Raw genomic sequence first — 47,643 nt, forward strand, 5'->3', positions numbered from 1 at the left:
GGTTGGCGCTCGGGTTCCTTGCCATGCGAGCGTGTCTGCGCCCAGGATGTTCGCACTCCGCACTCTCGATGTCCTGCTGGAGGTCCTGTTGACCACATCCACGCGCAAGGGCCCGGGCTTCCCGCGCCGGCGGCCGCGCCCCGTCGCACGGGACCAGTCCGGCCACCTGAGCGTGCGTCGCACCGGCGCGTCCCGCGTCGGCCGCGCAGCCGCACCGCACCCACCCGAGGACACTGCCGCCGGCCGGCACGCCCGCTCCTGTCCGGCCCGGGGCAGGGCTGCCCTGCACGGGTGACGACTGGCGGAGCGTGGCATGCGGTATCAGGTCCTCGGTCCGCTCGGGCTGTGGCGCGGCAGCGAGGAGATCCCCCTTGCCCCGGCGAAGTGGCGGATGCTGCTGGCGGTGCTGCTGTGCGAGGCCAACCAGGTCGTCTCCACCGACCGGCTCGTCGCGGAACTGTGGGGCGACGATCCCCCGCAGAGCGTGGGCAAGCTTCTGCAGGGCTATGTGTCAAAGGTGCGGCGGGCGTTGGGCGACGAGTCGGGCCGACTGCTGGTGACCCACGCGCAGGGCTACCGCGCGCACGGCTACCGGCTCGTCGTAGGCGCGAGCGAGGTCGACGCGCACCGTTTCGTGGAGCTGATCGAGCAGGGCGGACGCGAGCTCGACAGCGGGGCGGCCGAAACAGCCGCCGAGTACCTGGAGGAGGCCCTGGGGCTGTGGCGCGACGCCCCCTTCGCCGACGTACCGCCCACGCCCGCCCTGGAGGCGGAGGCGATGCGCCTTTCGGCGTACCGCACCCAGGCACGGGAGTCCCGCATCGAGGCCCGGTTGCGACTGGGCCGCCACGAGGCGGTTCTGGACGAACTCGAGGCGCTGGTCACCGAGCACCCGCTGCGCGAGGGCCTGCGCGGCCAGTTCATGCTGGCGCTGTACCGGGCGGGCCGGCAGGCCGACGCGCTGGCCGCCTACCGCGACCTGCGTCACCAGCTGGCCGAGGAACTCGGCGTCGAGCCGGGTCCGCCCCTGCAACGGCTTCACCAGCAGATCCTGCGGGCCGACGCGTCGTTGCTGCTCGCGCCCCGTCCCCCCGCCGCACCGGTGCGGAGCACGGACCGCACTCCCGTGGTGGCCCCCCGACAACTTCCCCATCTCAGCGCCACCTTCGTCGGCCGCGCCGGCGAGAGCTCGGTGCTGCACCAGTTGCTGCGGGACGGCGGTGACGGACGGATGCCGATGGCCGTCATCGACGGAGCCGGCGGGGTGGGCAAGTCGGCCCTGGCCATTCACGCCGCCCATCAGCTCGTCGACCGCTTCCCCGACGGCCAGTTCTACGTGGACCTGCACGGAGCCACCGCCGGACTGACGCCGCTGGAACCGGGGGAAGTGCTCGGCCGGTTCCTCACCACGCTCGGGGTGCCGGAGACGGCCATACCGTCCAACACCGAGGAGGCCGCCGCCGCGTTCCGCTCCCTGGTGGCGGACCGGCGGATCCTGGTCGTGCTCGACAACGCCGCCGGCGCCGAACAGGTCCGGCCCCTGCTGCCCGCCGGGCCCGGCTGCGCCGTGCTGATCACCAGCCGGGAACTGCTGACCTCCCTGGAGGGCGCCACCCATCTGCATCTCGGCGTGATGTTCCACGACCAGGCCACGGCCCTGCTGGAGCGGCTCGTCGGACCGGAACGGGTCGCCGCGGAACCCGAGGCGACCGACGCGATCGTGCAGCTGTGCGGGCGTCTGCCGCTCGCCCTGCGCATCGTCGGCGCCCGCATGGCCGCCCGCCCCGGCTGGCCGTTGAGCACCTTCGTGGAACGGTTGACCGACGCGCAGAACCGGCTCGACGAGATCCGGGTGGGGGATCTGTCGGTGCGCGCCAGCTTCCACGCCAGCTACGACGGCATCCGCCACAGCGACAACCCCACCGACCGGGCCGCCGCACGGGCCTTCCGCTTCTTCGGAGTCTTTCCCGGTTCGGACATGGGTCTGCAGGCCGCGGCCGCGCTGCTCGACGTGGACACCTGGCAGGCCGAGGACGCGCTCGAACGGCTGGTCGACGCACATCTGCTGGGCAGCCTCGCCCCGGGCCGCTACCAGATGCACGACCTGATCCGCCTCTTCGCACGGGAACAGGTGTGCGCGGAGGAGCCCGGCACCGAACGCGAACGGGCCCTCGAACGCGTGCTGCGCTTCTATCTCGCCACGGCCGAGCGGGCGGTGGACTCGCTCGACGTGCCCCCACGGCCACCGCGCCCGGCGGCACAGGACCCGGGCCCCCACGGCTCCGTGCCGACGGCACCGATCCACGACCGCCGCGAGGCCGAGGCATGGCTGGACCAAGAACGCGCCAACTTGATGGCCGCCGTGACCCACGCCGCCACGCGGTCCGAGTCCACGGCGCGGCTGGCGGTGCGGCTGGCGCGGCCCCTGCACTGGTACCTCTATCCCCACGCCCGCGCCCGCGAGTTGCGCACCCTGGCCGACGTGGTCATCGCCACCGGACGGCGCCTGGGCGACCTCGCCTACGAGGCGTGGGGCCTGGACCACCTGTCCGCGGTGTACTGGCTGCACCGGCAGTACGACGACATGCACCAGTGCCTCGAGTCGGCGCTCACGCTCTGGCGGGCCGTCGGGGACCGTGACGGCGAGCTTCGCACCCTGGCCAACATCGCGCAGGCGCTGGCCGAACGGGAGCTGTACGAGGAGTCCCTGGCCGTGCAGGACCGGCATCTGGCGCTGGCACGGGAGACCGGTGACCGCATGGCCCAGCTGACCGGCCTGGGCAATCTCGCACGAGCCTACCTGGGGCTGAACCGGACCGAGGACGCGCTGTCCTGCCTGCGTCAGAGCCTGACGCAGGCCCGCGAGATCGGCGAGCGGTCCCTGGAGAGCCTCGCGCTGAACGAGATCAGCTTCATCCTCTTCGACCAGGGCAGGATCCAGGAGGCGCAGGAGTGCATGAGACAGGCCACCGGCCTCGGGGACGGGAACCTCGGCGCGTACGTGCGCTGGCGCGGCCACACCTGGAGCGCATTCTTCCCCGCCTGCCTGACACTGCGCGTCGGGCCGCCGGAAGCAGAGGAGCCGGCGAGGTGACGGCCGGCCGGCTCACCCGCGGCCGAGGCGGTTCGCCCAGGCCTGGTCAGGCGGAGCACCGCAGAACCGGCAAAGCGTCCAAGTCCGGGCCATGGCTTCTCATTTGCGTGTACCGTCCGTCCCACGGTCCACCACTGTCGTGGACAGCGTACGTCCCCGCGTACGTCGCGGCCTCGAAGGAGCGCTTGAGAGGCAACTCCCCCCACGGATACCAGCCAGTGGTCCCTTGCTAGGAGATCTGATGGAAGTCATCGCACAGCGCGACGAGCGCATGCTCCGGATCACGACGACCGTCGACCCGCCGGGCCTGCGCCTGGAGGGGGAACTCGACGCGACGCGGCACCAGGCGGTGATGGAGGCGCTGTCCCCGCTGACGGCCGAAGGCGGCGAGGTGCGGCTCGACCTCGCCGAACTGCGCTTCATCGACCTCGGCGCCCTGCGGCTGCTGACCAGCCTGGTGGAGCGCAGCGGCAATGAGGTCCGGTTCGTCCTGGACAATCTGTCGCCGCAGATGGAAAACCTGATCGAGACGGTCGGTTGGGAGCGTTTGCCCGGACTCGTCCAGGGGCGGAAGGAGACGTCATGACCGCCGAGGCACCCGCGGACCGGCCGGTGGAAGCCGGTCGGACGAGCGCGCCGCACGGAGTTCAGCACTGCGCTCTGCTGTACGAGGACGAGCAGGAGTTCCTCGCGGGCGCCCTCCCCCATCTGCGCGAGGGCATCGACGCCGGCGACCCGACGTTCGCGGTCACCCCCAAGCAGGAGGCGGAGGCGCTGCGCGACTCGCTCGGACGGGACGCCATGGCGGTGCAGTTCATCGACCCGTCCGACTTCTACAGCACCCCGGTGCGGGCCATGGCCGGCATGATGGCCGTCGCCCGGACGCTCGGCTCACGTCCGGCGTGGGTGGTGGCATCGGCCGACTGGTCGAAGTACCCGGATGCCATGGAGTGGGTCCGCTACGACTCGATCTTCAACATGGGCTTCGCCGACGCCGACTTCCGAGGCTACTGCTGCTACAACACCGCGGTCCTCGACCCCGAGGTCATCTCACTGGTACGCCAGACCCACCCCAAGCTCCACGAGGGCGCCCAGCTGCGCAGGAACCCGGACTACCGCGACCCCCGCGACTTCGTCGCCGACGTCGACAGCCGGCCGCTGCCGCCCTCCCCGCACTCCGCCGCATCGATGGAGGTCCGTCCCGACGACCTGCACGCCGTACGGGCCTTCGTCGCCGAACAGGCCAAGCACTGCCACGTGGCGGGCGACGCGCTGTACAACCTCCTCGTCGCCGTCACCGAGGTGGCGACCAATGCCATCCGGCACGGCCGGGCGCCGGTGACCCTGCGCGCCTGGCCCGACAACGGCCTCCTCTGCGAGATCACCGACTCCGGCCACTGGCAGCCCGCGGAGTTTCTCAGCTGGGTGCCACCGGAGTCCGCCCTGAAGTCCGGCTTCGGAATCTGGGGCGTCGGCATGCTCTGCGACACCGTTCAGGTACGGACCGGGCCGCAGGGCACGGCCGTACGGCTGCGGGTCTGCAAGAAGTGACGCGGTGCTGTCGCGTGCAGGCGGGGCGCTGAACGCGGCAGCACGGACCGCGCCATGGCATCCTCGTCCGCTCCGAGACATCTCAGGGGGCCAAGAAGTCAAGTCCGACGATCCTGTCCGCGTCGGAGGCCAGTCGGTATGAGCGGCCGAGACCGACTTCCTGCCGTGCTGTCCGGAGGGAACCAACGAGGATGGCAGCACAGGGCCCCGGGGAGAGCCGGATTCGCCCGATTTGATCACGGGGTGCCGTGGAGGGTCCACGGTGATCACGGCGTCGGTGAGGTTTCCAGCGTCGATCTGGTCGGGCAGCGGGGCGAATTCGGGGATCTCGTTGGTCTTGGCGCCGATCTCGCGCAGCGCGGCGGTGAGGGTGTCGTCGTGGCGTACGACGGTCAAGACGGTTCGAGTACCGCCCACTCATCGTCTGTGAGATCCCCCCTGCTGAGCATGGCCAGGACAACGAGTCGCCGACCGAAGAGGCGCCCTGTACACGGACAAGACGTTGGCTCGCACTTCGCTGAGGACTTGCCGGGCAAGAGCACTGAAGTCATTGCCCAAGTCGCTCCACCGCTCGTAGGTGATCTTCAAGGCGAGTGCCCCCAGTTCTGCTGTCACTCGTGCGGCGAGGTCGGGTAGACCGCGGTGAGCCATGGCCCGGGCCATCGAATCGGTGAGGCTCATGCCCTTCAGGGCTTCGCGCTCCTGGAGTTCAGGATTGGCATCGATTACCGCTCGTCTGCGGGCGGTGAACGCACGGCGGTCGGGCGTGAAGACGTCCTGCCCGAGCGCGTCGAGGCCGCACGCCACCGCTTCGAGCGGGGCCGTCTCCACGGGCGCCGCCGCGATCGCGGTGACGAGTCGGCAACCGGCCCACCTGCTTCGCGACCAACACCAAGTGCGGCCGGCTCGCCAACCTGGCACTGCGTCACCGCAGACGGGCCCGCTGCGAGGACCGCATCCGCGCCGCCCGCACTACCGGCCTGCGCAACCTGCCCCTGCACGACACCACCCAGAACCGGAGCTGGCTGGAGATCGACTCCCTCGCGCTCGGCCGCCTCGCCTGGATGCCGATGCTCGCGCCGACCGGCGAGGCCCGCCGCCGGGAACCGAAGAAGCTCCGCCTGCGCCTGTTCTCCGCCGCCGCCCAGCTTGTGAACACCGGCCGCCGCCACTGGCTCCGTTAAGGGTTCTCCCGTAACCCTTGGTCAAAGTCACGGGGGCACTTCTTCGTCGTGGATCCGCGTTGGCGGGTGGCCGAGGAACAGCGCACCGGGGAGGCTTCGTTCACTCGACGCCGGTCTCGTGACTGCCTGGTCCCAGACCTCTACGATCACTCCAGCCGCGGAGAGCGGGCGAGATGGGGCGTGGTTGTGGGTGCACTCGCACGGGCGTTTTGGGCGGTCGACCGCTCCTTGGGGGCGATCGGCCACCCTTGCGGCCACGCGGGCGGTTCCTGCGCCATCCGGTGCTCTGCGGGCTCGCCGGCGCCTTCTTTTCCGGCGGCCTCTGCGCTTTGACGATTGGGCGGGTGGACCTACAGGTTGCCCTCTTGGCCCTGGTGATGGGGGTGTATTGGTGCCTTCTCGTCATAGGTGAACGAAAGCGTCTGGACCACTACGGATACCCACGGAGGAAGGCGCGAGACGACTGACGGTTTACGTCACGCAACCGGGCCGGCCCTCGCCTGCCGATCCGACGGCCACCTGGCGCTGCGGCCCGGGCCGGCAGCCGTGACAGCTCTTCGGTCGCGTCTCCCGGTCTCGCCGGAAGGCACGCGCCCGGGCATCGCTGCGGACCCTTGAGGTAAGGTCACGAGTCGAGCACAACGCCTTCACGTGACCTTCACGTGGGCGCATCATGCGGCGAAACGGAAGCCGCCACCTCCGGGGATGCCAGCCATGTCCAGCCACAGCGCAGTCCATCGAGCCGTCCGCGTCGAGCAGATCCGCATCTGGGGCGCCTGGTCGGCAGGCAACCTCGTCATGCTCTCCATCACGAGTGCGTGTTCGGGTTTCGCGATCGTCAGTGTGCTCACGGAGCTGCTGTTCGCAGTCGTGTTCCTGGCGTCGACCGTCACGGCGTGCCGCACGCACGGGGCACGGAACCGACGCACGGACCGGGCACCCCGGGCCGCGCACGGCGAGCGGCGACTCCCCGGCAGCGTGAACCCGGACGTGCAGAGCCCGCTCCCCGGCTGCGTCACCCGATCCGGTCACCTCCCCGCTCCACCACCGTCACACCCTGCGCGGCCACCGCACACGCAACCCTCGCCACTCCACGCGCAACCGGGGGCGGACCACGAAGCCTGGAGCGCTCGTATGCGCCGCAACCGCCATCGCGGCCCTCGGCGGTACCACCGCCGGCACGTCCACCACGACGACCGGCAGCAGCGGCACCACTGCCACCTCGGCGCCCAGCACCGCCACCGGCGGTAGCAGGACCGGCACCGTCACCGAAAGCCTCTGCCGAAGCTCGTCGGCGTGGGTCTCCCGTCGGCCCGGGACACGGGGCGGACAGCCGGGATCCACCGCCTCACAACGATCACCGTCCGACGTAGGGGCCCAGAACGGCGGACATGGCCGCGCAGGCGAGGTAGTTCTTGGCGTGGTGAAATCCGAACCCGGCGTGGACCGTGTCCGTCAGGTCCAGGGTGACTCCTTGGAAAAAGGTCGCCAGGCGGGGTGGAATCGCCACCGGGTCGCCGGGATCCGCGATGTTGACCCAGCGCTCCACGTTGGGCGGACGCGTTCCGAGCCGGCGCTGGGCGCCGCTTTCCGGCCGTGGCGAGAGGCGGTCGAACACGGCTCGCGGCAGGGCCAACGGGGAACCGACGGTCACCAGAAGCTCCACCGTGCACTCCGGGTGGGCGTGCAGGGCTTCGTAGGCGACGACGGAGCCGAGTGAGTGTGCGATGACGATACGAGGGCGGTGGCGTGCGACGCGGTGAGCGACCTCCTCTCGTGCGGCCAGCCGCTCCGAACTGTCGTCGGCTCGGACGTAGGTGGCCATCTCCCGGAAGAAGACGCGGATGAACAGTTCGGTCAGCCGCCCGTCAAGACTCAGTCGCTCTGCCACCCACGACGCGGCGTAGCGCAGCGGGAGGGTGAGAGCCCCCTGGCTCACGGCTCGGGGCGCCTCGAGTTCGGCCAGCCAGGCGGCCATGAGTTCCCGCTCGAGGGGATCGTCCAGCTCTTCCGGATCGCCACCTCCTTGTGAGACGGGCCCGGGGTTCAGCAGCGGGGCGTAATAGGCGAAGTCGAGGTCGATGAGTGCGGGGTCGGCGTTGAGGCCGGCCGTCAGATGCCGGGTCCAGTCCTGGGCTTGGGCAGCGCGCACCTCCTCGGGTGTTCGGCGGCGGTTGTAGTGGCCCACTCCGTGGACACCGACGACCCGCACGGGCGGAGTCGAGGTCATGACGTCTCCTGTCAGATGGCGGTGGCTTGCAGCGCCACGACTTCGTGACCCATGCCGACCACGACGGTCCGGTCGGGGGCGAGGACGGCGCTGTGCGGAACGTCGGGCAGCGACAGGCGGGCCATCAGCCGGCCGCTGAGGGGATCCCAGACGCGTACGGTCAAATCCTGCGCGGTGCTGACCAGCCGGTTGACACCCTGCCGGCACAGGACGGCGAGGTCGGTGACCCCGGCCTCATGGCCGTCCAGGGCAACGAGCTGTTCGCCGCCGTCCGCAGCCAGGATCTTGATGGTGCCGTCCCGCGCGCCGACGCATGTCACCGGGCGTCCGTCGAGTTGGGTCGCGGCCACCGCGGTGACGGGTGGGCCGTCGTACGGAAGCGGCACTCGGGAGTGCCGCCAGTCCAGGTCCCACACCCAGTGCAGATCCGTCTCCTGTGCGAACACGGCGGCCGGACGGCCGTCCACGACGGCCACGTCCATGGCACGGACCATGCAGTCGAAGATGTCCACGCGGAGCCGGCGAGCCGTGTCCCACACCCGGACTCTGCCGTCCGCGCCGGCCGTGACGGCGAATGTCACCCCTTCGCCGACAGCCAGGCCCACCTTCCGGACCCGGTCGGAGTGACCGTCAAGGATCGCCGGGCGCCGGCCGCTCCCCATCTGCCACACATGAGCGGTTCCGTCGTCGCTGCCCGTGAGCACCACGGGCAGCTCACCTGGCGCGGCGGTCACGGCCAGATCGTTGACCGGACCCTTGTGGTCCTCGAGCACCATGAGGGTGCGCCCCGCGGAGACATCCCATACGCGGGCCGTGCCGTCCCGGCTGGCGGTGAGGGCGACCAGGCGTCCGTCCATGGAGGTCGCCCGCACACGGGTCACCTCATTGGCGTGTCCTGCCAGGCTGGTGGCCGTGTTGCGGGCGGACAGGTCCCACACGTGCACGGCGCCTGCCTGTCCCGCGGTGACGGCCATGGGCCAGCCCGTGGGGTCGCCGACGGCGATGGCCGTCAGCTGGTCTGCGGGCCGTGCCCTGGTCGTGGTGGCCGCGATCCGGGAGGTGTTGAGGTCCCATACCCGGGCGGTGCCGTCACGGCTGGACGTGGCGACCACGGGCAGGCCCTCCACATGAGCCGCCGCGACGCCCGTCACCCAGTCGGTGTGGCCCTGCAGCACTGCCGTATTCCGGCCGGTGACCAGGTCCCACACCCGGGCGGTGCCGTCACGGCCGGCCGTGATGCCGGTGGGCCTGCCGTCCACCACGGTCAGTGCCGCGCCCAGCACCCAGCCCTGGTGCCCCTCCAGGACCACCCCACCGGCCGGGACCTTGTGGCCGAGGTCCCAGACGGTGGCTGATCCGTCGTAGCCCGTGGTGACGGCCAGCGGCCACCCGTCGAGTACAGCGGCGGCCACCGAGATCATGGGCTCGGCGCGGGCCGAGAGGATCCGCCGTGCGCAGTGCACCTGGCGGTCGGGGCCGACGGTCAGTTCCCACACCCAGGCCATGCCGCTGGTTCCTGTGGTCACCGCCATGCACCGTGCGCCGACCGACAGGACCGCCAGGGCGGTCAGTGGAGCCGATACCCCCGGGGGTGCGCCGGCAACGCCCATGGCGTCTCCCGCCGCGAGATCCCATACCCGAAGGCTGCCGTCCCAGCTGACGGTGACGATCACCGCCAGACCGCCCACCTCGGTCACCGCCAGCCCTGAGACCGGGCCGGTGTGCCCTTCCAAGGTGTGCGTGGTCAGCCCGGTGACGAGATCCCACACCCGCACGCTGCCGTCGTACCCGGCTGTCACCGCGACGGGCAGCCCGTGGAGCACGGTCACAGCCACGTCGGTCACCGCCTGGGTGTGGCCCTTGAGCGTGGCGGCCAGCGCGGTCGACGCCTGTTGGCCCGTGGCCCACAGATACCGCCAGTCCGTGTCGTGGGCGAGGTGATCCCGCAGCGGCCCGGCCACACCGAAGCGGGCGGCGTCCAGCGCCAGGATCTGCCGCCGCTCGTACGGTCCCATGCGGCGGTGGGCCACGTAGGAGGCACGGTAGATCGCCGCGGCTGTCCGGGCCTCCCGCGTGGTGGCGGTGGGCAACAGCGTCAGGACGGCGTCGGGCTCCGCTTCGGCAAGGAAGTCCGCGTCGAGCAGCAGTTCGTCACCGCGCCGGGCCTGGACGGCGTGCTGGGCGGCGTGCCGCAGGAGGTAGGGATCCGCCACCTGCCACAGCCGGCGGCCGTCCATGCGGGGGACGCAGGACAACAGGCGCTCGAACACCTGCGCAGCGTACGGCCATTCCGCAGGGGCACTCACCAGGTGTTCCTTCCCTCCTCGTGCGGCGGGCCCTTGTGAGTCCGCAGCGGTTGAGGCTCGGCCGCCAGCCCATACGGATCGGCCCGCAGCCGCTCGGCGAGACCCTCGTGGAAGAGGCGGTACAGCGTGGTGCCGTCCACGTCGACGTCGTGCCTCAGATAGAACCGTGCGTGGTCGAGAGCCTGCCTCAGCTGATCCGGGTCCATCGGCTCACCGGGCGGCAGCTGCGACGGGGCAAAGGCCCCAGCCGTGTAGGCGAGCACACGTTCAGGCATCCCTAGCCCCTCGGCATGAGCCAGGGCCGCAAGCACCGGGCGCATCCAGGCCCGCTCCCCCGGCCGGGCCAGATCGAGTCTCAACAGCGCCGTGAGGTCACGCGGGGCGGCACGCCCCAACTCCCGGGCCCGGAGGGGATCGCTTTCCACCGGAAGGGTCAGCAGATGCCGCAGATACAGTCCGGCGACGAGGAACTCGCCCCAGTCCAGCGGCGCTTGTTCCTGGGAGCGGCGGCCGTTCGTCTCGCCCGCGAGCCGGTCGGCGATCCCCAGGGCCAACGCCTGTGCGGCGGCAGCGTTTTCCCTGAGCCGGTAGGGGCCCTCGCTGGCCAGGATGTCTCGCGCATACGCCTGAAGATCAGCGTGCAGGTCAGCCCGGTCGGCCGTGTTGAGGTCGACCAGTACCCCGGCCGTCCGTGCGAGTTCGAGCAACGGCCCGGCAAAAGGTTCGGGTCGCGTGCCGACCAGCAGGCGCAGCGTGCCCACGCGCGCCGCCTCCTGCGCCAAGGGCAGCAGCAGTGCCCGGACCACGTCCTCCGGGCGCTGCGCCTCATCGAGCGCGTCCAGCACCAGCGTGGCGGGCCGTTTGGCGTCCGTACCCGCGAGTTCGGCCAGGCGCTTGGCGTCCCAGCCGGCGGCGGGCCGTGCGGACGCGCCCAGTTGGCGGGCCAGCGAATCGGCCATGTCTTCGAGGGTGCGCCGCCGGGCGTGGACCACCGCGAGTTTGTCGTGCACGGCCGGCCGGTACGGCAAAGGGAGCCACAACTGGCGAGTGAGGTCGTGCAGTTCGGGGTGGGCCGCGCAGACCAGAACGCCGAGCAGGGCCGACTTGCCCACGCCGGGCTTTCCCGTGACGGCCGCGAACGGCGGCCCGTCGCCGTTGAACCACTGCGAGAGCAACTCGGTCTCCGTACGGCGTCCACGGAAGTAGCCGTGACCCGTGCCGCCGTCCAGCGCCTCGCTGCCGGCGCCGCGTCGCATGAAGTGCAGGGGGTCGAACGCTTCATCGACCAATGGCGCCAGATCCTGTTCGACCTCGGCCAGCAGACCGGCGCGCGCCCGGGGCGGGTACTGCGGATTCGGAAAGAACGGCAGGTCGTCGAGTGTGTCGAAGAAGGGGATCCGACTGCCCTCGGGCTGTTGGAAGAATTTCTCTTCCTGGCTGTATTCCGCCACCAGCCGGGTGATCTCGCGTCCGACGGTGGCGAGTGGGATGTAGGGCAGCGAGGCGTCGGCGCGCAGCACACCGTCGCAGTAGGCGTGCAGCACAGCGGCGGTGGCGCGGCTGAGCCGATAGTTCCACGCCTGGTCCTGCGCCGCGGAAGCGGCGATCACCCAGGCCCTCCGCCTGCCGGTGGGCATCTGCTGGTGCCACGGCAGCTCGGCAGCGGTGCCGGAGTGGCACAGGTCCAGGATGAAAAGGGTCAGCGGTCGCGGCTTGTCCGGGTGCGACTCGATCAAGCTGATCCACGCGGCCACGGGGTCATCCACGTTGCGCCCGTCCCGGCCGACCACGTGCAGGGTGCGCTCACCGGTCCGGGCGAGCCGTCCGTGGGCCACCAGGTGAACGATCAGCACGGTGCCGCTACCGGCAGTCGTGATGGCGGCCCGGATCTCCCCGGAAGGATCGACGCTCAACTCGTCGCTGTGCCCCTCGGCCGGCGGCTCGGCGTCCCCCTCGCCGTCGACGGCGTGGCGATCACCGGTGGCGCGAGTTCGGCCCGACTCCCCACAGGGGGCGTACCCGAAGCGGGCCAGTGCCTGAGCCACGTTTGCAGCGTGCTGTGGTGCCGCCATGAGCGGATCGAGGTCCTGACCGTCCAGCGCCGGCGGCCCATCGGCCTCTTCCTGCTCGACGGGAAGGCCGATGGCCAAGACCTTCCTCGGCCGAGACTTCCCGCTCACGTCCGAGCCTTCCAGCAAACGCGCGGGCCTCCCCTCGACACCAGCGTCAACTCGCCTGCCCGACAAGCGCGTTGTCCGCCACGGTCCCGCTCTCGGGTAGCGGATCACCTGCCGATTGTGGCACGCGGCCCCCGGGCCCACCACCGACTCCGCAACGCGCACCCAACCCCGGCGGGCACCCCGAGCACCCGAGCGGCCGGCCCGCCGCCGCTTTCTCCGATGGGGTGAGGTTCGGTCGAGAATGTGACTCTTTATGGCAGATTGGTCCCATACCAACCGGTGGCCCCGGAGACGAAGGAGACACGGTGCGCATGCCGTCCCCTTCCGGCTCGCCCGGACTTCCCTCGCTGACCGGGCTGCGCTTCCTCCTGGCGGCCAATGTCCTGACGGCCCATGCCTTCTCGGGTTCGGCACTCTTCAGCGAGAAACTGCAGGCTGCGCTCTCGATCGCCGCGGTGCCGCTGGCCACCTCCGCGGTATCCGGGTTCTTCGTCCTGTCCGGATTCGTGCTGGCCTGGTCGCACCGGCCGGGAGATCGTCCCCGATCCTTCTGGCGACGCCGCTTCTGGAAGATCTACCCCAATCACGCGCTGGGCTGGTTGATGGGTGCGCTCTTCTTCGGGGTCACGACCGCCCCCAGCCCCATGGCGGCCGGCGGCGGCGCGACCGTGACGGGCGGGGTCGCCGAACTGTTCCTGGTGAAGGTCTGGGTACCGGCCCAAGAAGTGTTCAATGGCTTCAACGACCCCTCGTGGTCCGTCTGCTGCGAGGCCTTCTTCTACCTGCTCTTCCCGGTGCTGATGTCCGCTGCCCGCAGGTTGACCGGTGTCGGGCTGCGCAGCGCGTGGCTCGCTCTCGCCGGCGTGATCCTGGTGCTCCCCGCGGTGGCCCTGGAACTCGGTGGCCGAGCCGTCCCGGGCTGGCCCCTCGGTCTGAACACGCTGTGGTTCGGCTACGTCTTCCCGCCCGTGCGGCTGGCGGAGTTCCTGCTCGGAATCGTCACCGCGCGTCTGGTCCAGGTGCAGTCCTGGCCGCGCCTGAACGCGCCGACCCGTATCGGAGCCTTGGCGACCGTATTCGCCGCAACACCTTTCGTTCCCCGGCCGTATTGCCTCGGCGCCGGCTACGGCGTGCCTCTCTCCTTGACCATCGCCGCGCTGGCCCTCCGAGACATCGACGGCCGGAGCCGTTTGCTCGCCCGGCCGGCCGTAGTCGCGCTGGGGGAGGCCTCGTACGCCCTCTACATCCTTCACTTTCCCCTGGTGATGTCCGCCCGGCAGGCCGTCGGGGTCAACCACCGGTTCGCCGCGCTGAACGGCGTCCTGTTTGCCGTGGGGCTGATGGCGGCGGCACAGGCGCTGGCTCTGCTGGTGCATCGACGGTACGAACGGCCCCTTCAGGCACGCTTCGCCCGGGACACCCGCGCCGTGCCGTGCGCCCGCGCCGAGCCCGGCACCACGCCTTTTGCCGGGCCCGGCGCGGGGCCCGGTCACCCCGCTCGGACTCAGTAGGCGTAGATCGACGTCGCCTTGATCCGCCGGTAGGCGCCCCATGTCGTGCACAGGGTGGTGCTGGACTTGTTGTACTGGGTGCCGTGCGCGACGATCCGCCGGCCCGGGTATGCGATGAAGCCGCCGCCCTTCTTGTACAGGCCGCCGTTGCCACCCATCGTGTAGCCCACCAGCAGGTAGTGGTATCCGGCCGCGGACCTCAGGTACACGCACCCGTCGGCGTGCTGATACGTGCCGTAGAACGTCCCCGTCCGGGATGCCGGCGCCATCGGCGTGGCGGCTGCCGGCACCGCCGTGCCCAACGCGAGTGCCAGCGCGCCCGCGGCGAGGGCCGCTGTCTTCCACTTCCTCATGAATCCTGCCTTCTCCGGTACTCAGGGTCGATCGGCACCCCCGTCTTCCTGCCCGAGGGGCACGCACTCGACTCTGCCCGATCTCTGCGGGAATGTCCTTACCACGTGGCGCCCTGATGTTGACTCACAACGCCCGGACGCCCTCCCATGGGCGGATGGGCGCGTGGCCGGACACCCAGGGCGCCATCGGCAGCACCACCAGCCGGAACCGCGGGCGAGCCGGGGCGGGCACGGGTGGCCGACTCCCGGCGCTCGGCACGACGTGCCCCTCCACTAGGGTGCCCGCTGCGTCGAGCCAGGGGAGAACATGACGAGCGCCGCCGAGTCACCGAAGACCACGGGTACGCCCTTGAGGATCGCGGCTTTCCGGCGGTTCGTGTCGGCCAACCTCATCTCGGCGACCGGGTCTGCCATGGCTCCTCTCGCACTGGCCTACGCCGTCATCGACCAGGGCGGAGGAGCCGGGTCTCTTGGCGTCGTGCTCGCCACGAACACCGTGCCCACGATCGTGTTCCTGCTCATGGGCGGTGTCTTCGCGGACCGCCTGTCCCGGAGCCGGATCCTCTTCCTCGGGAATCTGCTGGCCGCTGGCGCGCAAGGTGCGCTGGCCGTCGTCGTGTCCACCGGACATGCGACGACGGCGTCGATCGCCGCGTGCGGGTTCGTCTCCGGAACGGCGGCCTCGTTCATCGTCCCGGCCACGCAAGGGGCCGTGGCGCAGATCGTTCCCGAGGAACATCTGCAGCAGGCCAACGCGCTGCTCAGACTCCCGGGCAACGCGGTCAAAGTGCTCGGTCCGGTCGTCGGCGGATTCGTCGTGGCCGTGAGCGGCGCGGCATGGGCACTGGCGTGGGACGCGTGCACGTTCGCCGTCGCCGCTGTCCTGCTGCTGGGCCTGCGTCTGGAAGCCGTGCCGGTCACGAGCGACGGCGTCCTGGCCGACCTGCGGGCAGGCTGGGCAGGTTTCTGGTCCCGTACCTGGTTGTGGACCTATACGGCTGCCGGCGCGCTCCTCGTAGCGGCATGGCTGGCGGGCTTTCAGCTTCTCGGCCCCCTTGTTGCTGCCCGGCAGTACGCCGGGGCACGCGGCTGGGGTCTGATCCAGGCGGCCTTCTCCTCCGGTCTGCTGGCGGGAACGCTTGTATGCCTGCGTTGGAAGCCGTACCGACTGCTCACGGTCGCGATCACCGCGAGCGGTGCCCTCGCGCTCCCCCTGGCAGCCATGGCCCGCGCAGTGCCACTGCCCCTTGTTCTGGGGACCGCCTTGCTGGCGGGAATCGGACTCGATGTCGCGATCGTCGCGTGGACCACCGCATTCCAACAGCACGTCCCCCCAGTGGAACAGGGCCGCATGAGCGCGTTCAACGGTGTCGGGGAACGCCTCGCCGTCCCCCTCGGCTATCTCGTCACCGCGCTCGCGGCCCACGTGTGGAACAGCCGAAGAGTGCTGTTGGCGTGCGCCGGAATGATCGACGCCGCGGCCGTCCTCAACCTCTGCGTCGCGGACGTGTACCGCATCAACCGCCTCGTACCGGACGGCCGGCCGAGGGTGGCGAACCGCGATCGCGAGGTGGAGCAGGCGTAGCGGCCCGTCGCCCGATCCGCTGGGGATCGACCCGATCGACACCGTGGAGCTTCACGGCGTGCTCGACCGGTTCCATGCGTCCTTGACACTCGCGTGGAGTGGTGAGGGACCCGGCTCACACTCTGTCACGGCGATCCCGCACAGCTCGTGCAATGAGATCGTGGATCAGGAACTCTCCGGGTTTCCGGTTCTCTTTCAGGCGATCCAGGGCGTCGGGGCCGAACCAGCCGTAGGCCGAGTGCTTGGACCATTCCAGGGTCGGACGGTCCAGATCCCCTTCGACCTCGACGAGAAAGTCCGCCTCGTGACGGAGTCCGGCTCCGTCGTCCCCAATCCAGGTGGCGACTCCCAGAAGGCGCCGGACATGGCGCAGGCGCCAGCCGGTCTCCTCCTCGACCTCGCGCGCGAGAGCCTCGAGGAGGGTCTCTGCGGCCTCGACATGGCCGCCGACGATGTCCCAGGTGTCGGGGAAGAGGCGACGGTGCGGACTTCGCTTCTGGGCGAAGGCCTCACCGCTGTCGTTGAGGACGACAGCACCCACGGTCCACAGCTCCCACGGTGCTGGGACCGGCAGTTCGACGCCGGGGTCCACGGTGAACGGCTGGTGTGCGGGCATGACCGAGAGCCTAGGCCGGGCGTTGCCTTGGTGTGCCCGCTTCCTCGATGTCGGTATGCGGCGGCGCGGTGCGAGGCACGCCGAGTGCGACGACGATGGCCGTCCCCGCCGGTCGGCCACGGGAGTGTGGCCGGTGGCGCGGCCCCGGTCCGTGAACCCCGGCCGGTCAGATCCCGCGTCCCGTGCTCTCCCGCACGGCCAGTCGATGGCCGGCGACGCGGTCGATGGCGTCGTGCGGGCCCCGGCCGTCGATCCGGTCGACGAGCAGGGACACCGCGATGTCCGCAATGGCCTCCTTGTCGGGGGCGACGGTGGTCAGGCTCGGCACGCTGAAGCGCGACGCCTCGATGTCGTCGAAGCCCACCACGTCCATGTCGTCCGGCGCGCGCAGGCCCGCTTCGTGGAGTGCCCGCAGCGCGCCGAGCGCGAGGTGGTCGTTGAGGCACAGGAGGGCGTCCGGGCGGGGACGCCGGTCGAGCGCGGCGGCGGCCGCCCGGGCGCCGTCCTGCCAGTGGTAGTGCTCGACGGGCAGCACGAGATCCGGCGTGAAAGGGATGCGGGCGGCGCGCAGGGCGGCCTGGTAGCCCTTGGTGCGCAGCCTGTCGGTGCCCTGTTGGCCGCGCACCGCACCGCCGACGATCGCAATGGTGCGCCGCCCCCGGGCGATCAGGTGCTCGGTGGCCTCACGTGCGGCCGCGACGTTGTCGATGCCCACGTGGTCCACGGCGCCCGGCGCCTGGCGCTCTCCCAGGAGTACGACGGGCAGCCGCGCGTCACGCGTGGCGAGGTCGCGCGGCGTCAGCGACAGCGGGCTGAGGATGATCCCGTCGGTGAAGTGGGCGTCGAACCCGTGCAGGGCGGACAGTTCGCGCTCGCGCGCCCCGCCGGTCTGGTGCAGGAGCACCGTGCGTCCGTGCCGGTCGGCGGCGGACATGACGTGCTTGGCCAGTTCGGAGAAGTAGGCGACGTCCAGTTCCGGAACCGCCAGCGCGATCATGCCGGTGCGGCCCTGGCGCAGCTGCCTGCCGGCGAGGTTGACCCGGTAGCCGAGCGCTTCGATGGCTTCCTGGACGGCGGTCCTGGTCCGCTCCGACACGTGCTCAAAGTTGTTGATCACGTTGGAGACGGTCTTCGGGGAGACGCCGGCGTACTCCGCAACGTCCTTGATCCTCGGCTTGGCCGCCACGCTCCACTTCCTTTCCGTCGCGGGATCCTATCGGCCGGCACGCCTCCGTTCCGAGCGACCCCGGCGACCATGCGATGCAGATTACATCGATGTATCGATGTGAGGCGGATGCCGCGTCCCGGGCCTGCGACGAGCGGCGGGGCCTGCGGAGCGCGGCGGCGGGTGGCCGAGGTGCCGCCGGGAGCGGTCAGGCCTGAGACGACTGTGGTGTGTCCTCGGGCTGGGGCCGCCGTCCGAGGACGATGCGGCGGATCGTCTCCACCGGCAGCTTGGGCGAACCGTCGGCGTACACCAGGCCGTTGGTCTCCTGGGCGGTGTCCATGAACTGCGTGTAACAGAAGCCCGCGACGATCGGGCTCGCGTGCAGCACGGCGAAGATGTCGCCCAGCAGGGCCGCGTACTGATCGGCGGAGTCCGTCCGGGTGTAGGAGAAGTCGGCGTCGTCGGCGCGCACCGAGAGGCCGCCGAACTCGGTGATCATCAAGGGGGCGGCGCCGGCGGCGTATCGCTCGGCCTGCGCCGCACCAACCGTCAGCACGCGTCCCTGCGGGCCGGGGCCGGCCAGCAGCCGGTCGAACGCGGCGGCGTCACCGTAGCGCCGGGTCAGCTCCTCGGGGTCGGAGCAGTAGTCGTGCACGCCGAGGATGTCGCTGTCCGTGTGCTCCCAGCCCTCGTTGGACATCACGGGCCGGGTCGGGTCGAGGGCCCGGGTGAGATTGGCCAGGGCGACGGAGTAGTGCCGTTGCGCGGGGTCGCGCGGGATGTCCGAGGCGCCCCAGCTCTCGTTGACCGGTACCCAGGTGACGATCGACGGGTGGCTGCGGTCGCGCCTGACCATGTCCAGCCATTCGCGGGTGAGCAGCTCCACCGCCTCGGTGCCGAACTCGTAGGCGGCACCGGTCTCGCCCCACACGAGCAGCCCGAGCCGGTCCGCCCAGTACAGGAAACGCGGGTCCTCGGCCTTCTGGTGGATGCGGACCGCGTTGAAGCCCATCGCCTTGATCAGCTCCACCTCGCGGCGCAGTTCGGCGGTCCCCGTGTTCGCGATGAGGGTGTCCGGGCGGTAGCCCTGGTTGAGCACCGAACGGACGTAGTAGGGGCGGCCGTTGAGCAGAAAGGCGCCGCGACCCGCGCCCGCGCTGCGCAGGCCGACGTAGCTGTGCACCGTGTCGAGCGCCGCGGAGGTGCCGGCGTCGCGCACAGTCACCCGCGCGTCGAGCAGAGTGGGCCGCTCGGGGCTCCACAGCAGTTCTTCGCGGTCGATGCCGTTGCGCAGGGCGGGGATGACGAGGTCGATGCGGCTGCGCGGCGTGCGCACCGTGCTGGTGCTCTCGGCCAGTACCTCGCCGTCATGGCTCAGTACGATCTCCACGGTCACCGGGGCGACCCGCGCCAGCGTGATCTCGGCCAGGACGCCGCGCGCGGGGTCCGGGATCCAGGCCAGGTCGGTGATGTGCTGGGCGGCCACCGTCTCGGTCCACACGCTCTGCCAGATGCCGGTGGTGCGCTCGTACCAGACCTCGTGCGGCCGGTCCTGCCAGTCCTGCTTGCCGCGCGGCTGTGCGAGGTCGGCGGGCTGGTCCTCGGCGCGGACGACGAGCAGGTGCTCGTCGGCGCCGGGGCGCAGCGCATGGGTCACGTCGGCGGTGAAAGGCGTCTGGCCACCCACGTGCTCGGCCACCAGCCGGCCGTCCAGCCAGACCTTCGCCCGGTGATCGACGGCTCCGAAGTGCACGAGCGCCCGTCGACCGCCGCCGGGCGCCAGGACCTCGTGGGCTATGCGGCGGCGGTACCAGACCACCGCGTGCGGCGCGGTCTCGCCGATGCCGGAGGCGGGGGCCTCGGGTGGGAACGGGACGGTGATCTCCCGGTCGAAGCCGCCGGCCGCCCCCTCGGCGAACCACTCGGCGCGCTCGCCCTCGTCCGCGTCGTCGTAACCGAACTCCCAGACGCCGTCGAGGCTGTGCCACCGCTCCCGCCGCAGGATCGGCCTCGGATACGTCCCGTCCTGCTCGGTAGCCCTCACGGATCCTCCTTCTGCCGGATGGCCCGGCGACGGCTTTTGCCATGGTCGAAGCCCTGTCATCATGAGTGATCATTTACATCGATGCAAGTGTCGTAAGAGGCCCGCACGGCCCCACCGGCGACGCGGTGGCGGCCCCGGCGCAGTACCGACGCCGGGCCTCTGCGTGACCGCGTCCGGCGCCGCCGGCACCGGAGGCCCGGCGTGCTCGCCGCATCCTGAACCCACGACTGGCGGGGTTTTTTACGGCAGTTCAGCGCACTCGCGTCCCGCGCGGCGCCGTTGCCGCCGGCCTGACGACCCACCCGGGAGCGCCGTCGCCCGGACCGCGGGGACCCGCGCCGGGAACCGGGCGGGCGGAGTCCTGGAGGCGGCTTCTTCGCATCGCTCTATTGCATCGATGTAAATCGTATGCCAGGGTCTGCGCCATCGAGGACACACCCGAATCAACGAGGTGCACACCCTATGAGCGGAGCACTGGCGCGCCGGCGGTTCCTGGCCCTCGGCGGTGGACTCGCCCTGACCGGAGGGCTGGCGGCATGTTCCTCCCCGCTCGCGTCCGGTCTGGCGGGCACACAGCCGAACACCGCGGACGTCATTTTCTGGAACCTCTTCACCGGTGGCGACGGAGCCAACATGGTGTCGATGGAGGACAGGTTCAAGAAGAGCCACCCCGGCGTCTCGCTCGAGGCGACCGTCCTCTCCTGGGGCAATCCGTATTACACGAAGCTGGCCCTGGCCACGGCGAGCGGCACTCCCCCGGACGTCGGCATCGTCCACCTCTCGCGACTTCCCCTCCTGGCGGCCTCCGGCCTGCTGGAGCCGATCGAGCGGACCGGCGTCGGCCGGCTGGACGTCGCCGCGGACCGGTTCACCCCCGCTGCCTGGCACAAGGCCTCGCTGCGGGGAACGGCGTACGCGGTGCCCCTCGACACCCACCCCTTCGTCCTCTACTACAACGTGGACCTCGCCCGCAGGGCCGGCCTCCTCGATCCAGCCGGCGGCCGTCTCACCGCCCTGAAGGGCACAGAGGACTTCCTGGCCGCCGTGAAGGCCATGAAGACGGCGGGCGGTGCCCAGTACGGCGCGGTGATGTCGATCATCGCCGATCCGTCGACGGCCTGGCGCTACTTCAGCACGATCTATTCCGGTCTGGCCGGCCCCATCGTCACGGACTCCGGCACCAGAATCGCCCTCGACGACGAGGCGGTGCAGGAGACGGTCGCCTTCATGCAGAGCCTCACCGCCGGCGAGCTGATGCCGCGAACCCTCAACGGATCGGGAGCCAACGCCCTGTTCAGCACCGGCAAGGCCGGATTCCTCTTCGACGGCGAGTGGCAGATCCCCTCCTACCGGCAGGTCAAGGGCCTCCGCTTCGACGTCGTACCCTTCCCGGCGCTGCTGGGTCCCAAGCCGGTGGCGTACGCCGACTCGCACGCCCTGGTCGTCCCGCGCAACGACAGGCGCTCGCAGACCCGCACCCACCACGCCGCCCTCTTCATCAAGAGCCTGCTCGACAACAGCGCCGTATGGGCCGAGGGCGGCCACATCCCCGCCTGGCTGCCCACCCAGCGCAGCAAGGCGTTCCTCGACCAGTCGCCGCAGCGCAACTACGTGCAGGCCGCCTTCAACGCCCACTACGACCCCGCGGCCTGGTACACCGGCGCGGGCTCGGACTTCCAGAGCGTCATCGGCGGAACGATCATCGAGGCCATCGCCGGACGGCTCACCCCCAAGGGCACCGTGTCCAGCCTGCGTTCCGACCTGAAGCGGTTCACCACGGCCCGACCGCCGGTCACGATGAAGTAGGAGACAGCCACCATGACGACCGCCGTCCCGACCCGACCGGCACCCACGGCATCCACGGCTGCCCCGCCCCCCGACCGGCCGCCCCGCTCCGAGCGCCGGGCCGGCGCGCTGCTCACCGCGCCGTTCCTCGTGATCTACGTGGTGTTCCTGGTCGGTCCGCTGCTCGTGGGTGTGGTGATGAGCTTCTTCAACACCACCACCGTCAAGAGCGGTCCGGGCGACTGGGTCGGCCTGTCGAACTACTCCGAGGTGGTCACGGACCCGCAGTTCTGGGACGCCCTGTGGCACTCGGTGCTGTTCACCCTGCTGACCACACCGCCACTGGTCGTCCTGGCGCTCGCCGGCGCCGTCCTCGCCTCCCGCGTCCGGCGCGGCCGCGTCCTGTACCGCCTGGCGTTCTTCGCGCCGTACGTCGTGCCCTCGTCCGTGGTCGCCCTGATCTTCCTGTGGATGTACACCCCGCAGATCGGGCTCCTCCCGAAGGTCTTCGGCGCCGTGGGACTTCCGGTGCCGGACTTCATCGGCAGCACCTCGGGCGGCTGGACCGCCGTGACGCTGATGACCCTGTGGTGGACCTTCGGCTTCAACTTCGTCCTGTACACCGCCGCCATCCAGGACATCCCACCGGACGTCCACGAGGCGGCGGCCATCGACGGGGTTGGCCCCTGGCAGCAGATCCGCCACATCACGGTCCCCCTGCTCGGCCGGACCACCAGCCTGGTGCTGATCCTGCAGATCCTCGCCTCGCTCAAGGTCTTCGACCAGATCTACCTGCTCCTCGCCGGCGGGCCGAACCAATCCACCCGCCCGGTCATCGAGTACATCTACGACACCGGCTTCACCTCCTACCGGGGCGGCTACGGCGCTGCCGCCACCCTGGTCTATTTCGTCATCATCGTCGCGGTCTCGGCGGCCTGGTACGGGCTGCGACGCCGACGCGCGACCGGCACCGCGGCCTGAGCGGAGGATCCATGACCACCATCACCCAGCCGCGGCCCGCAAGGACGAAGGGCGTGCCCGCCGTCGACGGCGCGAAGCTCTTCAACCGGCTGTGCGCCGTGTGCCTCACCCTGTTCGCCCTGATCTGGCTGGTGCCCTTCGCCTGGGCGATCGCCACCTCGCTGCGCTCCGACGGATCCATCACCCAGAACCCGACGTCACCGTTCGCGGGCGGCTGGTCCCTGCACGCCTACGCCTCCGCGTGGGACAACCACCCGGTCGGCACCTGGTACCTCAACAGCCTGGTCATCTCGGCCCTGGCCGTGCTCTTCACCGTGGTCTTCTGCTCCATGGCCGGCTTCGCCCTGGCGTTCCTGCGCTACCGCGGCCGGGCCACGGTGCTGGCCCTGGTGGCCGCGGGGCTGATGCTGCCGAGCGAGGCGCTCGTGCTGCCGCAGTTCGTCGAGTACCGGTCCTTCCACCTGCTCGGCACCTTCTGGGCTCTGGTCCTTCCCTCGGTCGCGGCGCCGATCTCGGTCTTCGTCTTCCAGTCGTTCTTCCGCGGCATCCCCGTCGCGCTGATCGAGGCCGCCCGCATCGACGGGGCGAGCTGGTGGCGCGTCTACGCGCGCGTCTGCATGCCCATCTGCCGGCCCGCCCTGTCCACGGTGGCCATCCTGACCTTCATCACCACCTGGAACTCCTTCCTCTGGCCTCTCCTGGTCCTCAACCAGACCAAGTCCCAGACCATCCCGGTGGGCCTCGCCTCCCTGGTCAGCAACAGCAACATCCAGTACGCCGAGGTGATGGCCTCCTCGGTCCTGGGGTTCCTCCCGCTGATCGCCGTGTTCCTCGTCTTCCAGCGCCAGATCGTGCAGGGAGTGGCCACGACGGGCATCAAGTGACGGTGCGGCCCGCCCCGACGCGCGGGGCGTGGGCGCTCGGGCCCTCAGCCCGGCGGTGGCTTCACCGTGTTGATGTGCGAGCCACCGCCGGGACGTCGCCGCGGAGCAGCGAGGACGAGCAGTCCGGTCCGCCGGTTCGCGTGATCGGACAGGGGGCTTCGGAGCAGCACGCGTGGCTGCCCCTGTGCCGCCCGGGTGCGCGAAGCGAGGGAGGGGGGAGAGGACGTCAGCGCCGGCGGCCGGGGAGCATGGCCAGCGCCTGGGAGCGCTGTGCGACGAGGTCGTCGTAGGTACCGTCGCGCTCGGCCCAGCGGTGCATGAGGACGCCCTTCACGAGGATCTCGCGAGGGGTGGGGTTCTCCGAGAGCAAGTGCATGACCTCGGTGGCGAAGTCGTCGAGGGGCAGCGCGTGCGGGTTCACCTTCTCCTGCCCCGCCGTGGCGACGGCCGGGGGGACGAGCTCGACGACGCCGACGCCGGTGCCGTCGAGCTGCGCGCGCAGTGCCTCCGAGTAGGCGTGCACCGCGGCCTTCGAGGCGGCGTAGCTGGGCATGGGCGGGAACGGCAGGAAGGCGATGCCGGAGGTGACGGTGATGAAGGTGCCGGCGCCCCGCTGGACCAGGTGGGGGGTGAAGGCGTCGATGACCCGGATGGTGCCGAGCAGGTTGGTGTCGATCGTCGTCGCCGCCGCCTCGAAGTGCGCGGGGTCTCGCAGGTCCTCCATGAGCATGACCCCGGACATGGTCACCACGGTGTCCAGGCCGTGGTACCGGGCGAGCACGGCATCACGGAAGGAAGCGACGGAGGCACTGTCCGTGACGTCGACACCGAACGTGCCGAAGCCTTGCCCAGCGAGTTCCGACAGTGCCTGAGGGCTGCGGCCGCCGACGGCCACGGTGCTGCCCGCCGCGGCGAACCGGCGGGCCAGCTCCCGCCCGATGCCCGAGGTTCCGCCGACGACGAGAACGGTGCGGTTGGAGAGATCCACGAGATCTTCCCTTCAGTCAAGGCGCCGACGGCGTGCAGTCCCGTCCCGGCGCGGACAGTGATGTTCCCTGTCTCTTTCACGAGGGCGTCACCCAGTCTTGACGGCCTTCGCCGGGTGTGGCAGGGCCCCCGTCGTCCCTGGTCCTGCCAGGGCCCCCGTTGAGACACGCGCGCCGCATTACGGTGTCGGTATGAAGGACGAGGAATCCGGCAACCGGCTCGGCAGCTACCTTCGTGCCCGGCGGGAGCTGGTCACCCCGGCACAGGCAGGTATTCCGTCCGGCGGCAACCGCCGCGTGCCCGGCCTGCGCCGCGAGGAGGTCGCCCTGCTCGCCGGCATCAGTCCCGACTACTACCTGCGCCTGGAACGGGGCCGTGACAAGAACCCCTCACCGCAGGTGCTCGAATCGCTCGCGCGGGTCCTGCAGCTCGACGACGTCGAACGGGCGTATCTGCTCGGCCTCGCAGCCGCACGCCCCAGGGCGCCACGCCGCAAGCGGCCCGAGCACGTGCCGGCGCGGGTGCACCAGCTGCTCGCCCACCTCCAGATCCCCGCGTTCGTCGAAGGGCGCGCGTTCGACGTCCTGGCCTCCAACGCCATGGCCGTCGCGCTCTCCCCCCGGCTGAGGCCCGGCCACAACCGGCTGCGTTCCCTCCTCCTGGACCCCGAGGAACGAGCCTTCCACCAGGACTGGACGAAAGCCACCGCTGATTTCGTCGCCGCCCTGCGCACCACCATCGGAGACGACACCGACAACCCCCGCTACGTCGAGCTCGTCGGAGAACTCGCGCTGTCCAGCCAGCGGTTCCGTACCCTGTGGGCCCGCCACGACGTCCGCGCTCTCGACGGGGGCACGACCACGGTCCACCACCCGGTCGTCGGTGAACTACGCCTCCACCGGGACAAACTCCCCATCGACGATGTCATCCTCGTCGTCTACTACCCCGACAAGGACAGCGACAGCGACGAGAAACTGCGGCTCCTCGCCGCACTCGCACACAGCGAGTCCGCCGGCACAGGTCAGGACAGGCCGGCGGACGTCCCGGACCCGAAGACACCCTGACGAACACGCGCCGTCCCGGCATCGCAGCCGGAACGCGCGCGCCACGTGTTCGGTCCCCTGGTGTTGAACCGGACGAGGGCGTTCAGAACGTACCCCCGTGCCCCGATCCGCTCCTCCCTACGGCCCTGGCAGCGCCGGCGAGCCGACCGTGCCCGCGGTAGAAGGTCTTCCGGGCGGCGGCTGACCGGCGGAGGCCGGTCACGGGGCATACCGCCTCCGTCGACACGGCAACTCCGATCAGCGGATTACCGCATTGAACGGCTTCCCGATCATCTTGGGGCGGTCTCGAACAGGGCACCTCTCGGGCGGGGTCGCGACACATACGGTGCGGTGACCGGGCGGGTCCGGAAGCGGAGCCGGCCGAAGTCGAGAACCAAGGGGAGGGCGCCGATGGCGACTGTGGAAGTGGCACTGAAGGAAATGATGGCCGGGATCGAGGGGGCGCTGGGGGCCGCCGTCGTCGACTACACCAGCGGCATGGCCCTCGGCACCCTGGGCGGGGGCAAGGACCTGGACCTGACCGTCGCATCGGCCGGGAACACGGACGTGATCCGCGCCAAGGTGCGCACCATGGAGCTTCTCGGGCTCAAGAGCCAGATCGAGGACATCCTGATCACGCTGGGGACGCAGTACCACCTCATCCGGCTGGTGACCGGCCGGGACGGAAACGGGCTGTTCCTCTACCTCGTGATGGACAGGGCCCGCTCCAACCTGGCCATGGCCCGCCATCAGCTCAAGAAGATCGAAGGACAACTCGAGGTCTAGGCACGCCTGAGGTCCGGGCTGACGCAAGCTCACCAATTGAAGACTTCTTCAAGCCGTCACATGGAGAGGACGACAATTCATGAACGAGAGCCGCCAGGACCGAGAAGGATGAACAGGCAGGATCATGGCGCGGCCGTTCCCTCAGGCACGGCCGCGCCATGGGAGGCCACCGCGACAGGCAGGAAGAGCGCTATGCAGGTCCCTCTTTATCAAGCCAAGGCAGAGTTCTTCCGCATGCTCGGGCACCCCACGCGCATCCGGGTCCTGGAACTGCTGCAGCACGGCCCGGTACCCGTGCGGGATTTGCTCGCCGATATCGAGATCGAGCCCTCCAGCCTCTCGCAACAGCTGGCCGTCCTGCGCCGCGCGGGCATCGTCGTGTCCACGCGAGAGGGCTCCACCGTGACATACGCACTCGCCGGCGGCGATGTGGCCGAGCTCCTGCGTGCGGCGCGCCGCATCCTGACCGAGCTGCTGGCCGGGCGCAACCAGCTCCTCGCCGAACTGCGGCAGGCCGACGACTCTTCGCCCAAAGCAGCAGCGGCGGCCGCATCCTCCGTCGAGACCGGCGCACACTGACGCGAACCCTGAGCCGGCAGAGCGTCAACGCGCCGCCTCGGGGTGATCCACGCGGCGAGCGGCACCGGCGCCTGTGCCGCGCAGCAGGCGTGGAAGGCCCGCGCACGCCGTCCCGCCCTGTCTGCTGGCCTGCCTGTCGCGGAGCCGGCCTTCAGCCGCCGATCGACCCTGGACCACACGCTCGCGGAGGAGTTCCCGGACCGCTGCTGCGCGGTGGCACGGGCACGGTGCGCCAAGCGCTGACCTGGAGGAACGACCCATCGCGGCCTGTTCCGTATCCTTGCGGCATGCGTACGCGCCCCACTCTGAGCTGGACCCCCGCCGAGGATCTGCCGCCGGGCACCACGGATCTGCAGCCGGTCGCCGATGCGCTGAGCGCAGGCGGCGTGCTGGTGCTCAGCGGGGCGGGCATCTCCACGGAGTCGGGGATCCCCGACTACCGGGGTGAGGGCGGGAGCCTGAGCCGGCACACCCCGATGACCTACCAGGACTTCACCGCCGACGACCAGGCCCGGCGGCGGTACTGGGCGCGCAGCCACCTCGGCTGGCGCACGTTCGGCCGCGCCCGCCCCAACGCCGGCCACCGGGCCGTGTCCGCGTTCGAGCAGCACGGCCTGCTCTCGGGCGTGATCACTCAGAACGTCGACGGGCTGCACCAGGCCGCCGGCAGTGAGGCTGTCGTGGAACTCCACGGAAGCCTGGACCGTGTCGTCTGCCTTTCCTGCGGCGCCTTCAGCCCACGCCGCGACCTCGCCAGGCGACTGGAGGCGGCCAATCCGGGCTTCGAGCCGGTGGCTGCCGGCATCAACCCGGACGGCGACGCCGACCTCACCGACGAACAGGTCGGGGACTTCCGCGTCCTGCCCTGCACGATCTGCGGCGGCATCCTCAAACCGGACGTGGTGTTCTTCGGCGAGAACGTACCGCCGGGACGGGTCGAGCACTGCCGCACCCTGGTCCGTGAGGCTGCCTCGCTCCTGGTCCTCGGCTCCTCACTGACGGTGATGTCCGGGCTCCGGTTCGTCCGCCAGGCAGCCGAGGCAGGAAAACCTGTGCTGATCGTCAACCTGGCCCCCACCCGGGGCGACCGGCACGCCCGCACGCGGGTCGGCCTCCCCCTGGGACCCGCCCTCAGCAGCGTGGCCGGCCACCTGGGCATTCCCCTCGACGGCCAGGCGGCAGCCTGAAACGCGCACGTGAAGGCGCTCGTCGAAGGTATCCCCTGCCTACGCGTGATCACGGCGCAGGCAGAACGGGTGGCCGGCCGGGTCGAACAGCCCGCGCACGTCCGCGCGCGGCTGATGCGGCGCCAGTGACGCTCCCCTGGCCACGGCCTCAGCGACCGCCTCGTCCAGGTCGCCCACCTGGAAGCCGAAGTGCATCATGGTGCGCTGCTCGCCGTCCGCCGGAGCGGCACCCCACCACATGCGGCTCGCTGACCCTGTCCCGGTGCCGCGCGCGAGGGTCGCCGTCAGAACGGGCCGGTGAGGTTGCCCAGCCGGTCGGTCAGGCGCAGGTTCTCGGTGTAGTCGACGGGGCAGGCGATCACGGAGACCGTGTCGTCGTCGAGGGCGCTGCGGAGCACGGGCAGCAGTTGGCCGGCGTTCTCGATCCTGTGGCCGCGCGCGCCGAAGCTCTCGGCGTAGGCGACCAGGTCCGGGTTGGTGAACCGGGTGTGGCTGTGGCGGTCGAGTTCGAGTTCCATCTTCCAGGTGATCAGCCCGTACTCCTGGTCCACGAGGACGAGGACGACCAGGGGTACGCGCTCGCGGACGGCGGTCTCCAACTCCTGCGAGTTCATCAGGAACGAGCCGTCACCCGTCATCGCCAGCACCCGCCGGTCCGGCCGGGCCAGCTTGGCGGCGATGGCGCCAGGCAGCGCGAACCCCATGCTCGACAGCCCGTTGGAGACCAGGCACGTGTCCGGCTCGTAGGTCGGATAGAGGCGGGACATCCACATCTTCCCGGCGCCGGTGTCGGCCAGCACGATGTCCCGCCGGTCGAGCGCGGTGCGCACATCGACCACCACACGCTGCGGCACCAGGGGGAACGCCTCGTTGTCGCGGCCGTAGGCGAGTTCCTCGTCGAGCAGCGTGCGGATCTTCGCGCTGCTCGACGGGTCGTAGGTGAGGCCCTTCGGCAGTGCCGCGCCGAGTGCGTCCAGCGCCTGGGAGGGATCGCCTTCGATGCCCACGGCGACGGGGTAGTGTGCGTCCACCTCGGCGGGGAACCGGTGCAGGTGCACGATCCGCTTGTCGCCGTCCGGGTTGATCTTGACGGGGTCGAACTCCTGGATCTCGTAGCCCACGCAGATCAGGGCATCGGCACGGTCGAAGCCGAAGTTGCCGTAGTCGCGGCGCATGAACCCGACCGCGCCGAGGGCGTTCGGATGGTCGTCGGGGAACACGCCCTTGCCGTGGAACGTGGTCGCGACCGGGACGTTCAGCCGCTCGGCGAAGCGGATCAGGGCGTCCGAGGCGCCGCACCGGGCCGCGCCGTGCCCCGCCAGCACGACGGGGTGACGCGCGGCAGTGAGCACGTCGACTGCCCGTGCGATCTGAGAGGTTGACGGTGCGTCGGCGCGCACCGTGTCGATCTGCAGGGGCATCAGCGACTGCGTCGGGCTCTCTGCTTCGATGTCCTCCGGCACCGCGAGGAACACCGCGCCGGGGCGCTCGCTCTGCGCGGTCTTGAACGCCTTGCGGGTCATCTCCGGCACCGCGTCCGGGCAGGTGACATGGGCTGCCCACTGGGTGACCGGGGCGAATATCGACACGAGGTCGATCACCTGGTGCGACTCCTTGTGGATGCGGCGCAGTGAGCCCTGGGCGGACAGGGCGATCATCGGTGCGCTGTTGGTCGTCGCGTCCGCGGTGCCCAGCAGAAGGTTGATCGCGCCGGGCCCCAGAGTCGCCGAGCACACCCCGGCCCGGCCGGTCAGCCGGCCGTATATCTCCGCCATGAAGGAGGCGGCCTGCTCATGGCGGACCAGGATGTAGCGAATGCCGGAGCCGTCCAGGGCGTCGACGAAACGGATGTTCTCCTCGCCCGGGATCCCGAAGACGTACTCGACGCCCTCGGCGCGCAGACAGCGCACCAGCAGGTGCGCGACGTCCTCCACCGCCGTCGCGCTCCGCGGCCCGGTCGCCTGTTCGGTGCCCACCCCACGACCGTAGGCACGCCCTGCCGCGTCCCGCCATTCCTCAGCGGGCGGGCGGAGCGGCTGATCGGCCGCCCGGGCGTCGGCCGCGTGTCCGATGGTGCCATTCGGAGGCTCTGCGCTGGCGCCCGCCGCGGTGTCCTCGCAGGCTGGACCCCGATTGTGAACGCTTCGCCGCGCACCGTGCGGCGGCAGGGCTCCAGGAGGCTTGTGTGACCCTTTCGCCGTCTGCCACCGATGCGCCGCCGGCCCGGTACGACGACCTGCGGGCCATGGTGATCAACTGCACCCTCAAGCGGTCGCCGGAGAAGAGCAACACCCAGGGGCTGATCGACCGCACCACCGCCATCATGGACGCGCAGGGCGTGCACGTCGACGTGGTGCGGGCAGTTGATCACGACATCGCCACCGGTGTGTGGCCCGACATGACGGAGCACGGCTGGGAGCGGGACGCCTGGCCGGACCTGTACCGGCAGGTCCTGGCGGCGGACATCCTCGTGCTGGCCGGTCCCATCTGGCTGGGCGACAACAGTTCCGTGATGAAGCAGGTGATCGAGCGCCTCTACGCGTGCTCCAGCCTGCTCAACGAAGCCGGTCAGTACGCCTATTACGGCCGCGTCGGCGGCTGTCTGATCACGGGCAACGAGGACGGCGTCAAGCACTGCGCCATGAACGTGCTCTACAGTCTGCAGCACCTGGGATACACGATCCCTCCCCAGGCGGACGCCGGATGGATCGGCGAGGCGGGCCCCGGCCCTTCCTACCTCGATCCCGGCTCGGGCGGCCCCGAGAACGCCTTCACCAACCGCAACACCACGTTCATGACCTGGAACCTGCTGCACCTGGCCCGCGCGCTCAAGGACCTCGGCGGCATCCCCGCCTACGGCAACCAGCGCAGTGCCTGGGACGCCGGCTGCCGCAGCGACCACGAGAACCCCGAGCACCGCTAGCGCGATGCCGAGGGCGGACGGCGGCGACCGTCGCATTGCGCCCCACCCACCCGTGAGCCTGCGGCGGCGTGACGGACGCCGCGGCGCCCTCCGTCCGGTCATCCCAACTGGTAGTCGAACCAGATGCGATGCGTTCCATCGGCGTCGACGGCCAGCCCCCCGGCACCGGAGATCCCGGCCAGGCCTCCCGTGCCGCTCGTGGGCACGATCGTGAAGAACTCCGCCGCGCGATCGGTGCCGGAGGTCGTCGCCGAGTGCACGAAGTTGAAGGCGCCGGCCCGGCCGCAGAGCGAGCCTTCGAACGACTCCATGGCCACATAGGTGCCCACGCCGGTCGTCTGGTCGTAGGCAGCGGTGAACAGGGTCGCCGAGCGGCCGGCGACCTCGCCGTCGAACTGCTTCTCCATCGTTGCCATACCGACCGGGAGCCCGGTCGCCACGGCCGGTTCCGGTGTCAGCCCGGTCGGGACGAACGCTGTGACGGTGAACGTTCCGGAAGCTCTCATGCGACGACCGTATCGGCAGGGTCTGACACCAGGCCCCGCAGACGGCTCACGGCGCCGGGAGGAGGACTCCGGGGTTGAGGACGCCGGCCGGGTCCAGGGCGGTTTTGACGGCGGTCAGCGCGGCGGCGAAGGGGTCGGGGCGCTGGCGGTCGTACCAGGGGCGGTGGTCGCGGCCGACGGCGTGGTGGTGGGTGATCGTGGCGCCGTGCGTCTCGATGGCCTCGGACACCGCGGCCTTGATGTGGTCCCACTGGGCCACGGTGCTGCCCCAGCGGCCGGGTGCGTACACGCCGAAGTAGGGTGCCGGTCCGTCCGGGTAGACGTGGGTGAACCGGCAGGTGACCACCCCGGTTCCGGCCACCTCGAAGATGGCCTGCCGGGCCGCCTGCGTGACCGCCTGGTGGAGCGCGTCGAATCGGTCCCAGGTGCAGGCCGTCTCGAACGTCTCGGCGATCACGGAACGGCGGGCCAGCGCGTCGCGCTGGTAGGGCATCCGCAGGAACGCCGAGCGCCAGGACTCCGCGGCGTCCGGGCCGGAGGAGTCCTCGGCGGACGCTTCCCGCGCGGGGCCGCCGGTGTCGGCGGACGGCTTGCCGCCGTGGTCGCGGCACAGTTCCAAGGCCCGCTCCAGACGGTGGTGCACCGGGTGATCCGCCGACTCGAAGGCGAGGACGAGCAGGCCGCCGCCGACGCTCACGCCCGCGTTGATCAACGACTCTGCCGTGTCGAGGAGGCGGCAGTTGGCGGGGTGCAGTCCACTCTGCGCGATCGCCCGGGTGGCCGCCACCGCCGATGTCCAGTCGCCGAACCGCACCGACGCCCGGGCGCGCCAGCGCGGGCGCTCCTGCAGACGCATCCACGCCTCGGTGATGATGCCGAGCGTTCCCTCGCTGCCCAGGAAGAGCCGGTCCGGTGACGGCCCGGCCCCGGAGCCCGGCAGCCGCCTGGACTCGCTGACGCCGCTCGGTGTGACGACCCGCATCGACTCGACCTGGTCGTCGATGTGCGTGTACAGGGTCGCGTAGTGACCGCCGGCGCGCGTGGCGAGCCAGCCGCCCAGCGTGGAGAACTCGAAGGACTGCGGAAAGTGACGCAGGGTCAGTCCGCGGCCTCTGAGCTGGCTCTCCAGTTGAGGGCCGAGCACGCCGGCCTGGATCCGTGCGGCCCGGCTGGTCGGGTCGATCTCCAGAACCCGGTCCAGCCGGCCCAGATCGACGGTGACCACGCCGGGGTGGTCGGCGCACCGGGGCTCGACGCCACCGACCACGGAGCTGCCTCCGCCGTAGGGGATCACTGCGATGCCCTCGCGGGTGCACCAGTCGAGGAGGTCGGTCACGTCACGCTCGTCGCGGGGCCTGGCGACGAGGTCCGGCACATGACGCAGATCCCCGTGCAGGTTGCGCGCCACATCCCGGTATGCCTTGCCGTGCGCGTGCGCGGCGCGGTCGGCCGGGTCGGCGGAGCACAGCCCGGCGAGCGCGGCCGGTGCGGTCACGCGGGGCCGGGGCAGGCCGAGCGAGGCGATGTCCGGCGGCTCGTGATCGGTCAGGTCACCCGGCATCAGCACCCGGACGCGGTCCAGCAGCGCCTGGAGCTCGCCGCCGCGTACGGCGTCCTCGACGTTTCCCCATCCCCACCACGATCGCGTCATGCCCGCGCACTCCCTTGAAGTGACCCATCGGTAAATTACCGACGGGTCACATCATGGGCTAGGGTGCACGCCATGGGCAAGGCCGGAACCAAGGGCGTCTCCCGCGCCGACCGGGAGAGACAGATCATCGACGCAGCCGTGGAGGAGTTCGGCAGGCACGGCTACGCGGGCGTGTCCGTCGCCGCCGTCGCACACCGCGCGGGAATCTCCAAACCGCTGGTCTACAGCTACTTCGGCTCCAAGGACGGCCTGTACCTGGCCTGCGTCCACCGGGTCGGCGGCCTGCTGGTGGAGGCCGTGGCCGCCTCCGGCTCCCGCAGTGGCTCGGCCCACCACGCGCTGGACACCCTCTCCGCGATCTTCACCACGGTCGAGAGGTGCCGGCACGCCTGGTCCGTCCTCTACGACCCGGCGCTGCCACCGGCCGGTGAGATGCGCGAGGCCGTCAACCACTACCGCGTACGGCTCGCCACCATGGGCGCCGCGGGCGCCACACAGCTCCTGGCCCGCGCCGGACACGACGACCCGCTCGACCACCAACTCCTCAATCACGTCTGGCAGTACGCCGTGACCGCGGTCATGCGCTGGTGGTCGGATCACCCGCAGCAGAGCGCGGCGGAGATGACGGCCCGGTGCGCGCGGCTGCTCGCGGCGCTGGGCAGCGGCTGATCCGCGCACCCCCGGCTGCCGCGGGTGGCGCGGTCCCGGTCAGCAGAGCCGGGAAGCCGCCGACGGCACCCTGTCCACGGCCGTGTCAGTCCCCGGTGGGACGCGGGGCGCGCAGGTGCGCCCGCTCCTTCAGCTCTTCCTCGTCGACGAGCGTGAGCATCGGCTGCCCCGGCTCGCACTTCACCACACCTCCGAGGGCCTTGCCCGGTACCGACGGGCCATCGCCCTTCGGCCACGGCTCGCACTCCGGCGCACCGGACCCGTCCGCATCCGTGACGAGCCGTGCGCCTTCTGCCTCGCAAGAGATTCCAGGACCGCCCTGCCTCCCGTGGGCCAACGCCAGAATCCGGGGGCTCTCGCGGGCGTGGAGGTACGGCACCGGCCCCTCCCCCGGTCATGCCGCGCCGACCAGCTCCTCCTCCGCCCAGACCACCTTGCCTCCCACGACGCGGCGGGTGCCCCACCTGCGCGAGAGCTGGGCGATCAGGAAGAGGCCGCGGCCGCTCTCGTCGACGGTCCGTGCACGGCGTGGACGTGGGGAGCCGGCGTTGGTGTCGAACACCTCGCAGGTCAGCACGTCATGCTGGATCAAGCGCAGCACGATCGGGCCGGTTCCGTGGCGGACGGCGTTGGTGACCAGTTCACTGACGATCAGCTTGGTGGAGTCCTCGAGGCCCTCCTGGCCCCAGTCGGCCAGCTGCCGGGCCACCAGGCGCCGGGCGTCGCGGACGGCCGTCTGGTCACCCGGCAGGGCCCAGGCGGCGACCCGCGCGGGTGCGAGGCCGTGGGTGCGGACCAGCAGCAGGGTGACGTCGTCGGACGGTGCCTGCCCCGGAAGGATCTGCGTCGCGCGGACGCAGAGGTCATCGAGGGAGTCGGCGGGCTGCGCCAGGGCGGCAGCCAGGCGACGCATTCCCACGTCGATGTCGTGGTCGCGGGACTCGATCAGGCCGTCGGTGTACAGGGCGAGGAGACTTCCCTCGGGCAGCTCCAGCTCCACGGCCTCGAACGGGATCCCGAGACCGAGGCCGAGCGGGGTACCGGTGGGAAGGTCGGGGAAGCTGACCTGGCCCTGCGGATCGATGATCGCCGGCGGCGGATGCCCGGCCCGTGCCATGGTGCACTTGCGGGAGACCGGGTCGTAGACGGCGTAGAGACATGTGGCGCCCACCACCGCGGGAGACTGATCGGGGGCGCCCGCGTCCTCCTCGGCCAGTCGCTGGACCGTGTCGTCGAGATGGGCCAGCAGTTCGGCGGGTGACAGCTCCATGTCGGCGAGGGTGTGGATGGCCGTGCGCAGCCTGCCCATCGCGGCGGCGGCGTGCAGCCCGTGCCCGACCACGTCGCCGACGACGAGGGCGACGCGCGCACCCGACAGCGGGATCACGTCGAACAAGTCACCCCCTACACCGCTGTCCACGTCGGCGGGCAGGTAGCGCGATGCCGCGTCGACCGCCTTGCCGCCCCTCAAGCGGTGCGGCAGCAGGTTGCGTTGGAGCGCGAGCGCGGTGTTGTGCTCCCGGACGTACAGGCGAGCGTTGTCCAGCGACACCGCGGCGCGACGGACGAGTTCTTCGGCGAGCAGCAGGTCGAACTCCTGGAACGGCACCGGGTTTTCGGTACGCATGAACACGGCGAATCCCAGCAGGGCGCGCCGCGCCTGGATGGGCACGACCATCAAAGAATGCATGCCGTTCTCATGGATCTTCACCGCCCGCGTCGGGTCCTCGTCCACCCATGTGCCCGAACCAATGTTCAGGATCGGCTCCAGGTGGGAACTCCCCGTGCGCAGCACCTCGGTCAGAGGTGAGTCGGGCGGAAGATGGACCGGTTCGCCGCGCGCCCACGCCGCCTCCGGAACGCCCTCACGGATGGAGGACAGGGCGGAACGCCGGAGCCTCGGCAGGCCTTCGCGCGTCGAGCCGAAGTGGACCGGGGGCCCTTTCCCGAACGGCACCGAGTGCTCCAGGTCGACCGCGGCGAAGTCGGCGAACAGCGCCACGGCGAGATCGGCCAGTTCCTGGCTGGTCTGCTCCACGTCCAGGGAGCCGCCGAGTCGCGACGTCGCCTCGCCGAGGAGGCTGAAACGCTCACGCGCCCGCCGGCTCTCGGTGACATCGACGCTGATGGCGCAGAGTCCCAGAGGCCGGCCGTCGGCACCTTGGAGACAGGAGAACGAGCCCGCGAAGGTGTGCTCACGGCGCGGGCCGGTGGGCAGCCACCTGCGGAACTCGTGGATCGTGGTGCTGCCGCACCCGAGCACCTGCCGCATCACCGCCTCCAGCGACTCGATCTTGGCGTTGGGCCACGCCTCGAAGAGGGGACGCCCGAGCCGTCGTTCCCGGCAGATGCCGTCGTACCGCTCCATCGTGTCGTTGACCCAGGTGCACAGCAGTTCGGTGTCGCGGAGGACGATCCCGATCGGCGCTCGGGCAAGCAGCGCCTCCTGCACCGATCCGTCAACCGCTCCCGAGGAGTGCGTGCCGGAGTCACCCACGGACACCAGCCACCCGACTCTGTCGTCCTTGCCCCACATTTTCGACACCCGCAGGCTGACGTCGAACATGTGGCCGTCTCGGTGGCGCACCGCCGTCCTGCCCGACCACCCGCTGCGCGCTCTGCACTGCGCGATGAACGCCGGCGCGGTCGGCGCCTGTTCGCAGGACAGGACGACTGCGGCGGACTTGCCCACCACGTGCTCGGCCGCGTACCCCACGAGTCGCTCGGCGTCCGGTGTCCACGCAATGACCGTCCCCTGGTCATCGAGCAGTGCAGCCGCCAGCTCCCGCGACTCCTCCGTGGCCAACTGATTACGCACTGTGACGTCGGTGGTCGTCATGGATATCTCCTCGGCAGGTGCGGGAAAGGGCAAGGCGGCGCCGAGTGCCGGAACGACTGGCGCCTCGGCGCGAGCCGAGACGTCGACAGCACTGCGATGCGGACCCGATATGCACCTTTCAGGCATTTGACCGAGCGGCGCTCCGACCTGTGACACGGTGCCCGCCCGGGCGGCGGCGGGCTCTTCGCTCACAGCCGCCCGGCGGCCATCGGCGCAGCCGGCGCGGTCCCGCGGCGCTCCGCACTCAGCGGCGCGCACCGTGCTGCGGCGGCTTGTAGCATGGTGATCAAGCGCCGGAGGACATGATGCACGCCAGTGATGATGCAGGCTCCCTCGAGCAGGCCTCGAAAGACTTCATCGCAGCGCGTCCCCGGCTGTTCGGCATCGCCTACCGGATACTCGGCAGCGCGGAGGAGGCCGAGGACATCGTCCAGGAGGCATGGCTGCGGTGGCAGAAGACCGACCGCTCGGTGATAGAGGAGCCGCCGGCGTTCCTGGCGACCATCACCACCCGCCTCGCGATCAACCTCGCCCAATCGGCCAGGATGCGGCGTGAGTCCTACACCGGACCGTGGCTTCCCGAGCCGGTCGACACCAGCGCGGACCCGCACTTGGGCGCGGAGCGGGCCGAGGCGCTCGACATGGCTGTTCTCTTCCTTCTGGAGAAGCTGAACCCCGTGGAGCGGGCCGCCTACGTTCTCAGGGAGGCCTTCGACTACCCGTACAAGCGGATCGCGGACATCCTGGAGACCGGCGAAGCCAACACGCGCCAGCTGGTCAGCCGCGCCCGCAAGCATCTGTCGGCCCAGCGCAGGGAGCCGGTCAGCACGGCCGCCCACCGGCGCCTGCTGGAGGCGTTCCTCGCCGCGGCGCAGACGGGCAACCTGTCGGTGCTCGAGGACGTCCTCACGGCGGACGTGGTCAGCTACGCGGACGGCGGAGGCATGCGGGGGGCGAGCAGGATCCCGGTGGTCGGGCGGCTGCACGTCTCCAAGTACATCGTCGCCTTCCGCCCGCGTTTCTGGCCTCACACCGAGGTTCACTGGGTCGAGGCCAACGGGCGGCCGGCGGTCCTCGTGTCCGCTCAGGGCAAGCCGGTGGCCCTGCTGTGCGCGGACGTTTCGGCACGCGGCATCGAACGTCTCATGTGGGTACTCAGCCCGGCCAAACTCGCGCCCTATCTGGCCACACACCGGGCATGAGGCGTCACCGCACCGGTAGTGCGCAGGGACACCCTCACCTTGTCGTGGCGACCGTGTCCCTGTCCTGACGGGCCCCACGCCGCCTGATCGCGCAGCGTTCGCTGTCCGTCATCCCGCCCCAGATACCGACCTCGCCCCCTTCCGTGGCCCACTTCAGGCACTGCTCGACGACCGGGCAACGGCCGCACACGGCCTTGGCCTCATCGATCTGTGCGAGCGTCGCCGGGCCGCTGTTTCCTATGGGAAAGAACAATTCCGTGTCCACGCCCCGACAGGCTGCCCGTTCACGCCAGTACATGGCGCCGTCTCCTCCTTCAGCGCGATCCCGCCTCGTCTTCGCGAGCAGGGGCCGAGGCCCCTCAGTTGAGACCGCGAAACCGGCGCATATGTGACATGCGGCCGGGACCGCGTGCGGTGGCCGTGCCCCGAAGCGGTGGCTCGGAGCCGGGCACCGAGGACGGCGCACAGTGGTGGTCGGGGCAGCTCATGTCACAGAACCGGCGCCTGCCCGGTCTCCATGACAGACGGAGCCCTGAGCGAGAGGGCCGGACCCCGGCGACGCCGCGGCGGATGGGTCGTGGTGCCGTCCGAGAGGGGCGTTGCCGTATGGACGATGTGGACGCGGTGCCGATCGCGGAGCTGCTCGAGGAGCGCCGGTATCTGCTGGACATCGCCTCCTGGATGCTGGGCCGTCCCGATGCGGCGGAGGACGTGGTCGACGAGACCTATCACCGGTTCTTCGGGCTTTCACAGGCGGCGCGCCGGAGGGTGACGGCTCCGCGGCCCTGGCTGGCGCAGACGGCCGGCGGGATCTGTCTGGGCCTGCTGGGTCCGCCGGAGCGGGCCGACGGCGCCTCCGCCCTGGGCCGGGCCGCGGCCCGGCCCAGGGCGGAGGCCGTCCGGGTCCCGCTGGTCGCGCTCGACTCCGTGTCCTCGGCCGAGCGGGCCGCGTTCCTGCTCGACGACGTCTTCGGTACGAGGTCCGACGCTGTCGCCGACACCGGCGGGCGCCGCCGGCCGGAGTGCGTCGAACTCGCCGACCGGGCTCGCCGCCGCCTTCGCATCCGGCGTGCACGCCCCACGACACCGCAGGAGCAGGATGCCCTGGCGTGCTCGGTCCGTCAGGCCTGCCTGAACGGGGACGCCCGCCTGCTCGGGTCGCTGCTGTGCCGGGACGCCACGGCGCTCTTCGACGGCGGCGGCAAGGTCCGGGCGCAGGTCGGGCCGGTACACGGCAGCCGGCAGGTGGCCCGGAGCCTGCTGACACTTCTGGGCCACAGCCGCGGCACCACCCTGGCCACCCACTCCGTCAACGGCCGCGCCGGCCTGGTCGTTCGCTACCACCATCAGGTCGCCGCCGTCATCAGCCTCGGCGCCATCGGCCACCGCGTCGCCTTGGTGTGGGTCGTCCTCAACCCCGAGAAACTGCGCCGGTGGAACCAGCCCTCCCCCTCACCCACGGCCCGTTCGGGTCGGAACAGCGAGGCGGTGGCGTGCGACGCCGCCACCGAGACGGCGGTACGACGTGCGGGAGCGTGGGTCCGGCCGGCGCCTGCGGGATGACCTGACGGCGCCCCGGTCGCGCCGCGCGCAGGGACGCGGCGCACGCCCGGCAGTGCAGGCGCCGACCAACCTCGTGGTGGGCTGGTCGGCGCCTGCGCTGCCGAGAACGGTTCGGCTCAGCCGAACTGGCCGGGCTGGTAACTACCGGCCGGCTGCTGGTTGATGATGTTGATGCGGTTGTAGCTGTTGATGACGGCGATGAGGGAGATCAGCGCGACGAGCTGGTCCTCGTCGAAGTGCTTGGCGGCGTTCGCCCAGGCCTCGTCCGTCACCCCGCCGGCCGCGTCCGCGGTCCTGGTGCCCTGCTCGGCCAGCTCCAGCGCGGCGCGCTCGGCCTCGGTGAAGACCGTCGCCTCCCGCCAGGCCGCGACCAGGTTGAGCCGAACCGGGCTCTCCCCGACGTGGGCCGCGTCCTTGGTGTGCATGTCGGTGCAGAAGCCGCAGCCGTTGATCTGGCTGGCGCGGATCTCCACCAGGTGCTGGATCGTGACGGGCAGCGTCGACTCCGACAACACCTTGCTGGCCGAGTAGAGGTGCCGCAGCACCTTCCCCGCCAGCGCGTTGCCGAAGTAGTCGAGACGCGATTCCATGAGACCTCCTGGCCGAGTTGCAGATACACACCTATGACCGGCAGGCCCCGCGATGTGTGACACCTCGGGCTGCTCACGTCCGACGGCAGGGGAGAATCGGGGCCGGCGCGCCGGGAATCCGGCGGCCCCCACGTCGAGGGGTCCCTCGGTGACGGCCCCGCGCAGCGGACGGGGAGGGGATCAGGTGGCCGCCCCGTGGGGTGGGGTGATTCCGTCGAGCAGGTTGGTCACCAGCGCGACGACGAAGTCGTCGGTCACGGGCTCGTCGGGGATCAGCAGGCGGTGATAGACGGCGCCCCAGAGCTGGTCGACGAGGACCTGGACGTCGATGTCGGGCCGGATCTGGCCCTGTTCCCGGGCACGTGCCAGCCGCTCGGCCGCCAGCCGCCGGCGCTCCGAGGAGTACAGCGAGCGGAAGGCGGTGGCCAGTTCGTCGTCCGTCTGGGACTGGCCGATCAGCTCGGTGACCACCCGGCCCGCCGGCGTGCGGGTCATGATCCGGGCGAACGCGCGGAGCTGGCTCGTGAGGTCGGCGCGGATGTCACCGGTGTCCTCGAAGGCGAGGGTCTGCTCGACGGCGTGGAAGTAGCCGTCCAGGGCCAGGGCGCCCTTGGACGGCCACCACTTGTAGAGGGTCGTCTTGCTGACTCCTGACAGGCGGGCCACGCGCTCGAAGGTCAGGTCTGCCATGCCCTCCTTCAGCAGCACCTCGCCGACCACGCGGAAGACGTCCGCGCGGACCTCGTCGGCCGGCCGGCGGCCCCGTCGGCGGGCCGGTCGCTCGTCGGCGCCCTCCGCCTGCTTCGCCACGATGTCTCTCCTCACTCGTTCTCGGATCGGGTCAGTCTAGGCAGCCGTGTCGCTCGGCCGGTCCCCGATGACACCGCGGCCGACGGTGACGGATGGGATGAGCCTTCCCTTTCGAACGACGCGTGTTGGTGGTGCGGGGCGGTGGCGTGCCTCTTCCGGACGGCGTCAGGCGAGACCGCCGTTGACGTAGAGGACCTGGCCGTTGACCCAGCGAGCAGGGCCGGCGAGGAAGGCGACCGACTCCGCGATGTCCTCCGGGCCGCCCAGCCGCTCCAGCGGTGTGGCGTGGGCGAAGCCGGCGATCGTCGCCTCGTCCTTGCCGTCGAGGAAGAGCGGGGTGGCGACCGGGCCGGGCGCGACGGTGTTGACGGTGATGTCCTTGCCCCGCAGTTCGCGGGCGAGGATCAGGGTGATGCTCTGCGCGGCGGCCTTACTGGCCACGTAGGCGCCGTAGGCGGGCAGTTGGGTGCGGGTCACGGAGGTGGACACGTTGATGATCGCGCCACCGGCGCGGACGCGACGGGCCGCCTGCTGGGAGACGACGAACGTGCCGCGGATGTTCGTGCGGTGCATCCGGTCCAGGTCGTCCAGGTCCAGCGTGGCGATGGGCGCGAGGATCATGATCCCGGCGGCGTTGACCACGACGTCGATCCCCCCGAACGCCGCCTCGACGGCGTCGAACGCCGCTCTCATCGCCCGCTCGTCGGCCACGTCACCGCCGACGGCGAGGGCCTGACCGCCGGACGCGGCGATCTCCTCCACCAGGGCCTCGGCCTTGGCCTTGTTCCCGGCGTAGTGCACGGCGACGGCGAAGCCGTCCGCCGCGAGCCGCTCGACGACTGCCCTGCCGATGCCGCCGGACCCGCCGGTGACGAGCGCGACGCGGTGGGTGGAAGCGTGCATGGCGGTCATGGTCGGTCTCCTGCGCTGGAAGTGGACGGTGCATCCATATAAACAGAATATGAACGTGCCGTCCATATCTTGGGGTGGATTCCCCGTCCGCCGGGCGAGCGCAGGTCCTCCGGCACCCTCCGAGTACGGACCCATGTCCGAATGTGTGGGACACACGTCCCTTCGGACACTTACCGCCGCCGGAAGCGGCGCAGGACGCTGGAGGCGAGCCGGAAGCGACCCGCCGCTTCGGGCCTTCCCGTCAGGAGGCGTCATGCCCGAAACGATCGCCGGGATCACGGTCCCGGACACCGCCCTGGTACGCGAGGCCACGGCGCTGGTACGCCAGTCGGCCGACGACACGCTCTTCCACCACTCCCGCCGGGTCTTCCTGTGGGGGATGCTCAAGACCGCCGCCCGCGGAGCGGAGGTGGACCCCGAGCTCGCCTACGTCGGCGGACTCTTCCACGATCTCGGGCTGACGGCCGACTACCGCACCAAGGACCACCGCTTCGAACTCGACGGCGCCGAGGCGGCCTACACCTTCCTGCGTGACCACGGCCGGAACGAGCAGGAGGCGCGCAACGTCTGGCTGGCGATCGCCCTGCACACCACACCGGAGGTCCCGCTCCACCTCGCCCCCGAGGTCTCCGTGGTGACGCTCGGCGTCGAGACCGACGTCCTGGGCCTGGAACTGGAGCAGATCACCCCGGAACAGCGCGCCGAGGTCGTGGCCGCCCATCCGCGACCGGACTTCAAGAACCGCATCCTTCAGGCCTTCCACGACGGCATGGCCGAGCGGCCCGACACCACGTTCGGGACCATGAACGACGACGTCCTCGCGCACTTCGATCCCGGCTTCCGGCGCAAGGACTTCGTCCAGATCATCCAGAGCAACGCCTGGCCCGAATGACCGCGCGGCAAGGCGCCCACGACAGCATGGCCGTCCACCGTGTCACCTTCCTCGTGTTCGACGGAATCAAGATGCTCGACGTCTCCGGGCCGGCCGAGGTGTTCACCGAGGCGAACACCCTCGGCGCCCGGTACGCGCTGCACTATGTCTCGCCGTCCGGCCGGCCGGTGCGCACGTCGATCGGTACCCTTCTGCCCGCGGACGCGGCCGCCGCGGAGCTCCACGCCGACACCCTCGTCGTCCCGGGCGCGGACCTGCTGGTGACCGCACCGATTCCGCCGGAGCTGACCGACGCCGTCCGGCACTTGCGGGCCCGCAGCGGCCGGCTCGTCTCCATCTGCACGGGGTCGTTCGTTCTCGCCGCCGCCGGCCTGCTGTCCGGGCGCCGCGCGACCACTCACTGGCGCCACGCCCCTCTCCTCGCCCGCGCCCACCCCGAGGTTCGCGTCGAGCCCGACTCCCTCTTCGTCGAGGACCGTGATGTGTTCACCTCGGCGGGTGTCACCGCCGGGATCGACCTCGCACTGTCCCTCGTCGAACGTGACCACGGGGCGGGCCTCGCGCGTGAAGTCGCCCGAAACCTCGTCATGTTCATGCAGCGCCCGGGAGGACAGTCCCAGTTCTCCGCACCGCTGCGGGTGAGAGCGCCGCGCCCGCCCGTTCTGCGTGCGGTCATCGACCTCATCGCGGCGCAGCCCGCTCTCGAGCACAGTACGGACTCTCTGGCGGCCCTCGCCGCCGTGAGTCCCCGGCATCTCACGCGGCTGTTCAACGCCGAACTCGGCACGACACCGGGCAAGTTCGTCGAACAGGTTCGGCTGGATCATGCCAAGGCCCTGCTGGACGCCGGTCACGGCGTGGCCGAGACCGCCAGGGCCGCCGGGTTCGGCAGCCCCGAGACGCTCCGCCGAACCTTCCAGGCCCGGCTCGGCGTCTCACCCGGCCAATACCGCGACCGGTTCGCCACCACACGCCCGCAACCGCACCGGCCGTCCTCCTCGGTGGAGGCCGAGGCCCATGGTCATGCGGTGAAGCGGTCGGGGTCGGCGGCCTTCCAGTCGGCTGCCCAGGATTCGGGCGGGTCGATGAGCAGTTGGCCGGGATCCAGCCAGTCGTAGAGCTCCGCGTACGACTGGACCGTGACCGGGTCCACGCGCCGGCGCAGCATGTGCGGGCGCAGTCCGGCGGGTTCGTGCACGCCGAGCGAGGCGATGATCTGCTGGGCGCTCCTCACCGTGGCGGAGTGGAAGCGGTGGACCCGGGCCGACTTGTCGTCGACGTTCAGTGCGCGTGCGCGGCGCGGGTCCTGTGTGGCGACGCCGACAGGGCAGGCGTTGGTGTGACAGCTCTGCGCCTGGATGCATCCGACGGCGAACATCATGGCGCGTGCCGCATTGGTGAAGTCGGCGCCTTGGACCATCCGCTTGACGATGTCGGCGCCTGTGGCCACCTTGCCGCTGGCACCGATCTTGATCCGGTCCCGCAGGCCGGCACCGACCAGGGCGTTGTGGACGGTGAGGAGTCCCTCGGTGAGTGGAGTGCCCAGGTGGTCGGCGAACTCCAGCGGAGCCGCTCCGGTGCCGCCCTCCGCTCCGTCCACGATGATGAAGTCCGGCGCGGTGCCCTGTTCGATCATGGCCTTGCACACTGCCAGGAACTCGCGCCGGGAGCCCACACACAGCTTGAAGCCGACCGGTTTACCCCCCGACAGTTCGCGCATTTCGGCGAGGAACCGGATCAGTTCCCGGGGCGTGCCGAAGGTCCGGTGGTACGGGGGCGAGACGACCGTCCGCCCCTCGGGAACCTCGCGTACGCGGGCGATCTCACCGGTCACCTTCTCTCCGGGCAGCACTCCCCCGATACCGGGCTTGGCTCCTTGAGACAGCTTGAGCGACACGCACTTCACGTTGTCGTGCGCGGCCTTCTCAGCGAACCTCGCCCGGTCGAAGTTCCCGTCCGCGGTCCGGCAGCCGAAGTATCCGGTGCCGATCTCCCACACCAGATCACCGCCGTGGCGCAGGTGGTACTCCGACAGGCCGCCCTCGCCGGTGTCGTGGGCGAAGCCCCCCAACGCGGCTCCCCGGTTGAGGGCGAGAACGGCGTTGGCGGACAGTGAACCGAAGCTCATCGCCGAGACGTTGAGCAAGGACATGTCGTAGGGCTTGGTGCACTCCGGGCCGCCGATACGGACCCGGGGTTCCTCTTCCGCGACGGGGAGTGGCCTGATCGAGGATTCGAAGTACTCGTAGCCCTCGGCGTACACGTTCCGCTCGGTTCCGAACGGAAGCTCCGCCTCGTCTCCCTTGGCGCGCTGGTACACGAGACTGCGCACATCCCGGTCGAAGGGGCGGCCGTCGTAGTTGCGCTCGATGAAGTACTGCTGCAACTCCGGTCGGATGGACTCCAGCAGGAAGCGGATGTGCCCCAGTACCGGATAGTTGCGCAGGACTGAGTGGCTTCTTTGCAGCAGATCATGCGTGCCGAGTGCGCATATCGCCGCGCACAGTGCGGCGGCCGGCCACCACCAGGGTGAGACGGTCGCCGCCGTCGCACCGGAGGCGATGGCGGCGGCGCCGATGGATACGATCACTGCGATTCTGATCATGCGCGGAACGCACGTCCTTCCCTGGGATGCGCTACAAGACTCCAACCGATGCGATGCCCGCACGTTCGGCGGGCAGTTCCGACCCGGCGCCGGGGAGTCGCCGGCGCCGGGCTCCCCGAGTCAGTCGTCGTACCCGAACACCCTGAGCTGGCCCCAGACCCAGGGGTAGAAGCGGCCGTCGACCCAACGGCCGCAGACGGGCCCGTCCCAGGTGTGCCAGTGGTGGCGATGACCGTCACCCCAGTCCCGGCCGTGTCCGCCGTAGCCGCCGTAGCCGCCGTAGCCGCCGTGTCCTCCGTACCCGCCGTGCCCGCCGTGCCCGCCGTGCCCGCCCTGAGTCCAGCCGGTGGTCACCGCCTCCGCCACCACTCCCGTCCGGGCCTGGACGGGCGTAGTGGCGGGAAGGGTGGCCGCGGTTGCGGTGCCACCGGCGGCGAAGAGAGCGCCTCCGGCGATCGCAAGAGACGCGACCGTGGTCGCTATGCGCCGTACGAGCTTTTCCATGGCCTTTCCTCCCAGCGTCAGCAACTGCTCATGCGAACGAGTCTCGACCGATGCAGTTCTGAGTGCATCGCCTGATCTGGTGATTGAGGAGGCCTTTTCGAGGGCCGTTGAGTTCCTCGTGGCCATGGCATGGTCGCCACGTCCACCGGCCGGCCAATCACCCGATCATGCGATGCCCGTCGGCACTGTCAGAAAGCTCAGGAAATCAGTCGTCATTTTCAGGTCGGGATGTGAAGTACCGGGATGACCAGGCACACCAGAAGCGGGCAGGACTCACATAAACCTATTCGAGGTCGTCTCTGCCCAGGTATTCATGTAGGTAACTGGAGAAATCACACCCCTCGCCGATCACTTCCCCCCGCGCGTCAATCACGAGGGCATAGTCGTCGGTATCCACCAGATAAATGCGGCCGTCGAGCATGTATGCCCCAGGACGCTTTGCGGACATGCTCGCTTCCTCTTCTCCGGGTTCGGCGCTTCGGGCGATTCCACAGCCGTGCGCCCATCGCTGATGAGGCGGGCGTCGGGAGAGGGCCCCGTATCACGTGCACGGGTGATTCGGGCCGGGGCACAGGCGCCCGGCAGGGACGAAGCTGTGGTCCTCCACGCGCCGCTATGACTTCCCGGTGACGCGGCGAGCGGAAAAGCACTGGAACTGGGCGCTGACGCCCAGCAGATACACGGTGGTCGTGGTCGTTCCGACGAGCCCCCACAGCAGGGGCCCGGTACTACACCGTGCCAGCAGCAGGCTGAGCAGCGCGGCGCAGGCCGCCATCGGCAGGTGGAAGGCGGCCCAGATCCGTGTGGCGGCCGGTGCGGACCTGTCCGGCACCATGCGGGTACCGCCGTGTGCGACGGCAGCCAACGCGACGAAGGCCAGCGTCGCTCCGGCCAGGAGCGCCAGGACTTCGGGTGCCTCTGGGGCACCACGCTCGGACGACGTGATCGCGGTGGCGGTCCACAACGCCAGGGTGTATCCGTACGGGGCCGCGCTCGCGGACACGGCGGCACGAAGCCGACTGCGGTAGGCACGCTCCAGCCCCCCGGGTGCATCGGATCCCACGGCCCTGGGCCGCGGTTGACCACCCGGCCGTGACATCGATGACCACTCGGTCACGCCGGTGCTCCTTTTCACGTGTTGCGTAGGCGGCACGAGTCCCTGTGCGGGAGACGTCCGGCCGATCCGCCGACTCGGACCGCGCGCATCGTGTTCATGAGGCGGTCGCTTTCCGAGGCCGGGCGGTGCCGTGCCGGAGGCCCGCCGTCGCGTCCAGCATCACGGGTGGTGGCGGAGCCGGCGTCACTCATTCAAGGGATCTTTCCCGGCGCCACGCGGCCCGGTGCACGGCGCTCGCGGGGAGAGGACGGCCTTCGCAACACCCTCGGGACGGGCCGTCGGGGATCGCGCGCGGGGCCGGCCGGACCGGACGTACCGTACTGGTATGAGCGCCATGCGGGACGACGGCGCCGCACAGTCCTACGACTCCCGCTCTCCCCTTTCACACGCCACCGAGCCGGTACGCCGGGCCGAGCTGGACCGGCTGCTGGAGCTCGCCGTGCGCGACACGGGCATGCATGCGGGTGCGGTCTTCCTGATGGCACCCGACAGGCGGGCGCTGCGGCTCGAGGTGACCGCGGGCATACCGGCGCAGTGTCTCGCGCCCTGGTTCGGGATGGCGCTGTCGAGCCCCGGTCCGGTGGCCGAGGCGGTACGCGAACGGCGGCTGGTCTGGCTCGGCGACCCCGAGGAGCTCGCCCGCCGTTACCCGCGCACGGCGATCGCCATGCCGTACCACCATGCGGTGGCCGCCGCGCCCATCCTCACCGGCACCGCGGTCTGGGGTGCCCTGCTGCTGATCTGGCCGGGGTCCGACACCGCCGGGACGGCCGGTCCGAGCCCCGAGCGGGTCCGCGCCGCCAGTC

40 protein-coding genes and 2 pseudogenes are annotated in these 47,643 nt (G+C 70.6%); 20 read left to right on the forward strand and 22 right to left on the reverse strand.

Going from position 1 to position 47,643, the window contains the following annotated elements; translation table 11 throughout:
* The first annotated feature begins 313 nt into the window (after positions 1-313).
* The 3 genes from ACLU3S_RS13500 (at position 314) to ACLU3S_RS13510 (ending at position 4,645) form a co-directional block, all read left to right on the forward strand.
* On the forward strand, positions 314-3,094 hold the full coding sequence (locus ACLU3S_RS13500) for a BTAD domain-containing putative transcriptional regulator (RefSeq protein ID WP_413952040.1): 2,781 nt from the start codon (positions 314-316) through the stop codon (positions 3,092-3,094).
* Positions 3,095-3,335: 241 nt separating this feature from the next.
* Entirely contained in the window at positions 3,336-3,680 is a 345-nt protein-coding gene (locus ACLU3S_RS13505; protein WP_413952041.1) for an STAS domain-containing protein, read from the forward strand.
* Positions 3,677-4,645: an anti-sigma factor RsbA family regulatory protein gene (locus tag ACLU3S_RS13510; RefSeq protein ID WP_413952042.1), complete on the forward strand. Its 969-nt coding sequence runs from the start codon at positions 3,677-3,679 to the stop codon at positions 4,643-4,645. Before ACLU3S_RS13505 ends, ACLU3S_RS13510 begins: the two co-directional genes overlap by 4 nt.
* A gap of 255 nt (positions 4,646-4,900) precedes the next feature.
* On the opposite strand, the pseudogene ACLU3S_RS13515 reads toward ACLU3S_RS13510, so the two are convergent.
* Positions 4,901-5,044, reverse strand: a pseudogene (locus tag ACLU3S_RS13515) (ISAs1 family transposase); the annotation flags it as partial.
* A 461-nt stretch (positions 5,045-5,505) separates the two neighbouring features.
* On the opposite strand from ACLU3S_RS13515, the pseudogene ACLU3S_RS13520 reads away from it, so the two are divergent.
* A pseudogene (locus ACLU3S_RS13520) lies at positions 5,506-5,826 on the forward strand (transposase); the annotation flags it as partial.
* A 1,360-nt stretch (positions 5,827-7,186) separates the two neighbouring features.
* Here the strand turns inward: ACLU3S_RS13520 and ACLU3S_RS13525 are convergent.
* From ACLU3S_RS13525 to ACLU3S_RS13535, 3 genes are read right to left on the reverse strand one after another with little or no spacing between them, the layout of a single operon-like run.
* Entirely contained in the window at positions 7,187-8,059 is an 873-nt protein-coding gene (locus tag ACLU3S_RS13525; RefSeq protein WP_413952043.1) for an alpha/beta hydrolase, read from the reverse strand.
* An 11-nt stretch (positions 8,060-8,070) separates the two neighbouring features.
* The gene (locus ACLU3S_RS13530) at positions 8,071-10,365 is read right to left on the reverse strand and encodes a WD40 repeat domain-containing protein (RefSeq protein WP_413952044.1); all 2,295 of its coding nucleotides are present in this window, start codon (positions 10,363-10,365) and stop codon (positions 8,071-8,073) included.
* Positions 10,362-12,515, reverse strand: a complete 2,154-nt coding sequence (locus tag ACLU3S_RS13535; protein ID WP_413952045.1) for a hypothetical protein — start codon at positions 12,513-12,515, stop codon at positions 10,362-10,364. Before ACLU3S_RS13535 ends, ACLU3S_RS13530 begins: the two co-directional genes overlap by 4 nt.
* A 341-nt stretch (positions 12,516-12,856) precedes the next feature.
* Between ACLU3S_RS13535 and ACLU3S_RS13540 the strand changes: the two genes are divergently transcribed.
* Complete coding sequence (locus ACLU3S_RS13540) at positions 12,857-14,056, forward strand: acyltransferase family protein (protein WP_413952046.1); 1,200 nt, start codon at positions 12,857-12,859, stop codon at positions 14,054-14,056.
* Here ACLU3S_RS13540 and ACLU3S_RS13545 read toward each other — a convergent pair.
* Entirely contained in the window at positions 14,050-14,409 is a 360-nt protein-coding gene (locus tag ACLU3S_RS13545) for a hypothetical protein (protein WP_413952047.1), read from the reverse strand. The genes ACLU3S_RS13540 and ACLU3S_RS13545 overlap by 7 nt on opposite strands.
* 307 nt (positions 14,410-14,716) lie before the next feature.
* On the opposite strand from ACLU3S_RS13545, the gene ACLU3S_RS13550 reads away from it, so the two are divergent.
* Entirely contained in the window at positions 14,717-15,994 is a 1,278-nt protein-coding gene (locus ACLU3S_RS13550) for an MFS transporter (RefSeq protein WP_413952048.1), read from the forward strand.
* A gap of 115 nt (positions 15,995-16,109) precedes the next feature.
* Here the strand turns inward: ACLU3S_RS13550 and ACLU3S_RS13555 are convergent, their stop codons facing one another.
* The 3 genes from ACLU3S_RS13555 to ACLU3S_RS13565 form a co-directional block, all read right to left on the reverse strand.
* Complete coding sequence (locus ACLU3S_RS13555; protein WP_413952049.1) at positions 16,110-16,610, reverse strand: NUDIX hydrolase; 501 nt, start codon at positions 16,608-16,610, stop codon at positions 16,110-16,112.
* Positions 16,611-16,776: 166 nt separating this feature from the next.
* Positions 16,777-17,796 (reverse strand): LacI family DNA-binding transcriptional regulator, encoded by a 1,020-nt coding sequence (locus tag ACLU3S_RS13560; RefSeq protein WP_413952050.1) that lies wholly within the window; start codon positions 17,794-17,796, stop codon positions 16,777-16,779.
* 187 nt (positions 17,797-17,983) lie between these two features.
* Positions 17,984-19,822, reverse strand: a complete 1,839-nt coding sequence (locus ACLU3S_RS13565; protein ID WP_413952051.1) for a glycoside hydrolase family 2 protein — start codon at positions 19,820-19,822, stop codon at positions 17,984-17,986.
* Positions 19,823-20,284: 462 nt separating this feature from the next.
* Between ACLU3S_RS13565 and ACLU3S_RS13570 the strand changes: the two genes are divergently transcribed.
* The 3 genes from ACLU3S_RS13570 to ACLU3S_RS13580 are packed head-to-tail and all read left to right on the forward strand — an operon-like array spanning position 20,285 to position 23,472.
* Positions 20,285-21,628, forward strand: coding sequence for an extracellular solute-binding protein (locus ACLU3S_RS13570; protein WP_413952052.1), 1,344 nt, complete (start codon positions 20,285-20,287; stop codon positions 21,626-21,628).
* A 12-nt stretch (positions 21,629-21,640) separates the two neighbouring features.
* Positions 21,641-22,588, forward strand: a complete 948-nt coding sequence (locus ACLU3S_RS13575; protein ID WP_413952053.1) for a carbohydrate ABC transporter permease — start codon at positions 21,641-21,643, stop codon at positions 22,586-22,588.
* Positions 22,589-22,599: 11 nt separating this feature from the next.
* Entirely contained in the window at positions 22,600-23,472 is an 873-nt protein-coding gene (locus ACLU3S_RS13580) for a carbohydrate ABC transporter permease (RefSeq protein ID WP_413952054.1), read from the forward strand.
* Positions 23,473-23,698: 226 nt separating this feature from the next.
* Here the strand turns inward: ACLU3S_RS13580 and ACLU3S_RS13585 are convergent, their stop codons facing one another.
* Entirely contained in the window at positions 23,699-24,460 is a 762-nt protein-coding gene (locus tag ACLU3S_RS13585) for an SDR family oxidoreductase (RefSeq protein WP_413952055.1), read from the reverse strand.
* A 190-nt stretch (positions 24,461-24,650) separates the two neighbouring features.
* Here ACLU3S_RS13585 and ACLU3S_RS13590 point away from each other — a divergent pair, with 190 nt between their 5' ends.
* The 4 genes from ACLU3S_RS13590 (at position 24,651) to ACLU3S_RS13605 (ending at position 28,054) form a co-directional block, all read left to right on the forward strand.
* On the forward strand, positions 24,651-25,523 hold the full coding sequence (locus tag ACLU3S_RS13590; RefSeq protein WP_413952056.1) for a helix-turn-helix transcriptional regulator: 873 nt from the start codon (positions 24,651-24,653) through the stop codon (positions 25,521-25,523).
* Between the two features lie 390 nt (positions 25,524-25,913).
* Positions 25,914-26,288 carry a hypothetical protein gene (locus ACLU3S_RS13595; RefSeq protein ID WP_413952057.1) on the forward strand — a complete coding sequence of 125 codons (375 nt, stop codon included), beginning with the start codon at positions 25,914-25,916 and terminating at the stop codon, positions 26,286-26,288.
* Between the two features lie 192 nt (positions 26,289-26,480).
* Entirely contained in the window at positions 26,481-26,867 is a 387-nt protein-coding gene (locus ACLU3S_RS13600) for an ArsR/SmtB family transcription factor (protein ID WP_413952077.1), read from the forward strand.
* Between the two features lie 287 nt (positions 26,868-27,154).
* On the forward strand, positions 27,155-28,054 hold the full coding sequence (locus ACLU3S_RS13605; RefSeq protein WP_413952058.1) for an NAD-dependent protein deacetylase: 900 nt from the start codon (positions 27,155-27,157) through the stop codon (positions 28,052-28,054).
* 39 nt (positions 28,055-28,093) lie between these two features.
* Here the strand turns inward: ACLU3S_RS13605 and ACLU3S_RS13610 are convergent, their stop codons facing one another.
* Positions 28,094-28,408, reverse strand: a complete 315-nt coding sequence (locus ACLU3S_RS13610; protein ID WP_413952078.1) for a VOC family protein — start codon at positions 28,406-28,408, stop codon at positions 28,094-28,096.
* Positions 28,339-30,030: an acetolactate synthase large subunit gene (locus ACLU3S_RS13615; protein ID WP_413952059.1), complete on the reverse strand. Its 1,692-nt coding sequence runs from the start codon at positions 30,028-30,030 to the stop codon at positions 28,339-28,341. The genes ACLU3S_RS13610 and ACLU3S_RS13615 overlap by 70 nt, the downstream gene beginning before the upstream one ends.
* A 209-nt stretch (positions 30,031-30,239) precedes the next feature.
* Here ACLU3S_RS13615 and ACLU3S_RS13620 point away from each other — a divergent pair, with 209 nt between their 5' ends.
* Positions 30,240-30,977: a flavodoxin family protein gene (locus tag ACLU3S_RS13620; protein WP_413952060.1), complete on the forward strand. Its 738-nt coding sequence runs from the start codon at positions 30,240-30,242 to the stop codon at positions 30,975-30,977.
* Between the two features lie 98 nt (positions 30,978-31,075).
* Here ACLU3S_RS13620 and ACLU3S_RS13625 read toward each other — a convergent pair whose 3' ends face one another.
* Together ACLU3S_RS13625 and ACLU3S_RS13630 are read right to left on the reverse strand one after the other, a co-directional pair.
* Positions 31,076-31,483 (reverse strand): DUF3224 domain-containing protein, encoded by a 408-nt coding sequence (locus tag ACLU3S_RS13625; RefSeq protein WP_413952061.1) that lies wholly within the window; start codon positions 31,481-31,483, stop codon positions 31,076-31,078.
* A 46-nt stretch (positions 31,484-31,529) separates the two neighbouring features.
* Positions 31,530-33,134 carry an FAD-binding oxidoreductase gene (locus ACLU3S_RS13630; RefSeq protein ID WP_413952062.1) on the reverse strand — a complete coding sequence of 535 codons (1,605 nt, stop codon included), beginning with the start codon at positions 33,132-33,134 and terminating at the stop codon, positions 31,530-31,532.
* Positions 33,135-33,206: 72 nt separating this feature from the next.
* On the opposite strand from ACLU3S_RS13630, the gene ACLU3S_RS13635 reads away from it, so the two are divergent.
* Positions 33,207-33,803: a TetR/AcrR family transcriptional regulator gene (locus ACLU3S_RS13635; RefSeq protein WP_413952063.1), complete on the forward strand. Its 597-nt coding sequence runs from the start codon at positions 33,207-33,209 to the stop codon at positions 33,801-33,803.
* Between the two features lie 394 nt (positions 33,804-34,197).
* On the opposite strand, the gene ACLU3S_RS13640 is transcribed toward ACLU3S_RS13635, so the two are convergent.
* Positions 34,198-36,642 carry a SpoIIE family protein phosphatase gene (locus ACLU3S_RS13640; RefSeq protein ID WP_413952064.1) on the reverse strand — a complete coding sequence of 815 codons (2,445 nt, stop codon included), beginning with the start codon at positions 36,640-36,642 and terminating at the stop codon, positions 34,198-34,200.
* 305 nt (positions 36,643-36,947) lie between these two features.
* Between ACLU3S_RS13640 and ACLU3S_RS13645 the strand changes: the two genes are divergently transcribed.
* Positions 36,948-37,844, forward strand: coding sequence for an RNA polymerase sigma-70 factor (locus ACLU3S_RS13645; RefSeq protein ID WP_413952079.1), 897 nt, complete (start codon positions 36,948-36,950; stop codon positions 37,842-37,844).
* A 34-nt stretch (positions 37,845-37,878) separates the two neighbouring features.
* On the opposite strand, the gene ACLU3S_RS13650 is transcribed toward ACLU3S_RS13645, so the two are convergent.
* Positions 37,879-38,142, reverse strand: coding sequence for a WhiB family transcriptional regulator (locus tag ACLU3S_RS13650; RefSeq protein ID WP_413952065.1), 264 nt, complete (start codon positions 38,140-38,142; stop codon positions 37,879-37,881).
* Between the two features lie 308 nt (positions 38,143-38,450).
* Here ACLU3S_RS13650 and ACLU3S_RS13655 point away from each other — a divergent pair, with 308 nt between their 5' ends.
* On the forward strand, positions 38,451-39,407 hold the full coding sequence (locus tag ACLU3S_RS13655; protein WP_413952066.1) for an RNA polymerase subunit sigma: 957 nt from the start codon (positions 38,451-38,453) through the stop codon (positions 39,405-39,407).
* A gap of 116 nt (positions 39,408-39,523) precedes the next feature.
* Here ACLU3S_RS13655 and ACLU3S_RS13660 read toward each other — a convergent pair whose 3' ends face one another.
* The 3 genes from ACLU3S_RS13660 to ACLU3S_RS13670 all read right to left on the reverse strand — a co-directional run bounded on the left by ACLU3S_RS13660 (position 39,524) and on the right by ACLU3S_RS13670 (position 41,719).
* Entirely contained in the window at positions 39,524-39,997 is a 474-nt protein-coding gene (locus tag ACLU3S_RS13660; protein ID WP_413952067.1) for a carboxymuconolactone decarboxylase family protein, read from the reverse strand.
* 180 nt (positions 39,998-40,177) lie between these two features.
* Entirely contained in the window at positions 40,178-40,807 is a 630-nt protein-coding gene (locus ACLU3S_RS13665) for a TetR/AcrR family transcriptional regulator C-terminal ligand-binding domain-containing protein (protein ID WP_413952068.1), read from the reverse strand.
* 165 nt (positions 40,808-40,972) lie between these two features.
* The gene (locus ACLU3S_RS13670; protein WP_413952069.1) at positions 40,973-41,719 is read right to left on the reverse strand and encodes an SDR family oxidoreductase; all 747 of its coding nucleotides are present in this window, start codon (positions 41,717-41,719) and stop codon (positions 40,973-40,975) included.
* 253 nt (positions 41,720-41,972) lie between these two features.
* Here ACLU3S_RS13670 and ACLU3S_RS13675 point away from each other — a divergent pair, with 253 nt between their 5' ends.
* Entirely contained in the window at positions 41,973-42,611 is a 639-nt protein-coding gene (locus ACLU3S_RS13675; protein ID WP_413952070.1) for an HD domain-containing protein, read from the forward strand.
* A gap of 26 nt (positions 42,612-42,637) precedes the next feature.
* The gene (locus tag ACLU3S_RS13680) at positions 42,638-43,729 is read left to right on the forward strand and encodes a GlxA family transcriptional regulator (RefSeq protein ID WP_413952071.1); all 1,092 of its coding nucleotides are present in this window, start codon (positions 42,638-42,640) and stop codon (positions 43,727-43,729) included.
* Here ACLU3S_RS13680 and ACLU3S_RS13685 read toward each other — a convergent pair.
* The 4 genes from ACLU3S_RS13685 to ACLU3S_RS13700 all read right to left on the reverse strand — a co-directional run bounded on the left by ACLU3S_RS13685 (position 43,633) and on the right by ACLU3S_RS13700 (position 46,723).
* Positions 43,633-45,216, reverse strand: a complete 1,584-nt coding sequence (locus ACLU3S_RS13685) for an FMN-binding glutamate synthase family protein (RefSeq protein WP_413952072.1) — start codon at positions 45,214-45,216, stop codon at positions 43,633-43,635. The two genes, ACLU3S_RS13680 and ACLU3S_RS13685, sit on opposite strands and share 97 nt — an antisense overlap.
* A 120-nt stretch (positions 45,217-45,336) precedes the next feature.
* Positions 45,337-45,720 (reverse strand): hypothetical protein, encoded by a 384-nt coding sequence (locus ACLU3S_RS13690; protein ID WP_413952073.1) that lies wholly within the window; start codon positions 45,718-45,720, stop codon positions 45,337-45,339.
* A 283-nt stretch (positions 45,721-46,003) separates the two neighbouring features.
* On the reverse strand, positions 46,004-46,168 hold the full coding sequence (locus ACLU3S_RS13695; RefSeq protein ID WP_413952074.1) for a hypothetical protein: 165 nt from the start codon (positions 46,166-46,168) through the stop codon (positions 46,004-46,006).
* A 165-nt stretch (positions 46,169-46,333) separates the two neighbouring features.
* Positions 46,334-46,723 carry a hypothetical protein gene (locus ACLU3S_RS13700; protein ID WP_413952075.1) on the reverse strand — a complete coding sequence of 130 codons (390 nt, stop codon included), beginning with the start codon at positions 46,721-46,723 and terminating at the stop codon, positions 46,334-46,336.
* Positions 46,724-47,162: 439 nt separating this feature from the next.
* On the opposite strand from ACLU3S_RS13700, the gene ACLU3S_RS13705 reads away from it, so the two are divergent.
* The coding region (locus ACLU3S_RS13705) for a GAF domain-containing protein (RefSeq protein WP_413952076.1) at positions 47,163-47,643 on the forward strand (481 nt) is incomplete at its 3' end.

This window comes from Streptomyces sp. AF1A, from assembly GCF_047340315.1.
Lineage (GTDB): Bacteria > Actinomycetota > Actinomycetes > Streptomycetales > Streptomycetaceae > Streptomyces.

Coding starts and splice junctions, on each gene's coding strand:
- ACLU3S_RS13500 (WP_413952040.1), top strand. CDS start 314: ATGCGGTATCAGGTCCTCGGTCCGCTCGGGCTGTGGCGCGGCAGCGAG.
- ACLU3S_RS13505 (WP_413952041.1), top strand. CDS start 3,336: ATGGAAGTCATCGCACAGCGCGACGAGCGCATGCTCCGGATCACGACG.
- ACLU3S_RS13510 (WP_413952042.1), top strand. CDS start 3,677: ATGACCGCCGAGGCACCCGCGGACCGGCCGGTGGAAGCCGGTCGGACG.
- ACLU3S_RS13525 (WP_413952043.1), bottom strand. CDS start 8,059: ATGACCTCGACTCCGCCCGTGCGGGTCGTCGGTGTCCACGGAGTGGGC.
- ACLU3S_RS13540 (WP_413952046.1), top strand. CDS start 12,857: ATGCCGTCCCCTTCCGGCTCGCCCGGACTTCCCTCGCTGACCGGGCTG.
- ACLU3S_RS13545 (WP_413952047.1), bottom strand. CDS start 14,409: ATGAGGAAGTGGAAGACAGCGGCCCTCGCCGCGGGCGCGCTGGCACTC.
- ACLU3S_RS13550 (WP_413952048.1), top strand. CDS start 14,717: ATGACGAGCGCCGCCGAGTCACCGAAGACCACGGGTACGCCCTTGAGG.
- ACLU3S_RS13555 (WP_413952049.1), bottom strand. CDS start 16,610: ATGCCCGCACACCAGCCGTTCACCGTGGACCCCGGCGTCGAACTGCCG.
- ACLU3S_RS13570 (WP_413952052.1), top strand. CDS start 20,285: ATGAGCGGAGCACTGGCGCGCCGGCGGTTCCTGGCCCTCGGCGGTGGA.
- ACLU3S_RS13575 (WP_413952053.1), top strand. CDS start 21,641: ATGACGACCGCCGTCCCGACCCGACCGGCACCCACGGCATCCACGGCT.
- ACLU3S_RS13580 (WP_413952054.1), top strand. CDS start 22,600: ATGACCACCATCACCCAGCCGCGGCCCGCAAGGACGAAGGGCGTGCCC.
- ACLU3S_RS13590 (WP_413952056.1), top strand. CDS start 24,651: ATGAAGGACGAGGAATCCGGCAACCGGCTCGGCAGCTACCTTCGTGCC.
- ACLU3S_RS13595 (WP_413952057.1), top strand. CDS start 25,914: ATGGCGACTGTGGAAGTGGCACTGAAGGAAATGATGGCCGGGATCGAG.
- ACLU3S_RS13600 (WP_413952077.1), top strand. CDS start 26,481: ATGCAGGTCCCTCTTTATCAAGCCAAGGCAGAGTTCTTCCGCATGCTC.
- ACLU3S_RS13605 (WP_413952058.1), top strand. CDS start 27,155: ATGCGTACGCGCCCCACTCTGAGCTGGACCCCCGCCGAGGATCTGCCG.
- ACLU3S_RS13625 (WP_413952061.1), bottom strand. CDS start 31,483: ATGAGAGCTTCCGGAACGTTCACCGTCACAGCGTTCGTCCCGACCGGG.
- ACLU3S_RS13630 (WP_413952062.1), bottom strand. CDS start 33,134: ATGACGCGATCGTGGTGGGGATGGGGAAACGTCGAGGACGCCGTACGC.
- ACLU3S_RS13635 (WP_413952063.1), top strand. CDS start 33,207: ATGGGCAAGGCCGGAACCAAGGGCGTCTCCCGCGCCGACCGGGAGAGA.
- ACLU3S_RS13640 (WP_413952064.1), bottom strand. CDS start 36,642: ATGACGACCACCGACGTCACAGTGCGTAATCAGTTGGCCACGGAGGAG.
- ACLU3S_RS13645 (WP_413952079.1), top strand. CDS start 36,948: ATGCACGCCAGTGATGATGCAGGCTCCCTCGAGCAGGCCTCGAAAGAC.
- ACLU3S_RS13650 (WP_413952065.1), bottom strand. CDS start 38,142: ATGTACTGGCGTGAACGGGCAGCCTGTCGGGGCGTGGACACGGAATTG.
- ACLU3S_RS13655 (WP_413952066.1), top strand. CDS start 38,451: ATGGACGATGTGGACGCGGTGCCGATCGCGGAGCTGCTCGAGGAGCGC.
- ACLU3S_RS13660 (WP_413952067.1), bottom strand. CDS start 39,997: ATGGAATCGCGTCTCGACTACTTCGGCAACGCGCTGGCGGGGAAGGTG.
- ACLU3S_RS13670 (WP_413952069.1), bottom strand. CDS start 41,719: ATGACCGCCATGCACGCTTCCACCCACCGCGTCGCGCTCGTCACCGGC.
- ACLU3S_RS13675 (WP_413952070.1), top strand. CDS start 41,973: ATGCCCGAAACGATCGCCGGGATCACGGTCCCGGACACCGCCCTGGTA.
- ACLU3S_RS13680 (WP_413952071.1), top strand. CDS start 42,638: ATGGCCGTCCACCGTGTCACCTTCCTCGTGTTCGACGGAATCAAGATG.
- ACLU3S_RS13685 (WP_413952072.1), bottom strand. CDS start 45,216: ATGATCAGAATCGCAGTGATCGTATCCATCGGCGCCGCCGCCATCGCC.
- ACLU3S_RS13690 (WP_413952073.1), bottom strand. CDS start 45,720: ATGGAAAAGCTCGTACGGCGCATAGCGACCACGGTCGCGTCTCTTGCG.
- ACLU3S_RS13695 (WP_413952074.1), bottom strand. CDS start 46,168: ATGTCCGCAAAGCGTCCTGGGGCATACATGCTCGACGGCCGCATTTAT.